The following is a 56780-nucleotide window of genomic DNA, read 5'->3' on the forward strand; positions in this document are numbered from 1 at the left end:
ATACAAGCCGAGGTAGTTGTCGGCCAGCACCAACAGCAGCATCGCCGCAACGAACAGGTTCAGATAGCCGAAAAACCGCCTGCGCTCGGGGTCATGTGCCATGTAGCCGATCGAGTACAGGTGAATCAGGGCGCCGACCCCGGTGATCAACAGCACGAAACATACGCTCAACGAATCGAGCTGCAGTCCGAAATCGACCCGCAACTGCGCCACCGGAATCCATGAGAACAGGGTCTCGCCCAGTACCCGGTTCCCCGGGTTTCGGCCCAGCAGCGCGGCGAATAACGCCGCACCCCAGCCGAACGAACCGAGCACCGTCAGGCTGCCCAGCAGATGCCCCCAGGCGTCGGTGCGCCGCCCACCGAGCATCAGCACTCCCGCACCGGCCAGCGGCAAAGCGACCAACAACCACAACGGCCCGCTCATCTCAGTGCCTCAACAGGTTGGCGTCATCGACGTTGGCCGACCCTCGAGTGCGGTAGATGGCCATGACGATCGACAGTCCGACCACCACCTCACACGCGGCGACCACCATGGTGAAGAACGCCACCACCTGACCATCGAGCTGCCCGTGCATCCGGGCAAACGCGACGAACGCGACATTGCTGGCGTTGAGCATCAACTCCACGCACATGAACATCACAATCGCGTTGCGCCGCAACAACACCCCGGCCGCTCCCACGGTGAACAACAACGCCGACAGATACAGGTAATTGGCTGGATTCACGGCACACCCGCTTCCCGGTGGGAATCCGAGGCGCCGCCCTCGCCCTGGGCCACCAGGAGTGTAAGCACAATTCCCCGCCGCTCCAGGGTCCTGCTCACCGAAAGGTCGGAGCATGTGCCGTCGGCGAGCCGGGTTGGCAGGTCCACTGCGTTATGCCGGGCGTACACACCGGGAGCCGGCATCGGCGTCGGATGCCCACCCGGAGCGAAGCGCTCATCGGCCAATTCACGCTGAGTCTTGCGGCGCTCGAGGCGCTCCCGGTGCGCGAGCACCATGGCACCCAACGCCGCGGTGATCAAAAGTGCACTGGTCAATTCGAAAGCCCATAGATACCGGGTGAAGATCAGCGCAGCCAACCCCTGCACGTTCGATTCGGGAACCAGACCTGCCGACTGACCCATCGAGCCCGCCGTCGACACCTTGCCGACCGCAGCGATCAGCAGCGATCCGAGTCCCAGACCAGCCAGCGCCGTGGTGATACGTTGCCCACCAAGGGTTTCCACCAGCGACTCGGACTGATCGACACCGACCAGCATGACCACGAACAGGAACAACATCATCACCGCGCCGGTGTAGACCACCACCTGCACCACGCCGAGGAATATGGCGTCCTGCGCCATATAGAGCACTGCCAGGTTGATCATGGTCGAGGCCAGGAATACCGCCGAGTACACCGCGCGAGAGCTGATCACCACACCCAGGGCCGAGATCATCGCCAAGACGCCCAGCACCCAGAACACGACGGCCTCCGCGGTCGAAGTTCGTACCAGGGGTTCGCTCGCCAGTAACGCCATCGAGGCGGTAATGCTCATGAGTCCGACCTGACTTCGCGATCTTTGGGTGTGGCTGCTGCGACGGAGCCGCGGTAGTAGTCCTCGTCAGTGGCACCCTCGGCCATCGCGTGTGGTGGGGGTTGCATACCGGCCAGCAGAGGCGCCAGCAGGTCGTCCTTGTCGAAGATCAGATCGGAGCGGTTGTCGTCGGCAATCTCGTATTCGTTGGTCATGGTCAGCGCCCGCGTGGGACACGCCTCGATGCACAACCCGCAGCCGATGCAGCGCAGATAGTTGATCTGATACACACTGCCGTAGCGTTCGCCGGGTGAAAACCGTTGTTCCTCAGTGTTATCCGCGCCCCCAACAAAGATGGCGTCGGCGGGGCAGGCCCAGGCGCACAGCTCACAGCCGATGCACTTCTCCAACCCGTCGGCGTACCGGTTGAGCTGGTGGCGACCGTGGTAGCGCGGCGCGGTGGGCTGCTTGTGCTCTGGATATTCCTCGGTGACGGGTTTGCGGAACATCGCCGCGAATGTCACACCGAAACCGGCAGCTGCATCGAATAATTTAGCCATCGTGTGTTCTGCCCCTGCTCAATAGGACGTCGGTCGGGATGGATTTCCCGTTGTGGATCGGTATGTCGATGTCGCCATCGCTGAACACCGTGGTGTGCGGTCGCTGACCGGGTAGTGGCGGGACGGGAAATTCGCCGGCCAACGGATCAAACGGCGTCTGCGCCGCTATCGGTTCGGTTTCGTTTCGAAGACGGTTGCCGCGCAGCACAATCAGCACCACCACAAGCAACGCCAGCGTCGCCAGAGCCCCTGGCATGACGCCGCCTTCGTGCAGTAACCGCAACATTGCCACGATCAGGATCCAGCTCAGAGACACCGGGATGAGGAACTTCCAGCCAATGGCCATGAATTGGTCGTAACGCAGCCGCGGCAGGGTGGCGCGCAGCCAGATGAATATGAACAGGAAGGTCCACACCTTGGCGACGAACCAGATCAGTGGCCACCAACTGGTGTTGGCACCCTCGATCAGCGACACCGGCCACGGTGCCTGCCAGCCGCCGAGAAACATGGTGGTGGCCAGCGCAGAGACGGTGGTCATGTTCACGTATTCGGCAAGCATGAACATCGCGAACTTCAACGAGCTGTACTCAGTGTGGAACCCGCCGACGAGTTCGCCCTCGGCCTCGGGCAGGTCGAACGGTGCCCGGTTGGTTTCGCCGACCATCGCCGTGGCGTAGACCAGAAACGACGGCAACAGCAGGAACACATACCAGGTGTTGTGCTGAGCGGCGACGATGCCCGAGGTCGACATGGTGCCGGCGTAGAGGAACACCGCGACGAAAGACAATGCCATCGCGATCTCGTAGGAAATCACCTGCGCGCTTGACCGCAGACCGCCCAGCAGCGGGTACGTCGAACCAGATGCCCAGCCCGCCAACACGATTCCGTACACCCCGATCGACGTGACCGCCAATACATAAAGAACCGCCACCGGCAGGTCGGTCAGTTGCAGCGGCGTCTGACAGCCGAACACCGACACCACCGGGCCCATCGGGATCACGGCGAACGCCATGAACGCGGGAACGACGGCGATCACCGGCGCCAGTAGGTAAAGCGGCTTGTCCACCAGCGCCGGGATCAGGCCCTCCTTGAGCGCCAGTTTGACCCCGTCGATCAGACTCTGCAACAACCCGAACGGACCCGCCCGGTTCGGGCCGTAGCGCATCTGCATCCGGCCCAGCACTTTGCGCTCGACCAGAATCGCCACCAACACGGTGAGCAGCAGGAAGACGAAGACAGCGAGAGCCTTGGCCAGGATCAACCACCACGGGTCGTTGCCGAACATCCTCAGATCCGGATAGCTCATCGGTCGGCCCGCCGTATCCGTACGACGCTACCGACACTCACGGCGAGCTGGGAGTGCACCGCCGAACCTGGCGAATTCAGCGGTAGCCAGACGACCCCGGCGGGCATCTCGGTGATCGCCAACGGCAGCGTGATCCTGCCACGATCGGTGCTCACTGTGACCGAATCGCCCTCGACAGCACCGATTTCGGCGGCGGTCACCGCCGGTAGCCGAGTGACCGCAGGGTGCGCGGTGCCGGCAAGATGCGGTTCTCCGTCCTGCAACCGCCCGGCGTCGAGCAGCATCCGCCACCCGGCAAGTACCGCCTCACCGGTATCCGGCCGGGGTGCGCCAGCACCGGCGACGTTCGGCGCCGGCGGCCGCCGACCCTGCCACCAGCCTAACCGGGCCAGCTCCACTCCGGCTGCCCCCGGAGTCTGGCACCCGAGGTCGACGCCGGTCCCGGCGGCCAGAACGTGCAGGACCCGCGCGTCGGATGCGGCTCCGGTGGGCAGCGCGGCCCCGAATGATCGAATCCTCCCCTCCCAGTCCAGGAATGACCCGTCCTTCTCCGCCACCGGCGCAACCGGGAAGACAACGTCGGCCAGTTCGGTCACCGCGCTGTGCCGCAGCTCCAGACTGACGACAAAGCGTGCGACGTCGATGGCGGCGAGCGCGGCGTCGGGGTCCGGCAGATCGGCCGGTTCGACACCCCCGATGAGCAGGGCGTCGAGTTCACCGTCGCGTGCCGCGGCCAAGATTGCCGCGGTGTCTCGGCCGGGTGCGGCGGGCAGGTCGATCCCGCCCCAGGCAGCACCGGCCTGTTCGCGGGCCCTGCCGTCGCTGACGGGTCGGCCACCCGGGAGAAGATTGGGCAGACAGCCGGCCTCCAGCGCGCCGCGTTCCCCGGCGCGGCGCGGTATCCACGCGAGCCGGGCGCCGGTCGCCGCCGCCACCTGGGTGGCCGCCGTCAATGCGCCGGGGCTACCGGCCAACCGCTCACCCACCAAGATGATCGCCCCGGGCGGTAGCTCGCCTGCGAGCGAATCCAGCGCTCCGGCTTCGTCACCGGGCACAGTTGCGATGAGCCGTCCCGACATTTTCCGCAGACCGCGCGACGCGAACGGCGCGATCGAGACGACCTCGGTGCCGTTGACGCGGGAGGCTTTGCGCAACCGCAGCAGGACGATGGGAGATTCCTCTTCAGGTTCGAACCCGGCGAGTACGACGACCGGTGCCGCCTCAAGGTCCGCGTAGGTGACCGTCATCGGCCGCCCACTGATCTCGGCGGCGAGGAATTGCGCTTCCTCGGGCGAATGCACTCGTGCCCTGAAATCGATATCGTTGGTACCCAGCACTATTCGGGCAAACTTGCTGTAGGCGTAGGCATCCTCCACCGTCGTGCGGCCGCCCACCAGCACGCCGGCTCGCCCGGCCGCAGCGCTCAGGCCGGCGACCGCGACACTGATGGCCTCCGGCCAGGACGCGGGCCGCAGCTTGCCGTCGGCCGCACGGATCTGGGGGCTCTCGATGCGGTCGCCGACGCCCGTATAGGTGAAGGCCCAGCGGCCTTTGTCGCAGTTCCATTCCTCATTGACCTCGGGATCGTCACCGGCCAAGCGTCGCAACACTTTTCCCCGGCGATGGTCGGTGCGCTGGGCACAGCCGGATGCGCAGTGCTCGCACGCACTCGGTACGGAGGCAAGGTCGAAGGGCCGGGCCCGGAACCGGTAGGCCGACCCCGTCAATGCCCCGACCGGGCAGATCTGCACGGTGTTGCCCGAAAAGTAGGAATCGAAGGGCACATCGGCAGCGATGCCGACCTGTTGCAACGCGCCGCGTTCGAGCAACTCGATGAAAGGGTCACCGGCGATCTCGTTGGAGAACCGGGTGCAGCGCGCGCAGAGCACACATCGTTCTCGGTCCAGCAGCACTTGTGCAGACAGGTTGATCGGTTTGGCGAAGGTACGCTTCTGCCCCTCGAAACGAGTTTCCACCCGGCCGTGCGACATCGCCTGGTTCTGCAGCGGGCATTCCCCGCCCTTGTCGCAGACCGGGCAGTCCAACGGATGGTTGATCAGCAGCAGTTCCATCACCCCCCGTTGTGCGGCGTCGGCTGCCTTCGAGGTCAGCTGCGTACGGACGACCATGCCGGGTGCGACGGCAATGGTGCACGACGCCATCGGCTTGTGCTGACCCTCCACCTCGACAAGACACTGCCGGCACGCCCCGACCGGAGCCAGCAGCGGGTGGTCGCAGAACCGCGGGATCTGGATCCCGGCCAGCTCGGCGGCGCGAATCACCAAGGTGCCCTTGGGGACCGACATCTCTACGCCGTCGATGGTCAGCCTCACCATCTCGGTGGCGGGGGCCTGCCGGTCGCGCTCGGCCAGTGTCATGCGTCCACCCGCTCGGGTGCGTCGAGCATGGCGGCGCGCGGGTCGAACGGGCAGCCGCCATGCAGGTGGGCCTCGTATTCCGCACGGAAGTGCCGGATCGACGAGATGATCGGGCTGGCCGCACCGTCACCCAACGCGCAGAACGACTTTCCCAACATTGCATCGGAGATGTCCAGCAGCTTCTGGATATCCACAGCGGTGGCCTGCCCCGTCTCCAGCCGCTCGTAGAGCTGGGTGAGCCAATAGGTGCCCTCGCGACACGGCGTGCACTTCCCGCAGGATTCGTGTGCGTAGAACTGTGTCCAGCGGCGCACCGCCCGCACCACGCAGGTGGTTTCGTCGAAAATCTGCAGGGCCTTCGTCCCCAGCATCGAACCCGCCGAGGCGACTCCCTCGTAGTCCAGTGGCACATCAAGGTGTTCGGCGGTCAGCAGAGGCGTCGAAGAGCCGCCGGGGGTCCAGAACTTCAGCTTGCGACCGGCACGGATCCCACCTGCGTAGGACAACAATTCACCCAGGGTGATGCCCAGCGGCGCCTCGTACTGGCCGGGTGAGGTGACGTGACCGGACAGCGAATACAGCGTGAAGCCGGGAGATTTCGCCGAGCCCATGGAGGTGAACCAGTCGATCCCGTTGAGCAGGATCGGCGGGACACTGGCAATGGTCTCGACGTTGTTGATCACGGTCGGGCAGGCGTAGAGACCCTCGACGGCAGGAAATGGCGGCCGCAGGCGCGGCTGGCCACGCTTGCCCTCCAACGAATCCAGCAGCGCAGTCTCCTCGCCGCAGATGTAGGCGCCGGCCCCGGCATGCACAACCATCTCCAGGTCGAACCCCGAACCCACGATGTCCTTACCGAGGTACCCGGCCGCGTAGGCCTCAGCAACCGCGGTCTGAAGGCGCCGCACCACCGATAGCACCTCACCGCGCACATAGATGAACGCGTGGTGCGCACCGATGGCGTAGGCGGCGATGATCGCGCCCTCTACCAGTAGATGCGGGGTCGCCATCATCAGCGGGATGTCCTTGCACGTACCGGGTTCGGACTCGTCGGCGTTGATCACCAGGTAATGGGGGACGCCCGGAAGGTCCTGGGGGATGAAGGACCACTTTCGTCCGGTCGGGAACCCCGCCCCGCCACGACCGCGTAGACCGGATTGCGTGACGAACTCGATGACGTCCGCGGGCGACATCGCCAGCGCCTTGGTCAGCGCCTGATATCCGTTGTGCCACAGGTGGGTCTGCAACGACCACGAGCGTGGCTGATCCCAGGATCGGGACAGCACAGGGGTCAGCCGCATGTCACCCGTCTCCTTCGGCACGGGCGGCTCGGAGTCCGGCCAGCGTCGCCGCACCCGCGGAGCTGGACTCCAGGGTCGCCGCAGCGGCGGAGCTGGACTCCAGCGGGTCGGCCATCCCCGCCAGGGTGCGGGCCGCGGCCCGGAACGTACACAGGGGCGCCCCGCGGGTGGGCATCACCGTCTCCCCGGCACGCAGCGCGTCCACGAGTTCGGTTGCCGACGACGGTGTTTGGTTGTCGAAGAACTCCCAGTTGACCATGACGACGGGCGCATAGTCGCACGCCGCGTTACATTCCACATGTTCCAGGGTGACCACGCCATCGCCGGTTGTCTCACCCGCGCAGATACCGAGGTGCGTTTGCAGCGCGTCGAGGATCGCGTCGCCGCCCATGACCGCACACAGGGTGTTGGTGCATACCCCGACGAGATAATCGCCGGTGGGAGCGCGTCGGTACATCGAGTAGAAGGTGGCGACCGCGGTGACCGCGGCCTCGGTGAGGCCAAGCCGACTGGCGCAGAACGAAATTCCGGCCGTGGTCAAGTAGCCGTCCTCGGCCTGCGCCAGGTGCAGTAGCGGCAGCAGCGCCGAACGTGAATGCGGGTAGCGGGCGATGATCGACGCCGCGTCACCGTCCAGCCGGGCAACCACCTCGGCGGGGTATGTGCGACGCCCGCCGATAGCGGATCCGGATTCATCAGGACGCGGTCCGAGCTGCAGATTCACCGTCACCTGTCCACTCCTCCCATAACCGGGTCGATACTGGCCACCGCCGCGATGACGTCGGCGACCATGCCGCCCTCGCACATCGCGGCGACAGCCTGCAGGTTGGTGAACGAGGGGTCGCGGTAGTGGACCCGATAGGGCCGGGTTCCTCCGTCCGACACCATGTGTACGCCCAGTTCGCCGCGGGGACTCTCGACCGCTACGTAGCACTGACCGGCCGGTACTCGGATACCCTCGGTGACAAGTTTGAAATGATGGATCAGACCCTCCATCGATCTGCCCATGATCTTGTCGACATGTGCGGGCGAGTTGCCCAGACCGTCCGGACCCAGTTGCAGGTCGGCCGGCCACGCAAGCTTCTTATCGGTGATCATCACCGGGCCAGGCTCCAGACGCGCCAGACACTGCTCGACGATCTTCAACGACTCCTTCATCTCCTCGACTCGGATCAGATACCGGCCGTAGGCGTCACACCCGTCATCGGTGATGACATTGAAGTCGTATGTCTCGTAACCGCAATAGGGTTGGGCCTTGCGCAGATCGTGTGGCAGTCCGGTGGAGCGCAGCACCGGGCCGGTGATACCCAGCGCCATGCACCCGGTCAGGCTCAGATATCCGATGCCCTTGTTTCGGGCCTTCCAAATCGAGTTCTCCCGCAGCAGATCCTCCAGCTCGCGCAGCTGAGCAGGCAGGGTCTTGCACAGCGCGGCCAGCTGGTCGGGGCCGTCCTCGGGCAGGTCGGCCGCCAACCCGCCGGGACGGATGTAGGCATGGTTCATCCGCAGCCCGGTGATGGCCTCGAACACCTTCAGGATGTCTTCGCGCCCGAGGAATCCGAAGAACATCGCGCTCATCGCGCCCAGTTCCATGCCGCCGGTGGCCAGCGCCACCAGGTGACTGGAGATCCGGTTGAGTTCCATCAACAGCACCCGGATCACGTTGGCACGCTGAGGAATATCATCGGTGACGTCGAGCAACTTCTCCACGCCCAGGCAGTAGGCGGTCTCGTTGAAGAACGGCGACAGGTAATCCATCCGCGTCACGAACGTCACACCCTGGGTCCAGGTGCGATACTCGAGATTTTTCTCAATCCCGGTGTGCAGGTAGCCGATTCCGCACCGGGCCTGCGTGACGGTCTCGCCGTCAATCTCCAGGATGAGGCGCAGCACCCCGTGCGTAGATGGATGCTGCGGACCCATGTTGACCACGATGCGTTCCCCGGATCGCGTGGCCGCCGCTGCGGCCACAATCTGGTCCCAGTCCTGGCCGGCGACGGTGATCACGGTATCGGCGTTCACCGGTACGCCCTCCGCTCATCGGGTGGGGCAATTTGCGCGCCGTGATATTCCACCGGGATGCCGCCCAACGGATAGTCCTTGCGCTGTGGATGTCCGATCCAGTCGTCGGGCATCTCGATCCGGCTCAAGCCAGGATGGCCGTCGAAGATGATGCCAAAGAAATCGTAGGCTTCGCGCTCATGCCAGTCGGTGGTCGGATACACCGAAAATAGTGATGGCACATGCGGATCGGTATCGGGGCAGGCGACCTCGAGTTGGATGCGGCGATTGTGTGTGATGGACATCAATGGATACACCGCGCGCAATTCACGACCGGCTTCATCGGGATAGTGCGCCCCCGAGACCCCCGCGCACAGCTCGAATCGCAACGCCGGATCGTCGCGCAGTATGCGCGCCACCGTCGGCAGGTGCTTGCGGCGAACACCGAGCGTCAGCTGCTCGCGGTGTACCTCGACACGTTCGACCGCCGCCCCGAACTGCGCGCCGAGCGCGGTCGACAGCAAGTCGACCACCGTGTCGAAATACCCTCCATATGGCCGGGTGCTGCTCTGCGATTTAATGATTGGCGGAGCCAACCGCCCGTATCCGGACGTGTCACCGCTGCCGGTCGCGCCGAACATTCCCCGCTTGGAGCCGTCTGCCGCACTCATCGCAGCAGGCCTCCCAGTTCGATGGTGGGAGTTGACGCCAACGCGGCCTGCTCGGCGGCCGCCACCACCTCGTCACGATGGACGCCTAATGGCATCTGCTGGATCTTGTCGTGCAGCATCAGGATGGCGTTGAGCAACATCTCCGGCCGCGGCGGACAACCCGGCAGATAAATATCCACCGGCACAACATGATCGACCCCCTGCACGATGGCGTAGTTGTTGAACATGCCACCAGAAGACGCACAAACACCCATCGCCAGAACCCATTTCGGCTCGGCCATCTGGTCATAGACCTGCCGCAACACCGGCGCCATCTTCTGCGACACCCGCCCGGCCACGATCATCAAATCGGCTTGGCGTGGAGTCGCCGAGAAGCGCTCCATCCCGAACCTGGCGATATCGAACCGCGGCGAAGCCGTCGCCATCATCTCGATGGCACAACACGCCAGCCCGAACGTCGCCGGCCACAGCGAGCCCTTACGCACATAGCCGGCGACCTTCTCCACGGTCGACAATAAGATCCCCCCGGGCAGCTGCTCCTCTAATCCCACGACAGCCCACCCCGCCGCCACACATACGCATAGGCCACAAACACCGTCGACATGAACAACGCCATCTCCACCAGCGCGAACACGCCCAGCGAATCGAAGGACACGGCCCACGGGTACAAGAACACAATCTCGATATCGAAAACGATGAAGAGCATTGCGGTCAGGTAGAACTTGATCGGGAACCGGCCCGCGCCCATCGGCTGCCCGGCCGGTTCGATACCGCATTCGTAGGCATCGAGTTTGGCCCGGTTATAGCGTCTCGGGCCGATCAACAGTGCGATACCCACCGAACCCACCGCGAACCCGGCCGCGATCGCCCCAAGCACCAGGATCGGCAGATATATGCCCATTCCTGCCTCCTCGCTCGTGAAGTGATGCAACGTAGATCGAATCGGCCCCACGCCATCTCGGAGTTGCCGGTAACTAATGTCTACTGAACGAATACGCGGGGGTGGACCCCGATTTGGGGGATATCCGAGGTGATCTCAGGGGGTGGCGTTAGCTGCGCACAATAGGCGGAGCCAGCAACCCCGGGTCGACTGTGGCCCTGGCCCGGACCGAGGCCGCTGTGGCGGCGACGATGACCCCGGCATCGGCGTCGCGGCCCTTGGGGAAGACAATCTCCGCACTGTCCGGGCCATCCCGATGCGCCATCAACCAGTCATACAGCAACCAGTCCAAAGCGCAGGCGGCACTTAACGGATCGGCTCCGGCAGCTCCGGCTGCCGACACCACCGATGACAATGCGTCCCGATGCTCGTTGTGAGCGGCATCCTTGTTCACTCCCGAGCTGTCGAACAACAGCATCGACAACGTCAACGGGTAGCGCAGGCCCGATTCGGTCCGCACGATCCAGCGTCCGCCCTGCCACGGCCGATCCGGATTGACTTGGCACATCTCGCCGAAGCCACCCACCACACCGAGGGACGGATCGTCGAGTGCGCCGTCCAACGGGGCGGGCCCGAGGAGCCCGAGGGGTTCTCGGGCCAGGATCGAGAAAAGCGCCGCGGTGCCGATGATCTTGCCGGCGCGCAGGTCCGCGGTGATGCCCGTGCGTTCCAGGGATAACGCATACTCGTGGCAAAGACTATCGAGAGCACGGTGCAACAGCACCAGATCGTCTCGCTCGCGGTCGGTTTCGGGTCGGCGGCCGCCTCCCAGCAGCTCGCCGAACTGCCCGGCAGCGATGATCAGCGCATCATCGAGGGCTTCGAGATGGGTCGCGACCAAACGGTCGGCCTCGTCATCGTCGACGACCAAGTCCGCCAACGTGGTCGGTGCGCCGGTGACGGTGGCCCAGTGGAATCCGATCTGGCCATCGGCCTGGACGATCCGCGGTCTCATCGGCCCCCCGTAAGACGCTCGTTGGTTACACCGAGTTGGCGGGTGGTGCTATCGGCAAGTGCGCGAACCTGATCCGGCATCAGACGCCCGCACACCCTTCCCCAGTGCACCGCGACCCGATCGCCGGGGGCCATATCCGATACCGCACTGTAGCCGTCCTCCCAGACCTCGAGCCGCCGCGATGACGGTTCGGACAACCCCAGTTGATGCCCGTCCCACACCAACTGCCGGGCCAGCACCTCGACATCGTCGCCGGCCCGGGAAAGCACTGTCGCCCAAGTGATTCGGCAGTTATCGAGTACATGCAACGGATGTTCATCCATCCCCTGGCCGAGCAGCCGCGACCACGGATATACCCCGAACACGTGAAAGCCGTGGTTACCGGCCGCCTCGAAGGCAAGGTCGGCGTTCAGATGCGACCAATAGTGACCGGCCCGCGGGCCGATGACGGCGAGTAGCTCGGACGCGAACTCCTCGGGGGCCAGCCCGGCCGCCACGCCGCCGCCGAGCCAATAGGATTCGACCAGTCGGTGATCCAGCGGATCTGCGATACCGGTCATTCTGGAGAGCACCTGAAGGTACGGCCAGACGCCGGAGAATCTCCTGGCCGCTGCCCGCACGTCATCGACGGACCCACTGCGCAAACCGGCCGCCTCGGGCGGACCACAATAACCAAGATGGTTGGGGGCGTATGCGTAACGCGCGAACATGTCGGCACCCCGATGGACGAGGGACGCGCCGCCCGCCGCCGACCGGCTCACCCCTGCGCGCCCTGCCCCACGAGCTTGATGGCGTCGCGGTGCATCCGACCGAAGTTGTAGTACGCCGCACACGCGCCCTCGGCGGATACCATGCACGTTCCAATCGGTGTCTCCGGTGTGCACGCGGTACCGAAAACCTTGCATTCCCATGGCTTCAGCACACCCTTGAGCACCTCACCGCACTGACACGCCTTCGGGTCGGCGACCCGGATACCTGGCATCGCGTAGCGGAGTTCGGCATCGAATTCTGCGTAGTCGTCGTGCAGCCGCAATGCGCTCTGGGAGATGAATCCCAGTCCACGCCATTCGAAGTGCGGACGCAGCGTGAATACGCGGCCCATCAAGGCCAGCGCCGCCGGGTTGCCCTGTTCGTGCACTACCCGCGAGTACTGGTTCTCCACCTCGCAACGGCCTTCGCGGATCTGAGTCAGCAGCATCGCCACCGAGGCAAGGATGTCCAGCGGCTCAAAACCGGCTACCACCAAGGGTTTACCGTAGACCTCCGGCACGAATCGGTATGGCCGGTTGCCCACCACCGTCGAAACGTGACCGGGCCCCAGGAAACCGGACAGTCGCAGGTCCGGTGACTCCAGGATCGCCTTGATCGGCGGCACGATGGTGACGTGGTTACAAAACACCGAGAAGTTGGGCACGCCCATCTCGCGGGCACGCAGCAGTGTGACCGCGGTGGACGGTGCGGTGGTTTCGAAGCCGATCGCGAAGAACACGACGTGCTTGTCCGGATTGTCGACGGACATCTTCAGGGCGTCCAACGGCGAGTAGACGAACCGCACGTCGGCTCCGCGGGCCTTGGCGTCCAGCAGGCTGCCGTTGGACCCCGGAACTCGCATCATGTCGCCGAAGCAGGTGAAGATGACATCGGGCTGCTCCGCCAACCACATCGCGTCATCGATGCGGCCCATGGGGATCACGCACACCGGGCAACCGGGGCCGTGTACCAGTTCGACGTTGTCGGGCAGCAGGTGTTCGATGCCGTGCCGGTAGATGGTATGGGTGTGACCGCCGCACACCTCCATAAACTTGAACTGCTCGGACCCGTCGCCGGCCAGGCGCTCGATCGCGCCGAGCAGCTTGCGCGCGGCCGCGGGATCCCGGAACTCATCAACGAAACGCATGGTTACTCTCCGTTTTCATATGATCGACGACGAATCGAAAGCCTGTATTTCATCGGAATAGCTGCTCCCGAGCTTCTGAACGGCCGCGAGCGTGAGCAACGCCTCGGTCTCGTCGATCTTCGCCATGGCGAATCCGACATGGACCAGAACCCAGTCGTCGGGTTCGGGCATGTCCTTTTCCAGCAGTCGGACACTGATGATCCGGCGTACGCCACTGACGTCGACCTTCGCCAAATAGTTTTCAGCATCAGTTATCTCGATGATTTGACCAGGAATTCCAAGGCACATTTTCTTCACACCACTTTCTCAGCAGATACGTGGCAGCGGGTCGCCGACGAGCATGTCCACGATGCGGGTACCGCCGAAGGCCGTCCGCACCACGACCGTCGCGGCCGGTTCCTCGGCAATCTCACCGACTTCGGCGGCATCGGCTCCCAGCGGATGTGACCGCAGCGCCGCGAGTCCGGCTTCGGCCTCCTCCGGCGCGACGACCGCAACGAACTTGCCCTCGTTGGCCACGTACAAGGGGTCGATGCCCAGCATTTCGCAGGCACCGGTGACCATCGGGCGGATCGGCAGGTGCGCCTCGTCGAGCACCACGCCCAGCCCGCTGGTCTGGGCAAGTTCGTTGCAGACGGTTCCCACTCCCCCGCGCGTCGGATCGCGCAGCCAGCGTGTCGACGGTGCGGCCGCCAGCAACAGCTCAACCAGTGGGCTCACCGCGGCGGTGTCGGATTCGATGTCGGCCTCGATGGCCAGGTCGCCACGAGCCATCATCACTGCCATGCCGTGATCACCAATTGTGCCTGACAGCAATACCTTATCGCCCGCTCGTACCGATTTTGGCGTCAGCGAACGCGCTGCCGGAATTACCCCGACGCCCGCGGTGGTGATGAACAATCCGTCGGCGGCGCCGCGGGGCACCACCTTGGTGTCTCCGGTGACGATCTCTACGCCGGCCGCTGCGGCAGCCGCGGCCATATCGGCGACGATCTCCTTCAACTCGGCGATCGGGAAACCCTCCTCGAGCACGAACGCCGCCGAGATCCAGGACGGCACCGCACCGACCATCGCCAGGTCGTTGACCGTGCCGTGTACCGCCAGGTGCCCGATGGAACCGCCAGGGAATCGCAACGGCTGCACCACGAATGAATCGGTGGACATGGCGATCCGCTCACCGCTGGGGAGGGTGAGAATGGCGCCGTCACCGAGCGACTCGAGCGCCGGATTGCGGAAAGCCTCCAGGAACACCGCGTCGACCAATGCGGCCGACGCCTTGCCACCGGCCCCATGCGCCAGCGTCACCACCTCGTCACGCAACCGGGGCCGACGACGGCGGAACATCTCGATCCGCTCGATCACCTCGCCCTCGGCGAAACTCGGTCCTGACGACAGGTATTCGCTTGCTGCCTTGTTCATCAGACATCCGTCCCTTGCTCGTGCACGGCTGACCACAGTTGATAGCCCAGCAGCGCCTGTGCTTCCTGAATCCGGTGCACACTCTGCGAATGGACGATGAAACAAGCGTCAACGTCCGGACTGGTCGCGAAGGTGCCACCGTCGTATCCGGCGAATCCGACGGTGTACATGCCACGCTTGCGTGCTTCCCGCAGCGCCACCGTCAGATCCGGCGAACTGCCGCTGGTGGACATGGCGACCGCGATGTCACCGTCGCCCGCGCGGGCGATCAGCTGTCTGGCGAATACCAGCTCGAAGCCGACATCGTTGCCCAACGCGGTCAGGATCGCCTGGTCAGCCGTCAGCGACCACGCCGGTAGCGGCCGACCGAGCGGCGGCCGGGCGAACAGCGTCGCCAGCGTCGTCGCATCGGTGGAGCTGCCACCATTGCCGAAGGCGAACAACCGTCCGCCCGTGGCGAACCGGGCGGCCATCTCGCTGGCCGCGGTGGCCACCAGCTCAATGCTGGCCTCCACTGTGCTCCGGCGCAGCGCCGCACTCTCGGCCGCCTTGGCTCGTGCCGATGCCGCGAGGTCGACCAGCAGCGACGTCGGATCGTCCTCCTGCGCGTCGATGAACGGGTAGAGGAAGTTGGTGGGCTCCGGATCCACGTCGACGCCCGGCTGTTTCTGGTTCATGAGCCACCGGCCGGGTCGACCCTGCTGATCGCCATTCCCGCGTGTACTAGGACGAGGTCACCGGCGGTGATCGGGTCGACGAGCGCCGTTGACACGCTTTCGACGCCTTGTGCGGTACGCACCCGTGCCATCCCCTGTTCGGACGCTCCGAGTGCCTCGCCGAGGCGGCCCTCATCGCTGCAGGTGATGCACACTTCCTCGGTGCACTCGACCGGTTTCAGCAGTCCTGGGTGTTCGAAGCAGACATGCGTCAATTCCCACAGCAGGTGGTACAGCAGCACGAAGGCGCCGGTCGCGGGTGCTCTCGGATCCGGGTCGTCGAGCCACAGGACGTGGTCGGCCGCGCCCGCGGGAGGGCGCTGGCCGCTACCGATCCAGATGGTGGTAGCCCCCCACGCCGGGCTCCGCTGCATCACCGACCGGACCTCGGGGTCATCGGCGTGGGCCACCGCGATCACGATGTCGCCCGGCCGGATCGACACGCGGACCACGTCGACCAGCTCGGGTCCGCTCAGCGCCACCGCGGGCAGCGCCCTCTTGCCGACGATCACCGGATGCACGAACTCGACCGCGATGTGCTGAGCGTGCGGCTGCCACGACGGCGCGAGTGACCACATGGTGGCGCCGGCAGAGAACAGGCGCGCCAGCCCGAGCGCGGTCGCGGCGAGATCGGCAGCCAGCTCCGCGTCGAGCCCGCGGTCGATTTCGGTGGAGATCATGACTGCACCGCCTTTGCATCGTCGACTCTCGGGTACCCATCCATTGCAGTCCCATTGCATTTTTCCAGTGCCGCTTTGGACAAATTCTCAGCCGGCTCCAACGCCGTCAGAATGGACACCGCGGCCTGCCCGAGCGCAAGGCCGCCGTCATTGGGCGGCACGGTGTGGTGCGTCAGCACCTCGAATCCCGCCTCCTGCAGGCGCGCCCGGCACTCTTGCAACAGCCGCACGTTCTGGAATACCCCACCGGTGAGGCCCACCAGGCGCACCGGGCCCGCGACCACGGCTACCACCTCCGCCACGGCAACCGCGACGGCCTTGTGGAACGCGGCCGCCAGGACCGCCGGGGCGGCGCCCGCACGGAGCGCCGACACCAGCGTTGCCACCAGTTCGGCGGCGTCGAACTGCCCGTCTGCAGTGACCGTCAGCTGCAATGCTGGCACGGGCATCTCATCGTCGGCCGTGTCGGCCAGCACCTCCAGCTCGATGGCGGCCTGACCCTCGTAGTCGATTCGGTGCCGCACACCGAGCAGCGCGGCCACCGCGTCGAACAGTCGGCCCATGCTCGAACACGGCATGCATCCCACGCCGCTGTCCAGCTGGGAGCGCAGCAGCCGCAGCTCGGCACCGGTGGCCGCGGCCACGGGTGCCAGGTCCGCGTCCCATTCGATGCCGGCCGCCCACAAGTGTGACAGCGCCATCCGCCACGGATTCCGTACCGCGACGTCACCACCAGGCAGGGGTACAGGCTTGAGGTGGCCGACCCGGGTAAAGCGGTGTGCATCGGTTCCGACGGAGAGGATCTCCCCGCCCCACACCGTGCCGTCGCAGCCGTAGCCGGTGCCGTCGAAGGCGACTCCGATGATCGGTTCACCGATCCTGCCGTGCTCGGCCAGCAGCGACACCACGTGCGCATGGTGATGCTGAACGAGGTCCAACGGGCGCGCTCCGGCGCGACGTTCAGCCCAGTGTCGGGTGTGATACCCGGGGTGCAGGTCGGCGGCCAACCGCTGTGGCTGCCGCCGGATACCGCCGAGCTGATCGACCGCGCGCTCGAACGCGCGCAGCGTCTCCAGGGTGGACATGTCGCCGATGTGGCCGGAGCAGAAGGCGCGGGTGCCGTCGGTGAGACAGAAGGTGTTCTTGAGTTCGCCGCCGACGGCCAGCACCGCGGGGCCACTGCGCCCGAGCTCGACGGGCAGCGGCGCATAGCCGCGCGAGCGACGGATCGGCAGCTCCCTGCCGTCGACAACGCGGACCACCGAATCATCGCACGGCACGTGGATCGGCCGATCGTGGTCGAGTACTGCATCGCACAATGCCGGAAGTCTCTGCGCCGCATCATCATCGGTGAAGCAGATCGGCTCATCCGAGCGGTTCGCGCTGGTGAGCACCAGTGCCTCCGGCACGGGCAACCGGGATCCCGGGATGGCTGCGAGAAGCAGATGATGCACCGGCGAGTAGGGCAACATCAACCCGATCAGCGGGCTGCCCGGCGCGACCAGCTCCGAGATCGGTGCATCTGGCCTGCGGCGGAGCAATACGATCGGACGAGCCGGGCTGGACAGCACCGCCGCCGCGCCGTCATCGATATCCGCGTAGCGGCGTGCGACATCAAGGTCGGCGACCAGGATCGCGAAAGGTTTACCCCCGCGCGCCTTGCGCGCCCGCAGCGCACCGACCGCGGCATCGTCGTCGACGGCACAGCCGAGGTGATACCCGCCGACGCCCTTGATCGCGACTACGGCGCCATCGCTCAGCGCCGTTCGGGTCGCCGCCAACGCGCGATCGGATCCCTCGATCCGGGTCTCGCCAGACCGGAACCAGAGCGTGGGCCCACAATCCGGGCAGGCCACCGGCTGCGCGTGGAACCGCCTGTCCGACGGATCGTGGTACTCGGCGGTGCATCTGGGGCACATCTCGAAACCCGCCATGGTCGTGGCCGGGCGGTCATACGGCAGCTCGCGGATTATCGTGAACCGCGGACCACAGTTGGTGCACGTCACAAACGGATGGCGATAACGCCGGTCACCGGGGTCGAAAAGCTCGGCAATGCAGTCGTCGCATACGGCGATGTCCGGCGGAATCGCCGTTGCTGCACCGGATATCGTTCGGCTTGCCACGATACGGAAGTCGGCACTGCAATCTGCGTCGGTGTCGAGCTGCACCACCGATACCGTGCTGATGATCGCCAGGGGCGGTGCCTCGGCGCGAAGGCGCCGTGCGAACTCGTCAACATTGGCCGTCGGGCCCTGCACCTCGACGAAGACGGCGCTCGAATCGTTGCCGACGAATCCGGACAACCCGAGATCGGTGGCCGTGCGGTGAACGAATGGGCGGAAACCGACCCCCTGCACGACGCCGGTCACCGTGAAGCGATACCGCACGTCGGCGGTTCGCTGGGTGAGTGAGATGCCCGTCATCCGCGCCGCCAGATCACGACCCGGTTGTTTCCTGAATCCGACACGGCCAGCTGGTCACCGCGAAGTGCGATCCCGTACGGCCAGCACAGGGTGTCGCGTTGCACCGATGTCCAGCGGTTCTCGCCGTTGGCGGCGAAGGTCGGCTGCGCGAGCACATGATCGGCTGCCCGCCCGTCACGGGGGATGCCGTCCCACAACAGGATTCGGTTGTTCGCGGTATCTGCCACGGCCAGCCGTTCATTGTCGCCGGTGCCATCCAGGCGCGCGGCGTACGGGAAGCGGAACCTGTCGCCGGTGTGCGGACCATAGGGCCATTCGTCGGCGGACGTGAAACCCGGCTGCCCCAGCACGATGTCAGCATCCCGATCCGCGGTGGGCAGCGGGGACCAGCCGAGTAACCGGTGATCACCGGCGTCCGCGACGAGCAGCAGGTCGTCGTTCCCGGTGATGTCGTGTGGCCAGCGGAAACTGGCCGGGCCGACGGCACCGCCGCGATTCTCGTCCCGCGCGGCCTCCCCGGGCTGCCCCAACACGATGTCCGCGGGTTGGCCGGGGTCGGGGATCCCGTTGTTCCACGCCAAAATTCGACGATTACCTGTGTCGGCCACCCAGAATCGCGAACCGACGATGGCGATACCGAACGGCCAGTAGAACGTCGACGCCGAGCAATCACCACCGCGGTTGGGCGCGACCGAGGCGGCATCGGGCTGTCCGAGGACCAGATCCGGCGGTGTGTCGCTGGCCTGCGGGACCGAATCCCACACCAGGATCCGGTGGTGCCAGGCGTCGGCGACGACAAGCCGCCCGTCATACACGAGCACACCGGTCGGTAGGTTCATTCCGCGTTCGGGGCCGCGGCCACCGGCCCCGTGCCCTTCGGTGACACCGTCCGGCTGGCCGAGAACGACGTCGGCGGCCTGCTCATCGGTGTCAGGAATGCCGTGCCACACCAACACCCGATGGTTACCCGAGTCGGCGACCACCAGATGATCCTCACCGAGGAAAACGCCTCGCGGTGAATACATCCAGGCCATCGACGGGCTTGCCGGCGGCAACGCCAAACCGCCCGGCGCCGGGGCCCCGAGCCACACCCGCGGCGACCATCCATCGCTGAGGTCGGCACCAGCAGTTTCAACGGCCCGAACCGATGTCCTGCCGATGTTGTGCTGCACGGTTAACCGGGTCATGTTCCGACTCGAACCCACACTTCGCCGGAATCGATCCGCAACGGCACTTGCTCAAGCTGGGCCCCCGGGGCGCTCAGGCATTCCCCGGAGGTCGCGTCGTAACAAAAGCCGTGCCATGGACATGTCAGCGTGCCGTTGTCGATATCGAGGACTGCGTTATCCAGTGGCAGCCCTTCATGGGCACATTCGTTACGATACGCCGATAGTCGCTGACCCGAATTCACCACGATGATCTCGGCGGCCTCACCGGACACGGTGGACAGGCTGAGCGCGGTGAGGTCGTCGGTGGGCAGACTCGCTGCGGGACCCACCTTGACCCACCCCTCGGCGGCGGGGTCCAGTCCGATACGCAACGACTCCAGCGGGATCAGCGTCGGCGACGGCTCATTGGGCAGCACCTCGACCCCAGTGATCGACGGAACACCTTCCACCAGAGCACTTTCCACGAGATTTCGCAGTGTCACCGAGGACATCGAACAGCCGTTGCAGGCACCGTCGAGTCGCACGAACGCGGTGCCGTCCTCGATCCGCACCAGGGTGACGTCACCGCCATGACTCTGCAGCTGGGGCCGCACCGTCACCAGCACGCGATTGGCGTGCGTCATCGGATCGGGTCGCACGATCTCATGCAGCGAGAGCAACATGTGCACGACCGGATCGTCGACAAGGTCGAACAACACCGCCCGCGCCGCGTCGTCAGCTCGCATCCGCTGCACGATGGTGACCAGCCCGGCGCGGTGCACAGCCTCGAGTGCGTCCTTGACTTCCTGAGCGACGGTGCGAGCCGACTCATCCAGGCCCGTCAGCGCGGCCAGCGCGTCGTCGACGCGTTTGGCCAACTTCTCGAAATCAGCTTCGCTGGACGACTGCCGGTCGGTCGAGGGCTCCACGGTGGTGGTGGACATGCGCAGCCTCCTTAATCTGGTTCGGTACGGATCAGTGCGCGTTGGCGGGCGACCTCGTCGAGTACCCCGCGCACGGCGCGCACCGATTCATCGTCTCCGAGGTCCTCGAACAGAAAGCGCGCATCGTAGAGTTTGGCCTTGGCCTGGTCGAACATTCCCAGATGCGCGAGCACGTTGCCCTGATTGGCCAGCACCCTGGCCCGACCGTGTGGATCGGCATCACGATCTCGGGCCTCGAGCACCGCCTCATAAAGCTCGACGGCCTCGACGAGGTTGTCCGCCTGATGCTTCGACGGGGTATACACCAGAGAATTGGCCAGGTTCAGTTGCACACTCGCCCACTGCTCGGGATGGGTCTCGCGGGTGTACACCTTCAGTGCGGACCGCAGCGACTGGGCAGCGACGCCGAGGCGCAGCTGTCCGGATGCCTCCACCATCGGCAGCGTCAGGTACGCGGTCGCCAGATTGGCATGGGTGGCCGCCCAGAGTAGCGGCGCCTCGTCCCGCAGCACCAGCTGCAGCGTGGAGTGATAGTGCGGAATCGCCTGGGCCAGTAGCTCGGGACGGTCCTCGGCCTGCTCATGCAGTAGTCCGGCCAGGTTCATGTGCAGTTCAGCACGACCGATGCGCAACTCATCCGCTCCGTCGAGCAGACGCAGTGCCCGCTCGAAACATTGCTGGGCGCTCGGGTCGCCGAGATCCCGGCATACCGATGCCGCAGCGCCGACCAGGACACCCTGCAGGCGAGGGGAACTCGGCTCTGCGGCAGCCGCCGCATGTTCGAGCAGTTCGACGGCGAGCTCCAGGTTGCCGTCGTCCAGGGCATGACTGGCCTGCGCCGACAGGGCGATCGCGGCAAGCTCGCCGTCGACTGCGCCGGCATCCGGTGGCGTGTCGGATCGACCCAGGACGAACAACACGAGGTCGACCAGCAGGCCGAACTCGCCGAGATCCGAACGCAGCGCGTCCGCGTCTTCGCTATCGGGATCCAGGACGAACCGGTTGTAGCGGGTAACCGGATCCGTGCCCTGCAACGCTGCGAGTGCGCCTTCCCGGTCACCGGCGAACGCCAGCTCATGGGCCACCAGGCCCGGCGGCCACTGCTGGGGCGCATTGCCGCTGAGCAATGCCGCGCGCACCTCCTCGGTGTCGGCTCCAGTGTCCGAGACAGCGGGTATCAGCATGTACCCCAAAGGAAGTGGGAACGTGCCCAGCGGTTGCGGGCGGAGGGCTACCGCGGCGGGCCCGGTGCGTTCGGTATCGGCATGCAGTGTGGTCATGTGTGTCATCAGCCGTTCCGTGGTCCTTCGATATCGCGTTCGGCGGCCCGCCTGATCAGATTTGCTGCGAGTTCGGCGCGGGCCTTGGTTGCATGCGTCTCGATGCGGTGGTGCACAACGCCGTCGGCGAACACGACGACGATCTCCACCGCCCACCGGCCGCGATCCTCGACGACGACGGTCTGCACATCGAGCGCATCGTCGGTCGAGCTATCGGGCTGAGGCGTGGTCTTCGGCCGGACCGGTGGATCTTCACACATCACTGTCATCCGCCTGCACCCAGCGGAATTCGTAAGGCTGACTGGGCATCATCCCAGGATGCCGAGTGAATACCGGCCGGGATGTGGTCCTCGAGCACTTCGCGCACCAGTGTGGTGCGGTCACCAGCCAGGTTGCGCTGCTTGAGCAGCAACCCACCGCTGCGTGGCCCACGCAACGGGACCAACCACAGGTCGCCGTCACGCACGACGGCAACAACTGCATCCGACGGGAACCGGCTGGCCGCCAGCGCCGCGTCAAGGCGGATGTAACCGTCGGCGGTGAACTCCACCTGCACGTCCGAGCACGCCACGGGTCGCAGATCGGCGAAGTACTCGCTCTCGATGATGGCAATGACCTGCTCCATCGCTGCCTCGACCGGCTCGGTCAAGTCAGCGCCGAGCTCCACCCCACTGGCCTCGATGAGAAAAACCGTGATATCGGTGGGACACGCCGCGCCAAGTGCCCAGCGCGCGAACGCGATCGCGTGATCCCAGCGGAACGAATGGGTGTGCAGCCCCTGCAGGGGCGGCAACTCTTCGAGCTCCTCGCCGGGCACCCGATAGACGGTGCCCGGCGCGGCGCCAGTCGCGGCGGCGTCGACGATCACGACCCTTTCGGCGCCTCGCATCTGGAACGCGACATCCATTCCTGCCGTGCCGCCGTCGACCAGCCGGCCGCCGTCGGGTACGCCGCACTCCCACAGATGGCGCACCAGGATCGGCCCGACACCGTCATCGCCGCGAAGCAGGTTCCCGCAGCCGACGACGAGCACCGCACAGCCCGGTGGCTCGATGTCGACATCGGGCCCACTCCGGTCAGCGCATGGCTCGGCAGACGTCGGAATCACACCATTCCGTTGATCACGAACTGGGACAACTGCTTTCCGGATTTGCCGTCGTAGGCATGCACCGTGCACACCAGGCAGGAGTCGAAGCTCCGTGCCACGTGACCCAGTTCCACCGGATCCTCCGGGTCCACGATCGGGGAACCGATCAGCGCCCGCTCGATCGGGCCGAGCACATTCTCGCCGTCGCGCGGGCCGATGTTCCACGCCGTCGGTGTGACGACCTGGTAGTTCTTGATCTTGTTGTCCTCGATGACAATCCAGTCGGCCAGTGAACCACGGGCGGCCTCGGTGGCCCCGAACCCCTTACCCTCGGCGTGCTCGGTCGGCTTGGTGTAAAAGCTCTCCTTCAGGTTGAGCTGGTCCAGCCAGCCCCGCACCCACTGGTAGTACTTGGGAGCCTCGTGCATCCGGGCCAACTGCCGGACGAAGACACTCGGACCGATCTTGTTCATGATGTCGACGAACAGCGGGTCGTTGTCTTGATGCGGGGCGGCGTTCGGTCCGCCCGCCGCGATCCGGCGTGCCAGCGGGCCCGCCTCGAGCGGGATGTTGCCGAGACCGTCCACCTCGTAGCGCGGCGCCTTGGCCCAGCTGTACTTGCCGTTGGCCCTACCCACTTCGGGATCGATGGGTATGGTCTCCCCCTCGAATGGGTGCAGCGGCCGGTCACCCTCGTAGAAGGCGTGCGTGACGTCTTCCCGGACCCGGGCCTGATCGAAGTCATGCCACTGGCCCTGCGCGTAGATCCCCTGCCGTCCGATCAGCGCGCCGTTACGGCTGTCAATGGTGGGGTTCTCATACAGCGATGGTTCGAAGTACGTGCCCATGGCCAGGTAGTTGCCGACGCCCTGGCCGTACTTGTCGAGTCCGGTGTCCAGGCTGTAGCGGATGAAGAATCCGCAGTCACTGTTGTACTGAGCTTCGTTCTCGTCCACCCAGGCGAGCACGTCTCCCCAAGTCTTGTTCTCCAGCCAGCGGTCGACCGAGCAGCCGAGCCACTGCTTTTCGAGCCAGTTGTCCTTCCAGTGCTCGAAGATCGCAATCGACCGGGTGACGTCCGCCAGCGACGGCGCACACATGACACCGCCGGGAACCATGAAGCTGGAATGCGGCCATTGCCCGCCAAAGATGGCGTACACCTCGACCGGTTTGGACGAAAGCACTACGCCCGGCTGGTAACTGGTGCCCACGTAGGGTGCGAAGCGGCGGACCGCCTCGGCGTAGAGCTTGGACTTGGCGTAGTTCTTGTTGGTGAAGTCGATGGCGAACAACGCATAAAAGTAGCGCGGTATCGACTGCAGCGTCTCGGCAGCCTGACAGATGTTACGGATCAACGTCGCATTGGGCGGAACGTTGGTGCGCCACGCCGTATCGAGCGCATACGCCGACTTGTACAGGTGGCTGCCGCCGCAGATCCCGCAGATACGCGGGCAGACAACGAGTCCGGCCTGTGGGTCCTTGCCCTGCAGGATGATCTCGAAGCCGCGGAACATCGCCGCTTCGGTCCATGCTGAGGTGACGATGCCGTCGTCGATGGTGACTCGGACGTCGAGGTCACCCTCGACGCGCCCCAGGGGGCTCACAAACAGATCTAGAGAGGTCATAGTGGGTCCTTTCAGAACACCTGGGGCTGCTGGTTTGGCTGCGCGATGTTTGGCCACCGCTAGACCACGAACATGTCTTCTTTCGACCACTGCGGGGCAGCGATTCGGGCGGCGGCGGCATGAGCCATATAGGTCAGGTGATCCGATCCCTCGGGAACTTCCTTCGGAATCATTCCGCTGACCTTCTGCGTCTTGAACACCGTGCCCGGCGCAAGGTCGAAATGGGGGAACTCCGGCTCGGTGCAACCCAGGCACGGCATGCCGGCGCGGGTCTTCGACGATTGGCGGTTCCACAGGATTCGGTTGCACGGCGAATGGGTCATCGGACCACGGCAGCCGAACTCGTAGAAGAGGCAGCCCGTGCGTGTGCCCTCACCGAAGGACATGGTTGATTGCTTGTATTCGAAGAACTGCACGCGCGTGCACCCGGTCTGGGTGAAGGTCTTGAAGAACGTCTCCGGCCGGTGCAGCTCATCGAGCGAGATGTCTCCGGCCCGACCGGTGGCCAGCGCGACGAGGATCTGGGTGATCCAGTCCGGGTGGGCCGGGCAGCCGGGGATGTTGATGACGGGCAGGCCCATCTTGGAACGGAAGTCGGGGCCCAAGAAGCCACCCTTGTCCCGCTTATGGAACTGCAGGCCCGTCGATCCGGACGGGTTGGGCGACATCGCCGGGATACCGCCCCAGCATGCGCAGTCCCCGATCGCGACCACGATTTGTGCCGCGCCGGCCAGGTCGACGACCCAGTCCTTCATCGCACGATCGGCGAACATGTCCATCCGACCGGTGCCGTTGGGCGCCTCAATGACGCTGCCCTCGAATACGAAGATATCCAGGGGCCGGTCGCCCTTCGCGCAATCCCAGAACACTTTCTGGGCATTCTTTCCAAGCTCCAATCCCAATGATGGATGCCAGAGAAGATCAAGGCCGAAATCGACAATTAGATCGACGACATTTGGCTCTTCGGCATTGAGGAAAGACATGGTGTTTCCACTACATGCACCTCCTTGTAACCATAGAACTGAAGCCATTGGAACTCCTCTCGGATAGCGACCTAGGGCGTGGACGCAATTTCGGATTTACCGGGCTGAAACTCTGCGCGCGTATTTGCGCTTGTCATTCTTGGGGTAGACGGCGTCCAAACGCACGGGCTACCTGGATGATGAATCCAAGTCCGCGGGCGATGTCCTTGTCCTTGGTCACCCGCCACAGGCTGAAGAGACCTTTGGGGCCGCCGGGATCGGCTTCGGCGGCAGCTTTGCCTTCGACCAGTGCCTCGCCGAGCAGCGCGATCACCTCGGCAGCCTGCGGATCGGTCAACCGGGATGTGAGCAGAGTGTGCAGCACCGGAGTGGCGTCGACCAGCGAGCCGGACAGGGACGCCAGGCTGCCGGCCAGTCCCTTGAAGTCAATACCTTTGAGCGAGTCGGCGCCGGGGAACGCCCCAGCCAGCGAGGTTCCCTTGAGTTCGCCGACGGCGGCCGCCAGTGATTCACTGATTTCGTCACCGCGCCGGACCAATCCATCCAGACCCGTGACCAGGATGGCCAGCAAATCGGCATGGTCGAGCAGGTTGTTCAACGAATTTGCTATCTCGGGATCATCGAGGCGGTCACGCAATGCATCCGCCGGCGAGATAGCGATCGCCTGCCCGTTTGCCGTCATGCGAGCCTCCCGTATTGACCGTTACGGGACCAGATGTGGTCCCAATCACAAGCTAGCGGCGGTAGGCACGGGTTGCCTATCGCTATCACGCAGTTTATGTCAGAATTACGCAGACATTAGCGCGCTGGTGCGCGCTCGATCATTCGGAGGCTTGCGTGATCACCGCGGACAATTTACCCAAAGATTCATTGTCACCGTCTTCATGTGTTGGCCAGTGGTGACTTCGAGACTCACCCGGCTCGGTTTCATCGATGCCAGACGCACCAGCAACCCGGTGCGGCGCAAGGTCCGTTCCCGTGGCATTCCGCCGGCCCTGGCGAACAATGAGATCTTTTACACCGAGGATTTAAATGGAGCATCCAGACTGATCGCACAGGCGCTGGCACCGCTGAGACTCGACGTTGCGGCCGAGAACCGTGACGCATTTGCCGCGACGATGCACGGTGTCCGACTGCGCAATGTCAGCATGCTCTACCTCGACCTCCATGTCGCTGCCACCATCGACATTCCCGCGCTCGGCCAGTACTTCGCGGTGCACATGCCGATGAACGGATGCGCCAAGATCGATCACTGCCGCCGCGCATTCGAGGCCAACACGATCCGAGCATTGGTCACCACCCCAGGTGTCCCGCTTCGCATCGAATTCGACCACGACTCACCGCAGCTGATCATCCGGATCGAAGCACGCGCGATGGTCGCGCACCTCACGCGACTGCTCAGCCGAACCCTGACGCGACCGCTGGAGTTCGAGCCCGAGTTCGACCTCGCGACTGAGGCCGCGATGCGCTGGCATGCCGCCGTGCAGCTGATCCACACCGAGGTATTCCATCCGGGCTCGCTGATCCAGCGCGGCCACGGCATCGGCGCGGTGGAGGAACTCGTCATGAGCAGCCTGCTGCATTTACAGCCGTCGAACTACCACGAGGAGCTCCTGCAGCCGCCACAGCCCGACCAGCGCCGCGCGGTCGTTAGGGAGACGATGAACCACATCGACGACCACCTCGCCGAACGCATCACGATGGACTCGGTGGCCAAGGCCGTGCACATGAGTGTCCGGTCGATACAGCAGGGATTCCACGAGGAACTGGGCATGACGCCGATGACTTATCTGCGGGAGCGCCGCCTGGAACGGGCGCACGAGGATCTAACTGATGCGATGCCGTCGGACGGCGTGACGGTGACGTCGGTCGCCGAGCGCTGGGGCTTTCACCATCTCGGTAGCTTCGCGGTGGAATACCGCAAGCGCTGGGGCGAAGCGCCGTCGGCAACACTGCGACGCTAGCGCGGGGGCGTCGAGGCGATTCAGGAGGCGCGGTTGCGCACGCTGCTGATCGCCCGCCAACCCAGTTCGTGATGCGAAACCAGGTGTGAGATCAGCAGTTCGGTCGACATGGTCGGGATCGTCTGGCTGACCACGTACCACGGCCGGTTCAGCGGCGTTCCCGCGACCGGCAGCTGTACCAGTGTTCCGCCGTCGAGTTCACGCCGCACCGCCTGCCGCGACACCAGGGTGATCCCCAGGCCAGCGGCCGCGGCCGCCACCACTGCGCCGTGGGATCCCAGCACCAGCTGGGGCGGTGCGATGGCGAGCTCGTCGAGCAGCGCCATCATCGTCGACCGGGTACCTGATCCGGGTTCGCGGAGCAACCACGTCGCGGTCGCGGCCTCGAAATTCCGGGCGATCGCCGGCGGGCCGACCATGATCAGGGTGTTCGGACTGATCGCCCGGACCGGCAACTCGCCGCGCAGATCATCCGGTGGGCGGCCGGCCACCACCAGGTCGACCTCGTGCCGTGACAACATCGGCCAAATGGAGCTACGCGCGGCCACCTCCAGATGCAACACCACACCTGGGTGCTCGTTACGGAAGGAGGCCAGCGCGGCGGGGATCAGCAGTTCGCCGGCAGAGGTGACCGCCGCGAGCCGGATCGAACCGTTCTCGGGGTCGGCCTCCCCCCGGGCGGCACGGATCGCCTCATCGTGCAGGCCGAGGATGCGACGCGCGTATTCGACGTATCGAATGCCGGCCGGGGTCAACCGCACACCGCGCCCGTGCCGGTCGACCAGCACGATGCCGATGTCGTTGCTGAGCGCCCGCACGGCCGAGGAAATCGAGGACTCGGTCACCACCAGGCGCTCCGCCGCGCCCCGCACCGAACCGGTATCGGCCAGCTCCACGAGCGCGCGCAGTCGCGCATTGGTCGTCATGTCAACTCAATCCGCCGGCGGTCACTCCTGCAGTGTGCCCTGCCGATATATCGCGGGCCGATGCGAACACCCGGCTTGTCAGCAGATCGGCAGCGTCGATGGTGGTAAGCGCGGCAAAGTCGACATTGCCCTCGGTTGCCAGCAGCCGCCGCGCGTGCCGCAACCGGGCCCGTTCGAGTGCGTTGCGGACGCTGCGCGCATTGGCGAACCACGGCTGGTCGATCCGCAGCTTCAGATATTTGCGCAACACCTCCCTGGCCTCGTCGGAGAACGTGTAGCCCAGACCATCGGTCATCAGCACCGCTATGTCCTCTAGTTCGTCGACGGAGTAGTCGGGAAAGGTGATGTGGTGGGCGATTCGGCTCTGCATGCCGGGATTGGCCGAGAAGAACTGATCCATCTTGTCCGCGTAGCCGGCGAGGATGACCACCAGGTCGTCGCGGTTGTTCTCCATGACCTGCAGCAGAATTTCGATCGCCTCGGACCCATAGTCCCGATCGTTCTCTACCTTGTAGAGGTAGTAGGCCTCGTCGATGAAGAGCACGCCGCCCATCGCCCGTTTGATCACATCCTTGGTCTTGGGCGCGGTGTGCCCGACGTACTCCCCGACCAGATCGTCGCGGGTGACGCTGACCAGGTGACCACGCCGAAGGTAGCCGAGGCGGTGCAGCAGTTCGGCCATTCGCATGGCCACCGTCGTCTTGCCGGTGCCGGGGTTGCCGGTGAACGACATGTGCAGTGTGGGTTGTGGCGCCGTCACCCCGAAGCGGGCCCGCATCTTGTCCACGACCAGCAGCGCTGCGATCTCGGCGATGCGGGTCTTGACCGGCTCCAGCCCAACGAGTTCGGCATCGAGCGCCCGTAGCACGTCGTCGGTGCCGGACTCGCGGCGCACCGCGGCCAGGTCGACCACGGCGTCGGGCGGCAGGAGTGGTTCTGCATTATCGGACTCGTCCGGCCGGCACAACTCTGGACCGGCCGGACGAGGCCGGTACCCGAATGAACTGCGCGGGTTCTCGGCATCTTGGATGGTCATTGCTTTCCCGAAGTCACAGGCTCGCCGGGTGGTACCGGTCTCCCTCGGGCCGCTCGGTGGCGTAGGAGTGAGTGGTGTAGCCGATCGTCCTGCCCGATTTCTCGGCGCGGTCGAGCCGGAAGCCCGGCTCCTCCGCCGGCCGGTTGACGATGAACGACAATGCTGTCGTCTGCCGACCCAGGCTCGAGTCGTAGGCGTTGAGCCGGATGTAGTGGTTCGGATTGGCGGCCCGGCAGGCGTTTACCTCGAGCAGCACACCGGCTGCGTCCTTGAGATCGAACATCGGCAGACCCCACATCTCCCAATAGGTGTTGCGTGGATGCGGGTCGTCGGTGAATTCGACCGACAGCGGCCACTCGTTGTTCAGCGCGTAGTAGATCTGGGCGGTGATCTCCTCGTCGGTGAAGTCGGGAAGATACGAGAAGGCGCCCTGGGTGATTCGCATCGGTGAACTCTCTTTCCGGTGGTTCAGGCGGTCGTCGGCGTTGCGACGACGTCGGGGGTATCGGTGGACTCGTAGTTGAAGCTGATGTCGCCCCAGGTCGCCAACGCCGTATCGAGCGCCCGGTTGGTCGAGGCAGCCTTCTTGAGGATCTCCGGCCCCTCCTTGTAAAAGTCACGACCTTCGTTGCGGGCCTTGATCATCGCCTCAAGTGCTACGCGGTTGGCTTCGGCGCCCGAGGCGATGCCCATCGGGTGTCCGATGGTGCCGCCGCCGAACTGCAGGATCACGTCCTCACCGAGGTGATGGATGAGCTGGTGCATCTGGCCGGCGTGGATGCCACCGGACGCGACCGGCATGACACCGGGCATCGAGGCCCATTCCTGATCGAAGTACAAGCCCTTGACCGGGTCCGCTTTGATGCTGTCGAGCCGCAGCGTCTCGTAGAAGCCCGCGGTGGTGTTGGGGTCGCCCTCGAGCTTGCCGACCACCGTGCCGGCATGGATGTGGTCCACCCCGGCCAGCCGCATCCACTTGGCGATCACCCGGAAGCTGATGCCATGTGACTTCTGCCGCGTGTAGGTGCCGTGGCCTGCGCGGTGCAGATGCAGGAGCACCCCGTTGGCTCGGGACCACTTCGCCATCGACTGAATCGCGGTGTAGCCGATCGTCAGGTCGATCATCACGACCACCGAACCAAGCTCGTTGGCGAACTCGGCGCGCTCGTACATCTCCTCCATCGTTCCGGCGGTGACGTTGAGGTAGTGCCCCTTGATCTCGCCGGTCGCGGCCTGCGCCCGGTTGACGGCCTCCATGCAGAACAGCGAGCGGTCCCGCCACCGCATGAACGGCTGGGAGCAGATGTTCTCGTCGTCCTTGGTGAAGTCCAGTCCGCCGCGCAGCGCCTCGTAAACGACGCGGCCGTAGTTGCGCGCCGACAGGCCGAGCTTCGGCTTGGTGGTCGCACCCAGCAGCGGGCGGCCGAACTTGCCCAGATGCTCGCGCTCCATGACGATCCCGTGCGCGGGTCCCTGGAACGTCTTCACGTACTGCGTCGGGATGCGCATGTCCTCCAGGCGCAACGCCTTGAGCGGCTTGAACCCGAACACGTTGCCGATGATCGAGCTGGTGAGGTTCGCGATCGACCCCTCCTCGAACAGGTCGATGTCATAGGCGATCAGCGCAATCCACTGCCCGGGGGTGTTGGGCACTGCTTCGACGCTGTAACACTTCGCCTGGTAGTGCTCGAAGGTCGTGAGTCGGTCGGTCCACACGACGGTCCACGTCGCGGTGCTGGATTCGCCGGCAACTGCGGCGCCGGCCTCCTCGGGCGGAACACCCTCCTGGGGTGTGATCCGGAAGGCGCACAGCACGTCGGTGTCCTTCGGGACATAGTCCGGCTGCCAGTAGCCCATCTCAGCGTAGGGAATGACTCCCGCGTTCCATCTATCTGCCATGGCTCGAATGCTGCCATCGAGACACTAAAGCTGTCTATCAAGTTTTACTTCCCAACAATGAACTAATTAGTTGATTAACCGGACTACCCCACCCACTCCACCAACAGGGTGAGGCATCCGCGTTCGGCGCGAACCTATCGTGTGCCCACGAGCCGCCACCAGGGCCGATCGAGTAAGGATGATGATGACAACCCGAGCTAATAACTGCAGGCAGATCGCCGAGCGGTTGACCGCACCCGGCAAGGGCATTCTGGCCGCCGACGAAAGCATCTCGACGATGTCATCCCGGCTCGAAGGCGTCGGTGTCGCACCCACCGCCGAGAACAGACGTACCTATCGCGAGTTGCTCGCCACCACTACGGGACTTGCCGACGGGGTCTCGGGGATCATCTTCTGCGACGAAACCCTCGGCCAGACATTCGGCGACGGGCGACCGTTCGCCGAGGCCGTCAGCGAACTGGGCATCCTCGCGGGCATCAAAGTCGACACCGGCGCCAAGCCCTGCCCGGGGCTGCCGGGTGAGACCATCACGGAGGGGTTGGACGGCTTACCTGCTCGGCTGGCACACTATGCCGAAATCGGCGCGACGTTCGCCAAGTGGCGCGCCGTATTGACCATCGGAGATTGCACTCCTACTTGGGGCGCGATCGGCGCCAACGCGAACGCACTGGCGCGGTATGCGGCAGCCTGCCAGGAGGCCGGTCTGGTACCGATCGTCGAGCCAGAGGTCATGATGACCGGCTCACATCCGATCACACAGTGCGAGCAGGTCACCGCAACCGTACATGCTGCAGTCCGCCAACAACTTTCGTTGTTGAACGTCGACCTGGCCGGCATCGTGCTCAAGCCGAATATGGTGATCGAGGGCGAGGACTGCCCGCAACAATCCACCCCGGCCGAAGTCGCCGAGGCGACGGTCCGGGTGCTGCGCGCCTGGCCAGCAGATCTGGCAGGGGTGGCCTTCCTGTCGGGTGGGCAGGCGCCGGAACGCGCAACCGCCAATCTCGAAGCCCTGCAAAACCATCAGACACCGTGGCCGCTGACGTTCTCGTTCGGTCGCGCGCTGGTATCGCCGGCTCTCGCCGCTTGGGCAGGCGACCAGGCCCACGTTGCCGACGGTCAGGCTGCACTCAGCGTCCACGTCGCGGCCAACGCAGCAGCACGACGGCGGGCCACGGCTCAGTCTGCGTAGCCGACTCGCGACCAGCCGGCCGGTGAGTGAACACTGGCCGGCCGGCTGGACCGCTTACGCACTAATTCAGGATTTCGATGCCGGGCAGGGTTTTGCCCTCGAGGTATTCCAGCGATGCCCCGCCGCCGGTGGAGATGTGTGAGAAACCGTCCTCGGGCAGGCCGAGCTGACGCACCGCGGCGGCCGAATCACCGCCACCGACCACGCTGAACGCACCCTTGCCCGTCGCACCGATGATGGCCTCGGCCACACCGCGAGTGCCGGCGGCCAACGCCGGGAACTCGAACACGCCCATCGGACCGTTCCAGAACACCGTCTTGGCGTTGGACAGCAGCGCGGTGAATCGCTTCACTGACTCCGGGCCGATATCGAGCCCCATCTGGCCGTCCGGAATACGCTCGGCCGCAACGATTTCCAGCTGGGCGTCGGCGGCGAACTTGTCGGCCACCACAATGTCCACCGGTAGATGGATGACATCAGCATAGGTGTCCAGCAGCTGCTTGCAGGTGTCGATCATCTCCTCCTGCAACAGCGAAGTGCCCACCGAAAGCCCCTGCGCAGCAAGGAAAGTGAAGCACATACCGCCACCGATAATGATGCTGTCCGCCTTGGCGGCCAGGTTCTCGATGACCGCCAGTTTGTCGCTCACCTTCGATCCGCCGAGCACCACCGCGTACGGGCGCTCAGTGGAACTGGTCAGCTGCTCAAGGACCGTGACCTCGGCGCCGACCAACGTGCCCGCGTAGTGCGGCAACAGAGTGGCCACGTCATACACCGAGGCCTGCTTACGGTGCACCACACCGAAACCATCGGACACGAACGCACCCGGCGAGCCATCGGCACCCTCGACCAACGCCGCCAGCTCGCGAGCCAACGCCAAGCGCTGGGCATCGTCCTTGCTGGTCTCACGCTCATCGAAACGGATGTTCTCCAGCAGCAGCACATCACCGTCGGTCAGGCCCTCGGCCCGAGCCAAGGCATCGGTACCGACCACATCGCCGGCCAACTGAACGTGACGACCCAGCCTCTCCCCCAACGCCTTTGCCACCGGCGCCAGTGAATACTTGGGATCCACGCCGCCTTTGGGGCGGCCCAGGTGCGCGGCGATGACGACCTTCGCGCCGGCGTCGGCCAGCGCGGCCAATGTCGGCACCGAGGCAATGATCCGGCCCGGATCGGTGATGTTGCCGTCGTCATCAAGCGGGACGTTGAGGTCGCAGCGCACCAAAACGCCCCGACCGGCAACGCCGTCACTCAGCAACTCATCAAGAGTCCTGATGCTCATATTTGCCGACTACAACGACTTGCCGACGAGCGCGATCAGGTCGGCAAGGCGGTTGGAGTAGCCCCACTCGTTGTCATACCAGGAGACCACCTTGGCCTGGTTGTCGATGACCTTGGTCAGGCCGGAATCAAAGATCGAGCTGTGCGGATCGGTGACGATGTCACTGGACACGATGGGCAGGTCGTAGTACTTCAGGATGCCCTTGAGCTTGCCCTCGGCGGCGGCCTTGACCGCGGCATTGATCTCCGCGGCCGTGGCCGACTTGGCCAACTCGACGGTCAAGTCGGTGACCGAACCCGTCGGGATCGGCACCCGCAGCGCGTACCCGTCGAGCTTGCCCTTCAACTCCGGCAGCACCAGGCCGATGGCCTTGGCCGCACCGGTGGAGGTCGGGACGATGTTCAGCGCGGCGGCGCGGGCCCGACGCAGGTCGCTGTGCGGGCCGTCCTGCAGGTTCTGATCCTGGGTGTAGGCGTGGATCGTGGTCATCAGGCCCTTGACGATGCCGAACTCGTCGTTGAGCACCTTGGCCAGCGGGCCCAGGCAGTTGGTGGTGCACGAGGCGTTGGAGATGATGTTCTGACTGCCGTCGTACTTGTCATCGTTGACGCCCAGCACAATGGTGATGTCCTCGTCGGTGGCCGGCGCGGAGATGATGACCTTCTTGGCGCCCGCGTCCAGGTGGCCCTTGGCCTTGGCGGCGTTGGTGAAGATGCCGGTCGATTCGACCACCACGTCAACACCGAGGTCACCCCACGGAAGCGCGGCGGGACCCTCTTTGATGGCCAGCGCCTTGATCTTGTGATCGCCGACGACGATGGTGTCGTCGCCTTCCAGGCTGACGTCGTAGGGCAGCCGGCCCAGGATCGAGTCGAACTTCAGCAGGTGCGCCAAGGAGGCGTTGTCGGTCAGGTCATTGACCGCCACGATCTCCAGGTCGGTGTTCTTGCCCGCCGCCTTCTGCGCATCAAGAGCCCGGAAGAAGTTACGACCGATCCGGCCGAAACCATTGACGCCCACCCGGATTGTCACATCTGCCCCTTAATTCATTTACGAATGCTCGCCGCCAGCCTAGGCAATCGACGGATCGGAAGTCGCGCGAGAAAATACGGCCAAGCCGCCCAAAGAAGTGAACTGACGACTGTGGACTGACCGTTAACCCCAATGCCGCGCAGTTAGCGTTGGTGGTGGGTTGTCAACCGTCGAGGATTTCGACGGTGACGGTGGTTTTGTAGTTGGTGCGGTCGGTGGGGCCTTTTGCTCGGTGTTTGGAGATGGCGCGTTTGACGACTCGGGGGCTGGAGCGTGACCGCCGGGCTGTGGGCTTGACCCCTGATGGTGGACACCTAACTGGTGGGACTGCTGGTCCTGCGGGAAGGATGTCCGTATGTCGGGCAAGCGGAAGAAGTACACCCCGGAGTTTCGGGAGCAGGCTGCCCGCCTGGTGATCGAAACAGGACGGCCGATTGCGCACGTGGCTGCCGAGATTGGTGTCGGTGAGCAGTTGCTGGGTCGGTGGGTGCGCCTGGCTCAACACCGGGCCGGCGGTGGGGATACTGACCCGGTGCTCGATGCTGATGAGCGCGCCGAGTTGGCTCGGCTGCGCAAAGAGAACGCTGAATTGCGTTTGGACCGTGAGTTTTTAAAAAAAGCGGCGGCCTTCTTCGCCTCCGAACAGAACCGGTAGATGCCTACCGGGTCATGGAGGCGGAGAAGGCCAACTTCAGCATCGTGCGGATGTGTCGGCTGTTGGCGGTGTCGCGGTCGGGGTTCTACAAGTGGCGCATCACCAAGGCTGCCGGTCCCACCGCCGCCCATCAGCGCCGCGGTGCCCTTGATACGGCGGTGGCGGGCTTGCATGCCGACTCCGATCACGTGAATGGGGCACCGCGGATCCTGGCCGACCTGCGTGAGGACGGCTGGACGGTTTCACGCAAGACGGTGGCGGCCTCGCTGCGCCGCCAGGGGTTGGCCGGGATCAGTCCGCGGTCCTTCGCGCCGGTGACGACCGTGGTCGATCTGGATGCGCCGCCCATCCCTGACCTGGTGAAACGCCGGTTCGATGCCGGTGTCATCAATTCGGTGTGGACCAGCGATATGTAATGCCGACGTCGGCATTACATATCTTATGCCGACCCTCGAAATATGCCGACAGTTGTTGCGATGGTGCAGGCCCATCTCCGCAGATCCTCGCCTTAACGCCGGACTCAATCTGTAATCAGTGTGGGCGTCCGAGTAACCATTACGCCGCCAACGACCAGTAAGTCCCTTCTGCTGTGTCGATGACCGGGCCTGACATTTTGGCTAGGTAAGGACGGATCGTGGTGCGCAGCCGGATACCCAAGTGAAGTTTGTAGATACCGTCGGCCGGGATTCAGGATCGCGGCAACCGTGTGGCGGTGCTGGCCGTTCGGGTGTGCCTGCCTTCAAGACGGTACATGATTGGTTGTGCGGCAATATTGTTCGCCGCGAAGGTGCCGAGCACGAATCGCCGGAAGGACGGCAGAAAAATCAGCTTCGGCAGGAATGTGCGCCAGTGTGGCCAGCTGGCGTGGTTGATGATCCCGAAGTCGGTGCGCTCGCCGGGCAGCGGCGCCATCACCTCGGAGTCTGGCAGTGCGGTGTTTTCGACGAACCAGCCGGCAGTGTATTCCCATACGGGAACGAGGCGTTTGGCGTTTTCGGCGTAGAAGTAGTTGAAGAGAAATACCGACGATCGCTGGCCACCAGTCGCGCGATGAACAGATCGGCATACTTTACCGTGCTCGCATGGGCAAGCTCGGCCAATTGGCTTGACACCGCGTCGATTAATGCCCGCTTACCGCGGCTTCTCGGCAGGAAAGGCGCCCGTCGCTCGACGTTGGCGGCCAACAGTAGATACCCAGCCTCGCTGGGCGTCTGCAGCGTCGCCTTGGGGCCATCTCCGCGCGGGAGCACGATGTCCATGGTTGCCTCCTGATCTCCTGTAGCGGGTGGCTCCTGTCAACGCGCCCGCGATTAATTCAACGTTGTTGAAATAATGTTAGTCGGCGTCGGGATAAAATTCAACAGTGACGAATAAAAGGCGGGGTCTTGGGCGGCGGGCCGGCAGTCCGGACACCCGTAGCCACATCCTGGCTGCGGCCCGGGCGCAGTTCCTCGCGGTCGGCTACCGCACTGCCACGGTGCGCGCCATCGCAGGTGAGGCCGGTGTCGACCCCGCCCTGATCAGCTATTTCTTCGGCTCTAAGCAGCGTTTGTTCGGCGAGGCCTTGGCACTGCGGGCCAATCCCGCTGAACTCATCGCCGGCCAGATCGACGGCCCCATCGACGAGCTACCACGACGACTCATCACCGTGCTGTTAGAAACCTGGGACGACCCACACAACCAGCCCACACTCTTGGTGATCGCGCAGACCGGTGCAGGACCCGACGGGGCCGCGCTCACGCGAGGGTTCGTCGAAGAAGTATTGGCGGGCCCGATCATCGAACGGTTACGACAAGCAGACGTCTCAGCCGAGGATGCCCGAATCTGCACGGCACTGTTGATCACTCAGCTCGTCGGGGTCATCTACGCGCGCTACGTCCTTGCCGCCGATCCCGTCACGGCCATCCCCCGGCAGACCTTCATCGACCGCTTCACGCCAGCCCTCAACGCCGTGATCCGTGCCTGTATCCACCCCGCCGACATAGCTAACACATGAACTGACACCAGGCAGCTGATCACCGCGACAGAGCTGCCGACCTATTTCGGGCTGCCGAGACCGGGTTGTTGCTCGCTGGTGTGGATGTGTTCGCGGCGGAATCCAAGTCCCATCGTTCGGCCCAGTAGTCGTTTGATTGGCGCTGATCGGCTTAGCGGCCGCAACATCCACAGCGGTGGGTCGGTTTTGCTCATTCGGGTGAGATTCTTGACTTGCGCACCTTGTAGCGTCTGGGCAATCTTCGTGGGGGTCTGGCGGCGTTTTTGCACCGCGCGCAGGTCGTTGTCGCTGACACGCCCCTTCAGCAGTGGTTGAGCAAGCGTGTTGGCGGCAGCTACGGCGTCGGCGATGGCGTAGTTGACGCCGATGCCGCCCACCGGGGACATCGCGTGTGCGGCGTCGCCGATGCACAACAGGCCAGGTAGCCACCACCGCTGCAACCGGTTGGCGCGGACCGATAGCAGCTTGACTTGGTCCCACTCGGTGAGCGCGTCCAGGCTGTTGGCAAGGAAGGGGGCGGCCGCGGCGATGTTGGACCGAAACGCCGCTAGTCCCTTGGCTTTTACCTGTTCGAAGCTGTCCTTGTCGATGATGGTTCCGCACTGCCAGTACTGCCCGCGGTTGATCGCCAGGATGATCTGGCCGCCGCCGAGGTATCCGATCGTTTCGGGTGCTGACTCAGCGCGCGGCAGCCGGAACCACAGCGCGTCGATTGGCATCGGAAACTCGGTGAGCGGCAGGCCCGATTGGTCCCGGATGACCGACCATCGCCCATCGCAGGCAACCGTGACATCCGCGTGGATCTCGATCGAACCGTCCGGGGTTTGCGCACTCACGCCGGTCACTCGATCGCCGTCGCGCAGCAGCCCGGTCACTTCGGTGTTCATCGCCAGCTGGAAGCTCGGATAATGGTTGGCCTTGTCCGCCAGGAAGTTCAGGAAGTCCCACTGCGGCATGAACACGACGTACTTGCAGGCGGTGGGCAGGTGACGGAAATCGATGAGATCGTACGAGTGGCCGTTGAATCCAAGGCCTAGCTGTTCGACGTTCTCGTGTGGGACCTGCGCGAGGAACTCATCGAGTATCCCGAGCTCGGCCAGCAGATCGGTGGTCGAGGGATGCACTGTGTCCCCGCGAAAATCGCGGAAAAAGTCGCCGTGCTTTTCCACCAGAAGGGTCTGCACACCCGAGCGTGCAAGCAGATAGGCGAGCATCGTCCCGGCCGGGCCGCCGCCGGCCACCAGGCACGTGGTCTTCCAACGATCCATCGAAACTCCCTGTCGTATTCCCAAGCGGGCCACCAAGGGCCGCTAGCCGCGTCTTAGATGAGCTGGGCCACGCCGAGCAGCTGTTTGGCTTTGATTTCGCCTTGTTCTTTCCCGTATTCGGCGAATCGACTGATGAATAGGTCGGCGGCAGCCGGCGCGGCCGGCGCCGGCGCGGGTCCACCGTCGAGGATGTGATTGAGCCAGTCAAAGATGACGGCTTGGGCGTAGCTCAACCCGCCCATTTGGCAGTGACTCGATGCACCTTCGGCGCGGGTGAACAGGCGAAGGTAGCGGTCACAGTTCAGCGCGAGCATGAAGTCGAGCGTGTCGATGATGATGTCGGCCGACGGGGCGGCGGCATCGTGAATGTCGTCCTCGCTGAACAAGAACAACATCGGGTTGTGGTAGTGGTCGGTGAAATCTTTGATGGTGTAGTGCTCATAGATCTGCACCCATTCGCGGGCGTTTCGGATCCCCAGGGTCCACTCGGAGTGTTGAAAACCCCACCGGGCTGGGGTGTTGGCCTTCATCAGCAGCGTGAACGCCGCGTTCATGAAGGCCGTGTTTTTCATGAGCCCTTTCATCCCCGCGCGGGCGGCCGCGCCGCAGTCGACGATCAGCGAGTTGGGGATGACCGCGCGGATTCGTGGGTCGAGGGCTGCGCGGGTGGCCAGGTAGCCGCCCATCGAGTAGCCGATGATGGCCAGTCTGGCGGGATCCACGTCGGGGCGGGTGAGCAGGTAGTCCACCACGGCGCCCACGGGTTTTTCGTAGTCGGGGCGAAATGTCAATCCTGGATTGGCCTTTAACGCACCCCACTGTCCGGGGCCCTCGAACATCAGGCAGTTCCAGCCATAGGCCGGGGCGGCGGCACCGATCCAGCAATACAGTTCCTCCATCGTGGAATCGAACCCGCCCAGCGCGATCAGCGTGGGCCGGCGGCCCTGGCCGCCGGACACGAAATAGGCTGGCAGCCGCGCGTTCTCGAATTGGATGTCCACACACTCGATCGGGGTGTCCATCAGCGTGATCATCCGGTGAAAGCAGTCTTTGCTGCGTCGCCACAACTGGGTATGCCGCACGTCGGTGTGGCCGGCATAGAACACCGCCATCCGGTAGTAGTTGGACGCCCGCAGAAATGCATCGCGGGCACTGACGGTGTTGCCCAACCGGTCCTGGCTCTCCGCGAACGCTGCGACTCGATCAGCGGTGGCGGCCCATTGTGTTATCCAGCTGTCGAAGTTGTTGTTCTTGACCCGGCTCATGGTGTCCATGCACTCTCCGTACTCGGCGGCGCCGCGCGCCTGCAGTGACAATCCCCGTACGAACTCGAAATTGAACCCGCCTACGGTCTTGTTGTCGAAATCAACCTTCATCGCCGATCTCCGGTCGGTGCCGTGTCGGCTCGTCGTAGCGCCGCGATCCAGCTGTTGACCGTCCGGGATTCAGTGCGTTGCAATGCGCCGGCGGGGATGCCCAGATAGCGTTCGATCGCTTCGATGTGCGCTCCGTAGTTGGCCACGATCTCCTTGACGGTCGGCGCGTCCGGTGACCGGTGGGCCGCCGCCAGCAGCTGGCCGGCCAGCGTGTCCTGCAGCGACTGAATGAGACTGACGATGACCGCGCCGGCCTGTTCGGGATAGGCGGTTGCGAACAGATGCTCGTCGACTCCCTGCCGCACGATCGCCGTCAGCAGCGGCGCGAGTCGCTTCGCCACGGCCCGATCCATCTGCAGCCGAAAGACGATGTTGCCGGGTGCATACCAGAGCGGCAGCATCGCCACGAACAGGTTCTGGCGCGCCGATTTCCAGCGGATGCTTTCGCCGAAGAACCGCCGCAGTTTGTCCACAGCATCCCGCTCGCGATCGGCAACAATCGGAGCAAGCACCCGCTGCGAGTCCTCGACCAGCCGCTCGCTGAGCGCATCGATCACCGCCGGCTTGGAATCAAAATAGTGATAAAACGCGCCCTTGGAGATCTGCAGGTCATCGAGAAGATGCTGAACCGTCAGGCGCTCATAACCATTCGACAGAATCAGCCGCTGCGCGGCGTCCAGGATCGCGTCGCGGCGGGCGGCGTGCTCTGCAACATTGACGGTTCGAGCCACCCAACACCCCATCCTTTATTAGACCGACGGTTGGTTTAATAGCGGAATTATGCCGCGCTCTCGGCGACGGAGTCAAGACACCGGGGCGGGTTGACTGACGGCAGCTCGGATTATCCAGTCTGCTGGGTCTTTTGGTGCAGCCACCGGTAATCGCCCGCGCAATCAGAAGGCGTAGCGGTGGAGCTGTATCGCGTTGCGCAGCGCGGGGATAGTCCGCATCATTCTTCCGAGCGCCCGGTAGGCGCCAGACGGCACGTGTTTGAACTCGCCGGTGTCGAAGATAGAGATCGCGGACAGCAAACGAAGACCCGCAACGGCATCCAAAATACTGTCCGGCTTGTTGACCGCCCAATGGAGCGTTGATCTCGAGCGCCGCACGATCGGGTTGAAGTTCTCCAGCGTGATGCCGAGCCAATTGCACACATCGAAGTGCAATTCGCCAGACGGGAATTGCTCGACGACCCGGCGCAGCAGTGCCAGGCCGTCAGCTCTCGTCAGGTACTGAGTCAGTCCTTCGGCGATGAGCAGAACCGGGCAACCGGTTGGGATCGTTCGAAGCCACCTCGCGTCCGCGACCGAGGCAGCGACCGGGTGGTAGTGCGCACGGGCCGGATAGAGTCGTTTCACCAGCGCGATGACGTCTGGGCCGTCGATGTCATACCACTCGACAGCAGCGCCGGGGTCGAGCCGGAACACGCGGCCGTCCAATCCACAGCCAACGTGCAGGACCACCGTCCGCTCGTCTCGTGCGAGACGTTGGCGGGCCCACTTGTCGAGATGAGCCCCGCGAACGGCACCTATGGAAGCGTTACGCACCGTGACGCCGGTCTTGCGCCAGTCGTAATCGATGCGGTCTACCAAGTCCCTGGCGAAGGTGTCACCAAGGATCGGCTTGGCGGCGTCGGCATCCACCGCCCTCGCGTACAACGTCGCCAGCATCGTTTCCGCCGGCCCGGCCAGCCCGATAGGAACGTTCGCTATCCCAGGCATAATCGCCACGCTGTCACGTCTCGCCCGGTGCACTCGGGCGCAGGAGGAGGGCGCCTGCGGGGTGGCCGAGACCAGTCGGTTGCCCTCGGGATCATCTCAGGCATGTCGCAGTCCTTGCGTTGATACGCGGGCCACATGACCCCGACTGCGTACGACCTGGCGCGTTGTCGTGTTAATAGACCGCTGGTTGGTTTATTATGCAAGTTTGCCTCGCTCTCGGCTTGGAGTCAAGGCCCTGGGTCTCTTTTGGATGCCAGGTGGCCGACTGCTCGATACGGGTTACGCAATGCAGTCGATGTTTCGACTCACCTTGTCGAATTCCATTGCTAGAGTTGAGCTGAGTGCGTGATGCAGTTCCGGCCAGCAGCCGCGGCCCAACCGTGGTAATGGTGAACTGCCCGTCAGCTCCGGGCGAGGATGGCTGAAAGCGTCTGGCGCAGTTGTGTTTCTGGTTCGGCGGGGAGTTCATCGGCACGCCACCCGACGAAATCGTCTGGGCGTATCAACAGCGCTCCATCGGGCTCGAGCCCGGTGGCAGCCGCCCAGGCGCCGTCGGGGTCGACGGTGTCGTCGATGCGGTGGACACTGACCGGCACACCCAAGGCCTCCGACGCCGACGTCGCGGCGCCGATCCATCGCACTCCGTCCGCCCCGGTGAGCAGGGTGAACCCGGGATCGAGCAGGTCGAGGGTCGAGATGCGCTGCCCGTCGCGACGTACCCAGACGTGCGGCACGCGGGTACCTGGTTGTCCTCGCAGGTCCTCGACGAGGGATGCGGCGTCCGGATCCGCCGCGGCGGCGTCGCCGTTCACGACCGCGGCCGATCTGTACTGGTAGCCGATGACCACCGCGAAGTTCGACGCCTTTTCCTCCGGCGGCAACGTCACGCTGTCGTCGTCGAACCGCAGGGCTTCAAGCTGCGGGCCAGTGCACGACTGGCGGGCGGAGAAACGCCCAATGGGGTGACGCTCGGTGTGATAGGTACTCAGCAGCGCGGGCTCCGCCACGCCGTTCACCACGGCGGCGAGCTTCCAGGCCAGGTTGTCTGCGCTCTGGATGGCAATGTTGGCTCCCCCGGCCCGAAACGGCGGTATGGTGTGCGCCGAGTCGCCGACGAGAAACACGCGCCCGCACTGGAATTGGTCGGCAACCTGTTCAGCTGGTTGCCAGCGCATGATGTCGATGATCTCCACAGGAATGTGTTCACCGATGGCCTCGAGAAGCAGCTCATGGCAGCGGTCCCGGGTGAATTGCTCGGCAGTTTCCCCGCGATCAGGGAAATAGGTGATCACGAAGACCCCAAGGTCACTGTCGGTCGAGACGAACAGGCCGTCCACCTCGGGATTCTTGACTTGCAGAACGTCCCCATCGCCCAAGGAAGGGATGAATTTGCGCCACGGCCCCCGAAAGTAAATAAGGATGGAGTACAGCGGCCACACGCCCGACCCTGACGTGCTGATGCCAAGGGTCTCCCGGACGGGGCTATGCACACCGTCGGCGGCGACCAGATAGTCGGCGCGCACCATTTCAGACTTTCCGGAATCCCGGTCTCGCAGCACCACGGTGACGCCGTTGTCGTCGTGCTCGAAGGACAACAACTCTGTCCCGTAGCGCACCTCGCTGCCAAGTCGGCGGGCTCGCGCGAGCAGGATCGGCTCGGACCTGCTCTGCGGACAGAACTGCACGGACGGCTCCGGGCTCAGCCCCTCAAACTCGGAGACCATTCCGGCGACAAGAGCGTTCATGGCAACGGCAGGTTCTTCTGTCGCGGCGTTCACGGTCGCCTTGACCACCGTGTCCGACGGATGCTCGGCGACGGCGTGGATCGCATCGCTTATACCGAGACGGCGAAAGATCTCGAAGGTGCGAAAGCCGACGTTGCGGGCTTTCGGATAGACGAAGACCTCACCGCGCCGTTCGACGAGTAGGGAATGAACTCCGTCCTTGGCCAGCAGCGCCGACATCGCCAGTCCGCCGACGCCGGCGCCGACGATGAGCACAGGCACATGCGTGACGTTCATTCGCGTTTGCCTTCCACGGATTCCGTTGTGCCCGCGGGATGCAGCCACAGGAAAGTCTTCGTTCCAGGGCCGGCGATGAACGGCTTCACCAACGCTGGGTAAGCCTTCATCGCCTGAGCCGCGGGGATCAGCTCAGGTCTTTCCAGGGCATACTCTTTGCCGTCCCGGGCGAGTCTGCATTTCCCGGCAGCCAGGACATTTTCACACCAGTCAACGTGGGGATATGCCACCCCCAATACGAAACCGTCGCCAAGCCGGTATGCGCTGAGCGGTGTCACATAGGTTTGGCCGCTGCGCCGCCCGACATGATGCAGCGCACTGAGGTTGAAGTAGAGCATTCCCAGGCGGGTTCCGGCGATCCTGCGGATCGGACGGTTCGCCGTCTTGCCGAATCGACGGATCCTGTCGCTGAACCACCTCACCCGCATGAGCGGCGAGACGGCAAGCAGAAGAAGATACAGACCGGCCACGGCCGCGGCCATCACGATCGGAGCCACCGACAGCACCCGCAGCAAACAAACCGATCGGTTGCGACGTTCCATGGTCTAGCTCGCTCCTGTGCGTGTGCGATCCAATTCTAGGCGGAACGTGTCGGTCTCGTTCCGCATCAAGATTGGCATGCAATGCGACCGACCGCAAGTATCGGCTGGCTCAGGGTGCTACCAACGGGCTACTCGATGGGCTCGGCGGTCGCGAGCGGCAGCAGCACCTGCTCAAGAGCGCGCCGAACGACTACACGATCGATCGGGCGTCCCGTCATCACTCGCAGGACGTTAAGCCCCACGATGGCGTCGGGTATCAGCGTCAAATCGCGACCCGAGGGAATCTCCCCCCGGGCCACGGCCTGATCGAGCACCACGTTGATGATCTGACGCGGCGTGGACAGCGCAAGGTCGTCCAGCGCCGCCGCCAGGACGGGGTGGTGCATCGCCGCCGTCGCCGCACCAACGAGCACCTTGATCGTGCTCAGAGCGGCTTCATCGTAGTCTGGCACCGCGGCAATGAGTGCTTCGATATCGCCGCGCAGGCTACCGGTATCTGGCGGCTGCACAGGTCCAAGTCCACGTCGCCAATGTGCGATCGCGTCGGCCACCACCGCGGCCTTCGACGACCAGCGCCGGTAGATCGCGGCCTTGCCCACCCGCGCACGCGACGCGATGTCGTCCATGCTCATCCGGTCATAGCCAAGTTCGCCCAGCCCTTCCAGGGCGGCTTCGAGGATCGCCGCGTCAAGCGCGGGATCAAAGCGCCCCGGGTTTCTTCCCGGTTGTCGGCGGGTTATGGGCGCCTGGCCGCTTCGAACGCTGTCGGCACGCATCGCAGGTTTCGTCCTCACGTCGGAGCAAGACGGAGCTGTTCCGTTCCAATCTAGCCGCACTGGGAGGCTCACCACAAAGACGCGGGATCGATACACGCACTTATCCCTAGCCCCCCGGCAGCCGTCCGGGTCCGACGCTTTCAGTGCCCGACTTGCAGGATCGCAACCCGCGGCAGGCGGGCAAGTCCCCTCGGACACAATTTCTTAGCTATGCATATAGAAAATCCGATCTGAAATCGATCAGAGTCGGTTTTCCGCGTTTGCTGACGTGGACTGGGTATCAGGTCGACGCCCAAATTGTGCCCTACCGCTTCGCGAGAACCCCGGCCTGACGGCTCCATGCTCCACCTCTTGGCCGGCCAGGTGCGGACTGTCCGCATAGCGAAATACGACGAATCGTTCTGTCCCCCAGACAGCATCCGCCTGCCCATGGACCTATACGCGAGAGGTCTATCCAGTCGGCTCGGCCAGACGTTTCAGGAACTCATGGACCGCTTCAGGATCCTCAATCGCACGCAACAGGCGATGACTGGCGGGAAGGTCACGCAACACGCGTCGGACAGCGCGGCGGTCATCGGGGCGTGCCTGGCCAATCACCGCTCGCGGATCAAACAGCGCGATTCCGGCCAGCGCGATCAGGTCCTGCGCGTGGCGTTCAGGATCGCGACTATCCACCATCCGCGCGTGGGCTTTCGCGACCAAGGCACCCAACAAAGTTGGGCGACGGACATGGCCAACGCGCCCACCGATGTTCACCGGCAACCGTTCGGCCCGTGTGAGCGCCTGGTTGCCGCCGGCGGCCGACAGACCCGGGCGTCCTGATGCCGTTGCGGGGTAACGGTCTTGGCGATCGAGGCCCTCCGGCAGCATCACATCGATAGCAGTCTTCCCCCGGGTGAACCGATACCCGTAGCCGTCGCTGGTCTTTGCTTCATCGAATCCATTGCCGATCAGGTAGAGCGCTGTCGTGCGCAAGGCATCACGGCGCGTCCATACCCCGACGATGACGTCGCCGTCGTCGGTGGGCCGGTGCACTGTGATGCCGTGTTCGGCCAGGTGCAGCGCTGTCATCTGGCCCCCCACAAGGACCCACGGTGGCGGATCGGTCTCCTCAAAATCCAGCAGCGTCGACCACATCGCCGACTGATGCGCGGGCATGTCGGGCAGCAGCACCGGTTCACGGTCAACGTTCGGAATCCGCTCCGGGATGCTACGCAGGATCGCGTCCCAAGCTTGCAGATCGCCGTATCTAAGAGCTGCCACATCATCCGCGGCCAGCCCGCGCAGCGCACCAATATGCCGGTCTCGCTCAGACTTATCCAAGGCGGGCGCCAACCCAACACGGGTGCAGAGCCGGTTTACCGCACGGTCGATGTCCCCACGGCCGGCCACGGCAGGGTCGGGCGCGGATTCGACAATCCCGCAGAACATTTCGGTAGCACCGTCCACCGTTTGGCCAGTGATAGCAGCCAAGGCCGCCACCGCAGTCGCGTTGCATATGCCGATCGTGTCACCCACCAAATTCATTCTTTACGTGGCGCGTGCACGGCGCGCAGCGCGTGGCTCACAAGAGCGCAGCCGACCGCCCGGGTACGTATGTCGGTGTCTTCAGCGAGATCGACACCGGCGATTAGCCGCGGCGCCACCTTGCTCTCGAACACGGCATCGGACAACCGAGAATCCGTAGTCCGCAACGTGAGATTGCCTCGCGCACTGTCGATCAGAATGAAATCCTTCACGAGCTTGCGATGAACGCGCTCATCGACATACGCGTCGGCGAAACCGCCGGTACCCAGCCCGAGATCGTAGGCCTCGAGGGTGCTGATCCCGGTGGCCAAGACACCATCGGCGCCGAGCAGCTCCGTAATATCGCGTTCACCGATCCTGTAGCGACAAACCGACAACGCACGCCGCGCCAACCACCGCTGAACCTGCGCGCAGGTATTACTGCTCTTGACGTCGATACCCGCCAGGCGACGGCGTAGTCGAGTCCGTTCGTTCGGACTCAGTCCGTCTCGCTGGTTATCGCACAGAGCGGCCGCCGCCCACGCGATACGGGGCGCGAACGGACGCCCAGTCGCACCCGCGACCGTCAACTCGTACTGGCGATCGAGACTGTCGACGTCAACGAGCCACTGACTACCGGCCCGGGTGGCCGTCAATGCTCCGGCAGCGATCAGAGCGCGCACCCTGGACGCATTCACGCCTAGGCGCTCCGCGGCTTGCGCCGCAGTGACCATATCCGACACGCACACAACTATAGCGATACCGATATAGTTGTGTACACAACCGCAGTCCACAGACCTGATAGTGCCGCCACCGGCAGCTCGTACGGCGAGCGAACCCAGGACCCCGCAGGAGCCACCGCGTCGCGCACACATGGGCCGAAACCCGCCCGACTGCCGATGTTGCCGCGCACAACAACCAGACGACCACCAACCGCCACCATTTACGTCGTCGGCGCGTCACACCCATCACAGCATTTCTGCAAGCCTCAGCGTAGGGACTACCGCGCGAGACAGCCTGGTCAATGACTCAACTCAAATACCCCAACCCATGTTGTAGGTGGCCAGCTGCATCCACCAGCTCAGCCGTTCCAACACATTCACGACCCCGGCCGCCGAACCCGGCGAATAACCCAGCCCGACCATCCATCCCGAACACTCGCTCAGCACCATCGGCGCCAAAGGACCCACAGGAACCCGCGGGACCCGATCCGGATACGACCGGGCCGTCGGCGATCTCTTCGTCACGGACCTCACCTCCAGACAATTTCCGTGCCTGAAGCGTGACCACGACTACGCGACTATGCCGACCTTTCGCACCTCAGCACCGCCGTTGGCCTGCGCCATCGCAACAACTGTCGGCATATTTCGAGGGTCGGCATAAGACTTCTAATGCCGACGTCGGCATTAGATATCGGCGACGAGCAACGCATTGGGGGTGGGCGCCCGGAACTGGCGATCCACCAAATCGGGTGCCCGCCCGGCGGCCGGGTCGCCGAACGTGGTGCGTATCGACTTCTGCCGCCGTACGCCCTGCCAGCCGTGGCCCCGCATCAGTCGCTCCACGGTGGACTTGGCCACCGGGAACCCCTGACGCTGCAGGTGGGCCCACATCTTCACCGACCCGTACAACGACTCCGGCGGGCGGCGACCGTCGGCGTCGGGTTCATAGAAGCCGGCTAGGACCTCGGTGATGGCCGCATCCCACAAGGCCCGCTTCCAGGGAGCTCGCGAGACCCAGGCGTAGAACGTGCGCGGGGCGATCTGGATTCCGTGCTCGGTGAGCACGCGGCAGATCGGCGCGACCCCGAAACGGTCCCTATGGTCGGCGATGAACGCGCAGACCGAACTGGTCAGCGGCGGTTGTGCGGGTCGCTCTCCCGCACGAAGAAAGACGTTGCTGCCTTGAGGATTTCCAACGTTATCTTGGGTCGGTTCGGTCATTTGGCAGCGTGACCAGGTTGTTCTCGTTGTGGACGGTGTCTACGACGGGTGGCCCGTGCAGGCGGGTGGCGCGGAGTTGGCCGTGCAGTTGGGCTACTTGGTTGCGTAGGCGACGGTTGTCGTCGTCGAGTTCAATGATGCGGGCGTGGGCGAGTGTGAGCCGTTGCCGCAGGGACGCGTCGGTGCTGCGCTGGGTTTGGTCGATTGTCGGCGGGCTCGTCGGGTGGTGGTCGGTGAGTTGGCGGATTTGGTCGCGTAGCCCGGCTTGGGCGTAGAGCCAGGCGCGGGAGACACCGGCGCGGGCGGCGAGGTCGGTGACCGTGTAGCGCTGGTCAGTTTCGCTGAGCTCCCGCAGGGTGCGTTGGGCGCGTTCGAGAGTGCTGTCACGGCGTCGTTGAGCGGCGGCGAGCAGGTGGTGGGTGTTGTCAGAACGCATCGGATGTTCCTTCTCCGCAGCATGTTCCGCTGGATGACGTGTGGCCGCAGCGGCAGATGGGGTCGTGTTGGAGGGTGCTGATGACGGTGAGCAGGTTGGTCTCGACGGCGCGGTTCATTTCGGCAAGGCGGATGTGGCCGTCGGTTTCGGCGCGGATGATCAGAGCGCGGGTGGCGGTGAGCTGCTGGTGGTGTTGAGGCAGGAACTCGGCGGTTGTGACGAACAGCGGACAAGTCAGACAGGCGTTGGCGTGAGGGCACGATTTTTGCAACGGCAGACCGCAATAGCCGTTCGGTAGAGCCATTTTCGCGCGAGACAGGTTCTGTTTCATCCACGTGGCGTCGGCGAGCGGCCCGTCGGTGCTGGTGTCGACGGGCTCGCCGCGAATGTTGATCTTCTGAGCGCGTTCCCACTGTTCGCGGATGGTGGTGTCGGCCAGGCGCGCGTAGCGGGCGGTCATGGTGTGGCTGGTGTGGTCGAGCAGGCGACGCACCACTTCCTGTGGCACGTCGTTGTTGATCAGCCGGGTGGCGTAGGAATGGCTTGTGTCCGCAAAAGCCGTGTGCGGTGGGGTCCGTGTGGCGATTGACGTGGGCATTTCTCGACGTCGAGTTCGTGACAGTGATTGCAGCTTGTGTGGCGATAAAGGCGGATCGACTGTGATGGACGTCACTGTTGGGTAGGTCAGCATGGTCCGATTAGTTTCTGCTGGGCTTTCGGGCGTTTCGGGAGGCCGGTGATGGCTGTGATTGGGTGGTTGGCCGCGCGGAGTCGGAGAATCTCGTCGTGCTGGGCAGCGATCCGGGACAGGGCTTGAATCCGGAATTCGGTGAGCTCCTGGATTGTCGAGTTAGCTTGGGCGAGAGTGTTTTTTAGCTTTTCGACTTCTGTTTTGAGGCGTTCGATCTGCGCGGCCTTCGGGTCCGGGGTTTCTCCGGCCTGCTGGAGTTGCTCGAGGCGGTGCTCGAATTCGGCGCGCAGGTGGGCGTATGGGCGGGTGCCGTAGAAGGCGGTGCGGTCGACCCCGGCTTCGAGTGCGAGGGTCTTGATATCGCAGTTGCCGCCGGGTGGGATCTCGCCGCGCAGCAGCCGGTCCATGGCAGCGCGGATGCGGTTCTCGTTCTGGATACGTTGGGCGGCAGCAATTCTCATGCCTGTTCCTCGGGTGCGCTGGTTCGGGTGGCCGTGTCGATACTGGTAATGACCCGGACGGCCCGATCGAAGTCGGCCTGCAGGCGAGCGTGTTCGGTGGTGCGCGTCTTGCCGAGTTGGCCGAGAAAGATCTTCGTCCGTTCGGCGTGCTCAGCCCAGACGGGCCGGTGATGCTGATGGTGGGTGGCCTGCGGGCAGCGTCCGGAGTCACACATGCCGATCATCGGTCGGTCCGCCGACGGGGTGCCCGCGAGTTTCAGGCAGAGCGCGCGGGAGGGATCGGTGAACCAGCAGTAGTTCGCGGGGCCAAGGTGCAGCGCCTTCGCGCGTTTGGACAACAGGTTGAGGATGTCGCGGTCGTTGCGCTGAATCTTCGGCGCCGCAGTCGCTTCGGTGTTCAGTTCGGCGTCGATGGTGGCGAAGAATTCGGTCAGGCTGCGAGCGCCGGGGCCGGCGGGCAGGATGCCTTGCTGATAGTTGCGGAACTCAGCCAGCACGAGCTCGAGTTTATGGTCGGCCTCGAGCTTGTTCACTTCGCCCAGCAACTCCGACTGGGCGCCGCCCGGTCGAGCAGCGTAGCCCTCTGTAGTTGCCGCAGCGATATGTTTGAGGTGCAGTTTTGCTGCGAGAACCCCGCCGGGCCGGTGCGCCATCTCCAACGCAACGGTCCTCCTGAGCATACGCAGTGCCACGGGGTCGTCGGGGATCGGGGCGAGTCCGAGGCGGGCTCCGGCCGGGGAATTCACCCAGGCGCGGAACCACAGGTAGCGGACTCGGAAGCTGAACCGGGACAACAGCAGAGCGCCGCTGCGGGGGTCATCGTGGAGCGCCTCGATGAGCTCGATCGCTTGGTGGACGGGTTCGATGACGACCCATTCGTCGTCGGTGCCGCCGAGGCCCTGGCCTTTGATGATCTTGCTGGCGACGCGGTAGCGCTTCAGACCGGGGATCGGTTCCTCGACCCGGCGGCAGCCGACCCGCAGTTCCATCAGCTCACTGGCCCGCATTCCGGACGCAGCAGCCAGGACCACTATGGCGGCGGTGCGGGCGATGCCGATCAAGGCGGCCGCTTCGGATCGGTGCAGTGGCAGTGTCCAAGGCAGCAGGGTTGTGCCGTCGGCGGTTGGGGCCTCGGCGGCGTCGCGGCCGAAGATCTTCTCGACCCCGACGGTGCTGAGGGTGTCGATCAGCGGTTCGCGCAGTGCGGGCATCCATTTCGCCCAGAACTGGACGTAGCCGGCCTGCCGAGCCAGGACCCCGGTGGAGACCGGCAGCAGCGGGTCGCTCGCGTCCCAGCCGGTGGTGAGTCTGCGGTTGACGTCATGCTCTTCGAGCATCGGCAGCGGTGTGCCGGTTGCCTGGTGGTCGGCTAGCAGCCTCTTGATGTCGCTGACCATCGTTGGGGAGCGGTGACGAAGCCCAGGGGCCCCGGTGGCCCAGACGTTGTCGATTTCGCGGATCTGCCGGTTCAGCTCGACGACGTGCGGGCCGAGGGCCTGGACCAGGTGCAGGGCCGCGGCGAGCATCGGTTGCAGCACTTCGGCGCGGACGGCCGGTGTCTTGTTTCCTTGACGGCCGGAAGGCATTTCAGCAACCGCGGATGCTGTCGCACCGCCCCAGGGGCGTAGATCGGCCGGAACCCGGTCGGAGGTGAACAGGTCCCGGTAGTCGACCAGATCGACGATCATCTGCGCGGCAGCGCGGCGGACACCGGCGCTTTGCTCGCCCACGACGACGCCGTCGGCGTCGACGACGTAGCGCCGGAACGCCAGGTATTGCTCGCAGAGATGGGTGTCGAGTTCGGCGAGGGTAGTAATGCCCCGCTGATCGAGCCAGCCGAAGAATTTCCCGGCCTCGTAGAGCCGGCTGTAGCAGCTGGTCAGCTGCAGGGCAGTGCGGTAGGCGCGCGGGAGCCCGACCACGGCATCATGAGTGGGGACCAGCAGCGCCAGGATCAGCTCCTTGGCGACCAGCCGCCAGCGTGGGTCGGTGATGGTGGTGAAGTCGAATCGGCGCCGGTAAAGGGCCATTTGGACTGGGAGTCCGATCACGTCGGTGAAATCCCACAGGTCGTCGTTGAATACCGGCCGCGGCGTGCGGTCGGGCAGTGTGAGCCCGGCTTCGCCGCAGATGTCGGCGCCGGTGAACGGGGACCGACGTTGGGCGTCGGGTGCCGTGGTCGCAATTGTGCTCGTCATGCGGTGAGTTCCTCGGGGCGCAAGGGGATTTCGTCGTCGCTGTCGGTGACATGGGCGGCTGCGGCGGCGAGTTCGGCGGGGTCGAAACGGTCGAGGATCTGGTCGATCCGGGCGGCGTAGGGGCCGAAGACCGCCATGAAGTGGGCGGCGGGCATCTGCTGCCACTGGCGGGAGAAGAATGCCTTGAGCCGTAGCAAGTTCACCGCGTGCCTCGGGGCGAACACCGCCAGCGGGCAGAGCAGGCAGACCCAGGGACGTGCCGGGCATGGCTTCCCGGCCGGTCCGTGCAGCCCGGCCAGCTGATCGGCGCAGGCCGCGGTGAACACATCCCGCGCGCCGCCGACCAGCTCTGCGAGCACGCCGTCGTCGAGCTTCATCGCTGCCAGCAGTTGCGGGTAGCCCTCGGCGAGTGCAGCGGCGTCGGCGTCGGTGATCACCGTCGGTGGGTGCGCTCGGCGCAGGATGTCATGCTGGGCGTCGGCGATGATCATCTCGACGGCCTGGCGCTGGCCGGGAGTCGTCGCCGACAGGTAATGGTCGCCCTCGACCGCGGGCGTGTGGTTCGGGTCGATCGTGGCACGCGCGTTCCCGGTCCAGGACTTCTTGTCCCGCATCGCGTGATGGGTGGTGCGGATGCGGGACCGGTGCAGTTTCATCGGCTGGCCGTCGTCGCCGACGATGTGGTAGCGGCGCATCCACCGGCCGATCGCGGACCGGTTCACGTCACCGAGGCGGCGGGAGTAGCCGGGCTGGCTCATCCCTAACCACAGTGTGGCCCGCTCCTGCGGCGGCACGAAGCTGCGCAGCAGCGCCGAGTGCGCCAGCCACTGCTCGAGTAACCGCACCGCCGGCCGTGGCAGCGTGGTGCTCTCGGCGGCGGTGCGGCGTTTGATGTAGGACAACAAGATTGTCGAGTCCCCGGCCCAGTCGATATCTTCGATCTCCAGGTCGGCGATGCCGTCGGGGACGATGCCGGAGTAGATCCCGAACAGCAGCCGGTAGACGATCACGACGTCGAGGTGCGGGAACATCGCCAGCGCAGCCTCGTGGAAGATAGCAGTGACTCCTCGATGGCGGAAGACGTTGATGGACATGCCAATTGCTTCAGCAGCGTCGTTGCTGCCGATCGGGCCGAGCGTCGACAACAACCAGCAGAAGTTCTGGTGAGTCCACACACCCGCGCCCGGATGCCGCCCTCCGGCGGCAGACGCCAGCGCGTGCCGATGCGTGGCGTAGGAGTCGTCGACCTGCTGTCGACAGACCGCGGCGAGTCGCTGCCATTCGTCCTCGGAATACGGTGGCAACGGCCGTCGATTGCGGTGAAGGTTGAAGTGCCGTCCCGCGGCCAGTTCCAACACCCCGTCACCGAGACGGCCGCCGGATCGCGCATAACCTTCCACCAAGTACCGTGTCAGCGACTCCAACCAGTTCGGGCCTGCCATCCAGAACTGCGCCAGCTGCCCGCGACGCAGATCACCGGCACCGCCGGAAAAACCCTGATCAGCGAATGTTCGCACCATCCTGTGCAACCCGCGCACGTAGTGGCCGACCGAGCCTGCAGTATCGGCACTGCCGTGCGGATGGATCAGCTCCACCAGCCCGACGGCCAGATCACGCGCCAACCGGGAGTTTCCCGTCCCCTCCAGGTCGAATTCCGCTCTGCTTCCGTCGCTGAACACGCAGCTCAGGCCGAGCGGAGTATCGACTACCCTCGTCGGCATCACAACACCTCGTCGGTGTCGTCGTCGAATTCGGCGTCGGCTTCCCGCTGTGCCGCGGTATCCGCGGTGAGTCCTGCTGCTGCTCCGGCGGTTTCGTAGGCTTGCCGATAAATCCGCGTCGTATCAAGGCGTTTCACGTACTTCTCGGTTGTGAGAACGGTCGAATGCCCGAGCAGATCCCGCAGCACCAGCAGCGGATCGGCCTTGGTCAGATACAACACCAGCGCCGCGTCGGCGTCGGTGTCACGCACCAGCTTCGCCGCCTGCCGGTAGTAGCCGGTCACCAAATACTCCAAGGTCTGCATCGAGAACGAATGCCGAAGCCGATGCGGATGGACATGCGGAAACCGTGGCTCGAACCGTGCACGGATCCGGTCGGAGGTGCGCTCGAACACCGTCGCCCACGCGGTGAACGGGCCACCATCACCCTTCACCGCCAGCAGGCACGACCCGCCCTCCGGCGCCACCAGCCGCCGACGCTCGGCCGGGGTCAGCGACTCCCACGACCGGCGAACACCGTTGATCCGGCCGCCACGTGCGTCCGGTTCGGTGACCCGCAGCGGCTCGCCCCAGCGTCGTGGTGGCCGCCAGGCCGATCCGTCGGTGACGGCGGCGCGGTCCAGCTGCAGGTAGTCGTGGAGCCCGGCCAGGGCGTCGTAGGAGATCCAGGTGGTGCGGAACTTGCGGCCCTTGGTGATTCCCGCCGGAACCGCCAACGGGATCGGGATCACCGTCGATGCCGGTGGCAACGCGGGGATCTCCCACGGCAGCAGATGCGTGAACTCGCCCAGCCGAAGCCCGGTCGCCAGCGCGAGATCACCGATCGCGGCGTTGCGGGTCATCTCCCGCCCGGTGAACCCGCTGTCATGGGTGCCGTCCGGCGCCAATCCACGCAACCCTTTCCGAAACAGGTCGGTGAAGTCTGGTTCCAGATACTTGATGCTCACGTGCGGTCTCGGGGTTCGGCGCACCGCCAAGTTCACCCGGACGTCGCGGCCGGTGCCGGCGAAGACCGCCCGCGCGGACCGGTAGGTGAACGGCTCCGCTGCCGCGTATCCCTCGTCCATCGCCCACCGGTAGAACAGCGACAGGATGCTCATGTGCTGGCCCCAGGTGGTCGCCGCGAACCTCGCCCGGATCGGTCCGGCCGCGCGGTGCTCGGCATACCGGCTCAGCCCGGCCTTGAGCCGGTCACGCGAATCGAACAAGCCCACACCATGTTCGGCGAGGAATTCCGTCCACTCCTTGACCGCCCGCGCGTAGTTCTCCCACGAACTCGGCGCCGGAGCCCCGCTGGCCGGCAGCAGCCGCAACCACTGGTTGATCACCGTGGTCGGCCGCGGCGCTGCCGGGCCGTCCTCGAACAGCAGATCATCATCAATCAGCACCGGCATCGCTTCCGGGATCACCGGCCGGTGCTCGACATCCCAGGACTCCCAGCCCGCCGAGGTGAAGTAGCTCAGGATCATGGACGCCGACAGTAAAGACACCACACGACCCGACGCAACGGCCAAACACCCAGGCCACCCGGCCCTTCCGTGCCAATGCAACACGGGAACTAAGCGGGGACAATGTGTCGGAGCTGGTGCGGTGTGATGTGTCCCAGGCCTGCGGTGTCGGCGGCCCGGTTCAATTCCTCGCGTACTGCGTTCTGCGAGAGCCGTTTTCCGTGGTGGGTGAACAGGAAATCCGCGGGTGCTCCGGTGCGGGGATGGATCATGGGTCGACCGGGTGAGCGGGTCGTGGTGATGCGGTCGACGAGGGTGAGAACTTCCTCGTCGAGTGGCACCATGCGTTCGGAGTCGAGCTTGCCGAGCGGGACTTTGAGGCAGGAACCTTGACCGGGGATCTCATGGATGCAGTCGAGTTCGAGGTCGAGCAACTCGCCGATCCGCAGCCCGCATGCCCGTTGCACCAGCAGTGCATCGGCGGCGAGTCTATAGGGCGACTCCGCTAGTGCCGCAGTGAGTTTGCGGTCAGCGTCAACGGGTAGATATCGGGGTAGGAAGCGTTGCGGCCGTGGGAGATCGGTCCGGAAGATCAGTCGCCGCGGTGGTGCGTCGTCCCAGCCCCATTCGGTGATCTCAGCGAGGAAGTTCCCGACCGCATGGACGCGTCGTATCCGGTCGGCGACGGTGATCGGTTCGCCGGTGACGCTGTTGACGGCGGTGGTCAGTGAGGTGATGAACGGTTCGATGTGGCGACGTCGGTCCAGTTGCGATAGTGATGTCAAGGTGGGGTCGACAGCGGCGAGGTATCTGCCGAACTGCGACAATCTGGTGGCTAGGCTGCTGACCGTTTTG

56 protein-coding genes and 3 pseudogenes (1 of these 59 running past the window's edge) are annotated in these 56780 nt (G+C 64.7%); 5 read left to right on the top strand and 54 right to left on the bottom strand.

What is annotated here, in order from left to right; all coding sequences use genetic code 11:
• The 28 genes and pseudogenes from A7G45_RS02050 to A7G45_RS02185 all read right to left on the bottom strand — a co-directional run.
• Positions 1-426: pseudogene (locus A7G45_RS02050) on the bottom strand (NADH-quinone oxidoreductase subunit L); the annotation flags it as partial.
• A gap of 1 nt (position 427) precedes the next feature.
• Positions 428-727: an NADH-quinone oxidoreductase subunit NuoK gene (gene nuoK / locus A7G45_RS02055; RefSeq protein WP_260933058.1), complete on the bottom strand. Its 300-nt coding sequence runs from the start codon at positions 725-727 to the stop codon at positions 428-430.
• On the bottom strand, positions 724-1539 hold the full coding sequence (locus tag A7G45_RS02060; protein WP_260933060.1) for an NADH-quinone oxidoreductase subunit J: 816 nt from the start codon (positions 1537-1539) through the stop codon (positions 724-726). Before A7G45_RS02060 ends, nuoK begins: the two co-directional genes overlap by 4 nt.
• A complete protein-coding gene (gene nuoI / locus A7G45_RS02065) occupies positions 1536-2078 on the bottom strand; it encodes an NADH-quinone oxidoreductase subunit NuoI (RefSeq protein WP_260933062.1) in 543 nt (180 codons plus the stop codon). Before nuoI ends, A7G45_RS02060 begins: the two co-directional genes overlap by 4 nt.
• Positions 2071-3384: an NADH-quinone oxidoreductase subunit NuoH gene (nuoH, locus tag A7G45_RS02070; RefSeq protein WP_260933066.1), complete on the bottom strand. Its 1314-nt coding sequence runs from the start codon at positions 3382-3384 to the stop codon at positions 2071-2073. Before nuoH ends, nuoI begins: the two co-directional genes overlap by 8 nt.
• The gene (locus tag A7G45_RS02075) at positions 3381-5762 is read right to left on the bottom strand and encodes an NADH-quinone oxidoreductase subunit G (RefSeq protein WP_260933070.1); all 2382 of its coding nucleotides are present in this window, start codon (positions 5760-5762) and stop codon (positions 3381-3383) included. The genes nuoH and A7G45_RS02075 overlap by 4 nt, the downstream gene beginning before the upstream one ends.
• Positions 5759-7063 carry an NADH-quinone oxidoreductase subunit NuoF gene (gene nuoF, locus A7G45_RS02080; protein WP_260933072.1) on the bottom strand — a complete coding sequence of 435 codons (1305 nt, stop codon included), beginning with the start codon at positions 7061-7063 and terminating at the stop codon, positions 5759-5761. Before nuoF ends, A7G45_RS02075 begins: the two co-directional genes overlap by 4 nt.
• A gap of 1 nt (position 7064) precedes the next feature.
• A complete protein-coding gene (gene nuoE, locus A7G45_RS02085; RefSeq protein WP_260933075.1) occupies positions 7065-7793 on the bottom strand; it encodes an NADH-quinone oxidoreductase subunit NuoE in 729 nt (242 codons plus the stop codon).
• A complete protein-coding gene (nuoD, locus tag A7G45_RS02090; protein ID WP_260933078.1) occupies positions 7790-9085 on the bottom strand; it encodes an NADH dehydrogenase (quinone) subunit D in 1296 nt (431 codons plus the stop codon). Before nuoD ends, nuoE begins: the two co-directional genes overlap by 4 nt.
• A complete protein-coding gene (locus A7G45_RS02095; protein ID WP_260933081.1) occupies positions 9082-9735 on the bottom strand; it encodes an NADH-quinone oxidoreductase subunit C in 654 nt (217 codons plus the stop codon). Before A7G45_RS02095 ends, nuoD begins: the two co-directional genes overlap by 4 nt.
• Positions 9732-10286 (bottom strand): NuoB/complex I 20 kDa subunit family protein, encoded by a 555-nt coding sequence (locus A7G45_RS02100; protein ID WP_260933085.1) that lies wholly within the window; start codon positions 10284-10286, stop codon positions 9732-9734. Before A7G45_RS02100 ends, A7G45_RS02095 begins: the two co-directional genes overlap by 4 nt.
• Positions 10277-10636: an NADH-quinone oxidoreductase subunit A gene (locus tag A7G45_RS02105; protein WP_260933089.1), complete on the bottom strand. Its 360-nt coding sequence runs from the start codon at positions 10634-10636 to the stop codon at positions 10277-10279. The genes A7G45_RS02100 and A7G45_RS02105 overlap by 10 nt, the downstream gene beginning before the upstream one ends.
• A gap of 148 nt (positions 10637-10784) precedes the next feature.
• Positions 10785-11630 (bottom strand): hypothetical protein, encoded by an 846-nt coding sequence (locus A7G45_RS02110; protein ID WP_260933092.1) that lies wholly within the window; start codon positions 11628-11630, stop codon positions 10785-10787.
• Positions 11627-12340: a DUF6390 family protein gene (locus A7G45_RS02115; protein WP_377042109.1), complete on the bottom strand. Its 714-nt coding sequence runs from the start codon at positions 12338-12340 to the stop codon at positions 11627-11629. Before A7G45_RS02115 ends, A7G45_RS02110 begins: the two co-directional genes overlap by 4 nt.
• Positions 12341-12387: 47 nt before the next feature.
• Positions 12388-13527 carry a hydrogenase formation protein HypD gene (hypD, locus tag A7G45_RS02120; protein WP_260933097.1) on the bottom strand — a complete coding sequence of 380 codons (1140 nt, stop codon included), beginning with the start codon at positions 13525-13527 and terminating at the stop codon, positions 12388-12390.
• A 15-nt stretch (positions 13528-13542) separates the two neighbouring features.
• Positions 13543-13815 (bottom strand): HypC/HybG/HupF family hydrogenase formation chaperone, encoded by a 273-nt coding sequence (locus A7G45_RS02125; protein WP_260937905.1) that lies wholly within the window; start codon positions 13813-13815, stop codon positions 13543-13545.
• Between the two features lie 18 nt (positions 13816-13833).
• On the bottom strand, positions 13834-14946 hold the full coding sequence (hypE, locus tag A7G45_RS02130) for a hydrogenase expression/formation protein HypE (protein ID WP_276554707.1): 1113 nt from the start codon (positions 14944-14946) through the stop codon (positions 13834-13836).
• On the bottom strand, positions 14946-15623 hold the full coding sequence (locus A7G45_RS02135; RefSeq protein WP_260933101.1) for a D-sedoheptulose-7-phosphate isomerase: 678 nt from the start codon (positions 15621-15623) through the stop codon (positions 14946-14948). Before A7G45_RS02135 ends, hypE begins: the two co-directional genes overlap by 1 nt.
• Positions 15620-16342 (bottom strand): HypC/HybG/HupF family hydrogenase formation chaperone, encoded by a 723-nt coding sequence (locus tag A7G45_RS02140; RefSeq protein WP_260933103.1) that lies wholly within the window; start codon positions 16340-16342, stop codon positions 15620-15622. Before A7G45_RS02140 ends, A7G45_RS02135 begins: the two co-directional genes overlap by 4 nt.
• Positions 16339-18765, bottom strand: a complete 2427-nt coding sequence (gene hypF / locus A7G45_RS02145; protein WP_260933107.1) for a carbamoyltransferase HypF — start codon at positions 18763-18765, stop codon at positions 16339-16341. Before hypF ends, A7G45_RS02140 begins: the two co-directional genes overlap by 4 nt.
• Complete coding sequence (locus A7G45_RS02150; RefSeq protein ID WP_260933109.1) at positions 18762-19952, bottom strand: NHL repeat-containing protein; 1191 nt, start codon at positions 19950-19952, stop codon at positions 18762-18764. The genes hypF and A7G45_RS02150 overlap by 4 nt, the downstream gene beginning before the upstream one ends.
• Entirely contained in the window at positions 19949-20857 is a 909-nt protein-coding gene (locus A7G45_RS02155; RefSeq protein WP_260933112.1) for a NifU family protein, read from the bottom strand. Before A7G45_RS02155 ends, A7G45_RS02150 begins: the two co-directional genes overlap by 4 nt.
• A gap of 11 nt (positions 20858-20868) precedes the next feature.
• Complete coding sequence (locus A7G45_RS02160; RefSeq protein ID WP_260937909.1) at positions 20869-22137, bottom strand: tetratricopeptide repeat protein; 1269 nt, start codon at positions 22135-22137, stop codon at positions 20869-20871.
• A gap of 8 nt (positions 22138-22145) precedes the next feature.
• The gene (locus A7G45_RS02165; RefSeq protein WP_308203986.1) at positions 22146-22397 is read right to left on the bottom strand and encodes a hypothetical protein; all 252 of its coding nucleotides are present in this window, start codon (positions 22395-22397) and stop codon (positions 22146-22148) included.
• 5 nt (positions 22398-22402) lie between these two features.
• Positions 22403-23245, bottom strand: coding sequence for a hydrogenase maturation protease (locus tag A7G45_RS02170; protein ID WP_260933116.1), 843 nt, complete (start codon positions 23243-23245; stop codon positions 22403-22405).
• The gene (locus tag A7G45_RS02175; protein WP_260933117.1) at positions 23242-24849 is read right to left on the bottom strand and encodes a nickel-dependent hydrogenase large subunit; all 1608 of its coding nucleotides are present in this window, start codon (positions 24847-24849) and stop codon (positions 23242-23244) included. The genes A7G45_RS02170 and A7G45_RS02175 overlap by 4 nt, the downstream gene beginning before the upstream one ends.
• 59 nt (positions 24850-24908) lie before the next feature.
• A complete protein-coding gene (locus A7G45_RS02180) occupies positions 24909-25880 on the bottom strand; it encodes an NADH-quinone oxidoreductase subunit B family protein (protein WP_260933120.1) in 972 nt (323 codons plus the stop codon).
• Positions 25881-25965: 85 nt separating this feature from the next.
• Positions 25966-26514 (bottom strand): DUF1641 domain-containing protein, encoded by a 549-nt coding sequence (locus A7G45_RS02185; RefSeq protein WP_260933122.1) that lies wholly within the window; start codon positions 26512-26514, stop codon positions 25966-25968.
• 217 nt (positions 26515-26731) lie between these two features.
• Here A7G45_RS02185 and A7G45_RS02190 point away from each other — a divergent pair, with 217 nt between their 5' ends.
• The gene (locus A7G45_RS02190) at positions 26732-27796 is read left to right on the top strand and encodes an AraC family transcriptional regulator (protein ID WP_260933126.1); all 1065 of its coding nucleotides are present in this window, start codon (positions 26732-26734) and stop codon (positions 27794-27796) included.
• Positions 27797-27816: 20 nt separating this feature from the next.
• Here A7G45_RS02190 and A7G45_RS02195 read toward each other — a convergent pair whose 3' ends face one another.
• From A7G45_RS02195 to A7G45_RS02210, 4 genes are read right to left on the bottom strand one after another with little or no spacing between them, the layout of a single operon-like run.
• A complete protein-coding gene (locus A7G45_RS02195; RefSeq protein ID WP_260933129.1) occupies positions 27817-28722 on the bottom strand; it encodes a LysR family transcriptional regulator in 906 nt (301 codons plus the stop codon).
• Position 28723: 1 nt separating this feature from the next.
• Positions 28724-29758, bottom strand: coding sequence for a CbbX protein (gene cbbX / locus A7G45_RS02200; RefSeq protein ID WP_260933130.1), 1035 nt, complete (start codon positions 29756-29758; stop codon positions 28724-28726).
• A 13-nt stretch (positions 29759-29771) separates the two neighbouring features.
• Entirely contained in the window at positions 29772-30203 is a 432-nt protein-coding gene (locus A7G45_RS02205) for a ribulose bisphosphate carboxylase small subunit (RefSeq protein ID WP_260933133.1), read from the bottom strand.
• Positions 30204-30226: 23 nt separating this feature from the next.
• Positions 30227-31657: a form I ribulose bisphosphate carboxylase large subunit gene (locus tag A7G45_RS02210; RefSeq protein ID WP_260933135.1), complete on the bottom strand. Its 1431-nt coding sequence runs from the start codon at positions 31655-31657 to the stop codon at positions 30227-30229.
• A gap of 184 nt (positions 31658-31841) precedes the next feature.
• Between A7G45_RS02210 and A7G45_RS02215 the strand changes: the two genes are divergently transcribed.
• Positions 31842-32849, top strand: coding sequence for a class I fructose-bisphosphate aldolase (locus tag A7G45_RS02215; protein ID WP_260933138.1), 1008 nt, complete (start codon positions 31842-31844; stop codon positions 32847-32849).
• A 61-nt stretch (positions 32850-32910) separates the two neighbouring features.
• Here the strand turns inward: A7G45_RS02215 and A7G45_RS02220 are convergent, their stop codons facing one another.
• Positions 32911-34134: a phosphoglycerate kinase gene (locus tag A7G45_RS02220; protein ID WP_260933140.1), complete on the bottom strand. Its 1224-nt coding sequence runs from the start codon at positions 34132-34134 to the stop codon at positions 32911-32913.
• Positions 34135-34143: 9 nt separating this feature from the next.
• Positions 34144-35166, bottom strand: coding sequence for a type I glyceraldehyde-3-phosphate dehydrogenase (gene gap, locus A7G45_RS02225; RefSeq protein ID WP_260933142.1), 1023 nt, complete (start codon positions 35164-35166; stop codon positions 34144-34146).
• A gap of 355 nt (positions 35167-35521) precedes the next feature.
• On the opposite strand from gap, the gene A7G45_RS02230 reads away from it, so the two are divergent.
• Complete coding sequence (locus A7G45_RS02230; protein ID WP_260933145.1) at positions 35522-35821, top strand: transposase; 300 nt, start codon at positions 35522-35524, stop codon at positions 35819-35821.
• A 14-nt stretch (positions 35822-35835) separates the two neighbouring features.
• Positions 35836-36237, top strand: a complete 402-nt coding sequence (locus tag A7G45_RS02235) for an IS3 family transposase (protein ID WP_260933147.1) — start codon at positions 35836-35838, stop codon at positions 36235-36237.
• Between the two features lie 271 nt (positions 36238-36508).
• Here A7G45_RS02235 and A7G45_RS02240 read toward each other — a convergent pair whose 3' ends face one another.
• The gene (locus A7G45_RS02240; RefSeq protein WP_260933150.1) at positions 36509-36733 is read right to left on the bottom strand and encodes a hypothetical protein; all 225 of its coding nucleotides are present in this window, start codon (positions 36731-36733) and stop codon (positions 36509-36511) included.
• A complete protein-coding gene (locus tag A7G45_RS02245; protein ID WP_260933153.1) occupies positions 36733-37080 on the bottom strand; it encodes a hypothetical protein in 348 nt (115 codons plus the stop codon). Before A7G45_RS02245 ends, A7G45_RS02240 begins: the two co-directional genes overlap by 1 nt.
• A 104-nt stretch (positions 37081-37184) precedes the next feature.
• On the opposite strand from A7G45_RS02245, the gene A7G45_RS02250 reads away from it, so the two are divergent.
• Positions 37185-37817, top strand: coding sequence for a TetR/AcrR family transcriptional regulator (locus A7G45_RS02250; RefSeq protein ID WP_260933156.1), 633 nt, complete (start codon positions 37185-37187; stop codon positions 37815-37817).
• A gap of 41 nt (positions 37818-37858) precedes the next feature.
• On the opposite strand, the gene A7G45_RS02255 is transcribed toward A7G45_RS02250, so the two are convergent.
• The 18 genes and pseudogenes from A7G45_RS02255 to A7G45_RS02340 all read right to left on the bottom strand — a co-directional run.
• Entirely contained in the window at positions 37859-39085 is a 1227-nt protein-coding gene (locus A7G45_RS02255; protein WP_260933158.1) for an FAD-dependent oxidoreductase, read from the bottom strand.
• 53 nt (positions 39086-39138) lie between these two features.
• Positions 39139-40461: an alpha/beta hydrolase family protein gene (locus tag A7G45_RS02260; protein ID WP_260933160.1), complete on the bottom strand. Its 1323-nt coding sequence runs from the start codon at positions 40459-40461 to the stop codon at positions 39139-39141.
• Positions 40458-41192 carry a TetR/AcrR family transcriptional regulator gene (locus A7G45_RS02265; RefSeq protein WP_260933163.1) on the bottom strand — a complete coding sequence of 245 codons (735 nt, stop codon included), beginning with the start codon at positions 41190-41192 and terminating at the stop codon, positions 40458-40460. Before A7G45_RS02265 ends, A7G45_RS02260 begins: the two co-directional genes overlap by 4 nt.
• A 162-nt stretch (positions 41193-41354) precedes the next feature.
• Positions 41355-42182: a class I SAM-dependent methyltransferase gene (locus tag A7G45_RS02270; RefSeq protein ID WP_260937912.1), complete on the bottom strand. Its 828-nt coding sequence runs from the start codon at positions 42180-42182 to the stop codon at positions 41355-41357.
• A 401-nt stretch (positions 42183-42583) separates the two neighbouring features.
• Positions 42584-44203, bottom strand: a complete 1620-nt coding sequence (locus A7G45_RS02275) for an FAD-dependent monooxygenase (RefSeq protein ID WP_260933165.1) — start codon at positions 44201-44203, stop codon at positions 42584-42586.
• Complete coding sequence (locus A7G45_RS02280; RefSeq protein WP_260933168.1) at positions 44200-44745, bottom strand: PNPOx family protein; 546 nt, start codon at positions 44743-44745, stop codon at positions 44200-44202. The genes A7G45_RS02275 and A7G45_RS02280 overlap by 4 nt, the downstream gene beginning before the upstream one ends.
• 128 nt (positions 44746-44873) lie before the next feature.
• Entirely contained in the window at positions 44874-45521 is a 648-nt protein-coding gene (locus A7G45_RS02285; protein ID WP_260933170.1) for a TetR/AcrR family transcriptional regulator, read from the bottom strand.
• A 450-nt stretch (positions 45522-45971) separates the two neighbouring features.
• A complete protein-coding gene (locus A7G45_RS02290) occupies positions 45972-47039 on the bottom strand; it encodes a hypothetical protein (RefSeq protein ID WP_260933172.1) in 1068 nt (355 codons plus the stop codon).
• 5 nt (positions 47040-47044) lie between these two features.
• Positions 47045-47761: a helix-turn-helix domain-containing protein gene (locus A7G45_RS02295; protein WP_260937914.1), complete on the bottom strand. Its 717-nt coding sequence runs from the start codon at positions 47759-47761 to the stop codon at positions 47045-47047.
• 300 nt (positions 47762-48061) lie between these two features.
• Positions 48062-48274 carry a hypothetical protein gene (locus A7G45_RS02300; protein WP_260933176.1) on the bottom strand — a complete coding sequence of 71 codons (213 nt, stop codon included), beginning with the start codon at positions 48272-48274 and terminating at the stop codon, positions 48062-48064.
• Between the two features lie 165 nt (positions 48275-48439).
• Positions 48440-48948, bottom strand: a pseudogene (locus tag A7G45_RS02305) (IS3 family transposase); the annotation flags it as partial.
• Positions 48948-49406, bottom strand: coding sequence for a DUF6262 family protein (locus tag A7G45_RS02310; protein WP_260933179.1), 459 nt, complete (start codon positions 49404-49406; stop codon positions 48948-48950). The pseudogene A7G45_RS02305 and the gene A7G45_RS02310, both read right to left, overlap by 1 nt.
• A pseudogene (locus tag A7G45_RS02315) lies at positions 49396-49977 on the bottom strand (tyrosine-type recombinase/integrase); the annotation flags it as partial. The gene A7G45_RS02310 and the pseudogene A7G45_RS02315, both read right to left, overlap by 11 nt.
• A gap of 113 nt (positions 49978-50090) precedes the next feature.
• The gene (locus tag A7G45_RS02320) at positions 50091-50558 is read right to left on the bottom strand and encodes a BREX-1 system adenine-specific DNA-methyltransferase PglX (protein ID WP_225399586.1); all 468 of its coding nucleotides are present in this window, start codon (positions 50556-50558) and stop codon (positions 50091-50093) included.
• Positions 50555-52756, bottom strand: a complete 2202-nt coding sequence (locus A7G45_RS02325; protein WP_225399587.1) for a site-specific integrase — start codon at positions 52754-52756, stop codon at positions 50555-50557. The genes A7G45_RS02320 and A7G45_RS02325 overlap by 4 nt, the downstream gene beginning before the upstream one ends.
• Positions 52753-54477 carry a hypothetical protein gene (locus A7G45_RS02330; protein ID WP_225399588.1) on the bottom strand — a complete coding sequence of 575 codons (1725 nt, stop codon included), beginning with the start codon at positions 54475-54477 and terminating at the stop codon, positions 52753-52755. The genes A7G45_RS02325 and A7G45_RS02330 overlap by 4 nt, the downstream gene beginning before the upstream one ends.
• Positions 54477-55946, bottom strand: coding sequence for a site-specific integrase (locus tag A7G45_RS02335; protein WP_225399589.1), 1470 nt, complete (start codon positions 55944-55946; stop codon positions 54477-54479). The genes A7G45_RS02330 and A7G45_RS02335 overlap by 1 nt, the downstream gene beginning before the upstream one ends.
• Positions 55947-56035: 89 nt before the next feature.
• On the bottom strand, positions 56036-56780 hold the 3' portion of the coding sequence (locus A7G45_RS02340; RefSeq protein ID WP_260933191.1) for a tyrosine-type recombinase/integrase. It continues 692 nt past the right edge of the window; only the last 745 of its 1437 coding nucleotides appear in the window; its start codon lies beyond the right edge, outside the window; the stop codon is at positions 56036-56038.

It is taken from the genome of Mycolicibacterium llatzerense, from assembly GCF_025331195.1.
Taxonomy (GTDB): domain Bacteria; phylum Actinomycetota; class Actinomycetes; order Mycobacteriales; family Mycobacteriaceae; genus Mycobacterium; species Mycobacterium llatzerense.

Bases quoted from the DNA above. Each gene is read 5' to 3' on its own strand.
- nuoF (WP_260933072.1), bottom strand. From the start codon at position 7,063: ATGCGGCTGACCCCTGTGCTGTCCCGATCCTGGGATCAGCCACGCTCG.
- A7G45_RS02195 (WP_260933129.1), bottom strand. From the start codon at position 28,722: ATGACGACCAATGCGCGACTGCGCGCGCTCGTGGAGCTGGCCGATACC.
- A7G45_RS02240 (WP_260933150.1), bottom strand. From the start codon at position 36,733: ATGGCGCCGCTGCCCGGCGAGCGCACCGACTTCGGGATCATCAACCAC.
- A7G45_RS02275 (WP_260933165.1), bottom strand. From the start codon at position 44,203: ATGAACGTCACGCATGTGCCTGTGCTCATCGTCGGCGCCGGCGTCGGC.
- A7G45_RS02230 (WP_260933145.1), top strand. From the start codon at position 35,522: ATGTCGGGCAAGCGGAAGAAGTACACCCCGGAGTTTCGGGAGCAGGCT.
- A7G45_RS02165 (WP_308203986.1), bottom strand. From the start codon at position 22,397: ATGTGTGAAGATCCACCGGTCCGGCCGAAGACCACGCCTCAGCCCGAT.
- cbbX (WP_260933130.1), bottom strand. From the start codon at position 29,758: ATGACCATCCAAGATGCCGAGAACCCGCGCAGTTCATTCGGGTACCGG.
- hypD (WP_260933097.1), bottom strand. From the start codon at position 13,527: ATGCGTTTCGTTGATGAGTTCCGGGATCCCGCGGCCGCGCGCAAGCTG.
- A7G45_RS02110 (WP_260933092.1), bottom strand. From the start codon at position 11,630: ATGAGACCGCGGATCGTCCAGGCCGATGGCCAGATCGGATTCCACTGG.
- A7G45_RS02320 (WP_225399586.1), bottom strand. From the start codon at position 50,558: ATGAGAATTGCTGCCGCCCAACGTATCCAGAACGAGAACCGCATCCGC.
- A7G45_RS02210 (WP_260933135.1), bottom strand. From the start codon at position 31,657: ATGGCAGATAGATGGAACGCGGGAGTCATTCCCTACGCTGAGATGGGC.
- A7G45_RS02295 (WP_260937914.1), bottom strand. From the start codon at position 47,761: ATGGTCACTGCGGCGCAAGCCGCGGAGCGCCTAGGCGTGAATGCGTCC.
- A7G45_RS02185 (WP_260933122.1), bottom strand. From the start codon at position 26,514: ATGACGGCAAACGGGCAGGCGATCGCTATCTCGCCGGCGGATGCATTG.
- A7G45_RS02175 (WP_260933117.1), bottom strand. From the start codon at position 24,849: ATGACCTCTCTAGATCTGTTTGTGAGCCCCCTGGGGCGCGTCGAGGGT.
- A7G45_RS02135 (WP_260933101.1), bottom strand. From the start codon at position 15,623: ATGAACCAGAAACAGCCGGGCGTCGACGTGGATCCGGAGCCCACCAAC.
- A7G45_RS02215 (WP_260933138.1), top strand. From the start codon at position 31,842: ATGACAACCCGAGCTAATAACTGCAGGCAGATCGCCGAGCGGTTGACC.
- A7G45_RS02260 (WP_260933160.1), bottom strand. From the start codon at position 40,461: ATGAAGGTTGATTTCGACAACAAGACCGTAGGCGGGTTCAATTTCGAG.
- A7G45_RS02160 (WP_260937909.1), bottom strand. From the start codon at position 22,137: ATGACCACACTGCATGCCGATACCGAACGCACCGGGCCCGCCGCGGTA.
- A7G45_RS02180 (WP_260933120.1), bottom strand. From the start codon at position 25,880: ATGGCTTCAGTTCTATGGTTACAAGGAGGTGCATGTAGTGGAAACACC.
- A7G45_RS02235 (WP_260933147.1), top strand. From the start codon at position 35,836: ATGGAGGCGGAGAAGGCCAACTTCAGCATCGTGCGGATGTGTCGGCTG.
- A7G45_RS02155 (WP_260933112.1), bottom strand. From the start codon at position 20,857: ATGTCCACCACCACCGTGGAGCCCTCGACCGACCGGCAGTCGTCCAGC.
- hypE (WP_276554707.1), bottom strand. From the start codon at position 14,946: ATGAACAAGGCAGCAAGCGAATACCTGTCGTCAGGACCGAGTTTCGCC.
- A7G45_RS02115 (WP_377042109.1), bottom strand. From the start codon at position 12,340: ATGTTCGCGCGTTACGCATACGCCCCCAACCATCTTGGTTATTGTGGT.
- A7G45_RS02060 (WP_260933060.1), bottom strand. From the start codon at position 1,539: ATGAGCATTACCGCCTCGATGGCGTTACTGGCGAGCGAACCCCTGGTA.
- A7G45_RS02095 (WP_260933081.1), bottom strand. From the start codon at position 9,735: ATGAGTGCGGCAGACGGCTCCAAGCGGGGAATGTTCGGCGCGACCGGC.
- A7G45_RS02140 (WP_260933103.1), bottom strand. From the start codon at position 16,342: ATGATCTCCACCGAAATCGACCGCGGGCTCGACGCGGAGCTGGCTGCC.
- A7G45_RS02310 (WP_260933179.1), bottom strand. From the start codon at position 49,406: ATGCGTTCTGACAACACCCACCACCTGCTCGCCGCCGCTCAACGACGC.
- nuoI (WP_260933062.1), bottom strand. From the start codon at position 2,078: ATGGCTAAATTATTCGATGCAGCTGCCGGTTTCGGTGTGACATTCGCG.
- A7G45_RS02270 (WP_260937912.1), bottom strand. From the start codon at position 42,182: ATGCCTGGGATAGCGAACGTTCCTATCGGGCTGGCCGGGCCGGCGGAA.
- A7G45_RS02335 (WP_225399589.1), bottom strand. From the start codon at position 55,946: ATGATCCTGAGCTACTTCACCTCGGCGGGCTGGGAGTCCTGGGATGTC.
- A7G45_RS02285 (WP_260933170.1), bottom strand. From the start codon at position 45,521: ATGCGTGCCGACAGCGTTCGAAGCGGCCAGGCGCCCATAACCCGCCGA.
- A7G45_RS02125 (WP_260937905.1), bottom strand. From the start codon at position 13,815: ATGTGCCTTGGAATTCCTGGTCAAATCATCGAGATAACTGATGCTGAA.
- A7G45_RS02330 (WP_225399588.1), bottom strand. From the start codon at position 54,477: ATGCCGACGAGGGTAGTCGATACTCCGCTCGGCCTGAGCTGCGTGTTC.
- A7G45_RS02245 (WP_260933153.1), bottom strand. From the start codon at position 37,080: ATGGACATCGTGCTCCCGCGCGGAGATGGCCCCAAGGCGACGCTGCAG.
- A7G45_RS02150 (WP_260933109.1), bottom strand. From the start codon at position 19,952: ATGACCCGGTTAACCGTGCAGCACAACATCGGCAGGACATCGGTTCGG.
- A7G45_RS02325 (WP_225399587.1), bottom strand. From the start codon at position 52,756: ATGACGAGCACAATTGCGACCACGGCACCCGACGCCCAACGTCGGTCC.
- hypF (WP_260933107.1), bottom strand. From the start codon at position 18,765: ATGACGGGCATCTCACTCACCCAGCGAACCGCCGACGTGCGGTATCGC.
- nuoH (WP_260933066.1), bottom strand. From the start codon at position 3,384: ATGAGCTATCCGGATCTGAGGATGTTCGGCAACGACCCGTGGTGGTTG.
- A7G45_RS02105 (WP_260933089.1), bottom strand. From the start codon at position 10,636: ATGGGCATATATCTGCCGATCCTGGTGCTTGGGGCGATCGCGGCCGGG.
- A7G45_RS02205 (WP_260933133.1), bottom strand. From the start codon at position 30,203: ATGCGAATCACCCAGGGCGCCTTCTCGTATCTTCCCGACTTCACCGAC.
- A7G45_RS02280 (WP_260933168.1), bottom strand. From the start codon at position 44,745: ATGGAACGTCGCAACCGATCGGTTTGTTTGCTGCGGGTGCTGTCGGTG.
- A7G45_RS02220 (WP_260933140.1), bottom strand. From the start codon at position 34,134: ATGAGCATCAGGACTCTTGATGAGTTGCTGAGTGACGGCGTTGCCGGT.
- A7G45_RS02255 (WP_260933158.1), bottom strand. From the start codon at position 39,085: ATGGATCGTTGGAAGACCACGTGCCTGGTGGCCGGCGGCGGCCCGGCC.
- A7G45_RS02075 (WP_260933070.1), bottom strand. From the start codon at position 5,762: ATGACACTGGCCGAGCGCGACCGGCAGGCCCCCGCCACCGAGATGGTG.